We start from the raw sequence: 57,308 nt of genomic DNA, 5'->3' as shown, positions 1-57,308 counted from the left end.
CGCGGTGCGGAACTCCGGGCTCGTCGAGTGCCGCGTCCGGAGCTCGGCGAGCGCGCGCAGGTTCGCCGCGAAGGCGTCGTGGGAGACCGCCGCCATCGGCTCCGTCGCGGCCCGCGCCCGTGCGGGCGCCGGTGGCCGCTGCTCGAACACCACGGTGTCGGCCGGCAGAGGGCGGACGCCGAAGCACGGCAGGTGCCGCTCGGACGGCTCGACGAACCTCCCGGCCTCGGCGGGGTCGAGGTCGACGACGAGGTACCGCCCCCGGTCGACCAGGACCGGGACCTCGGGGTGGGCCTGCTGGAACTGGCGTCCGTTCTGGATCACCAGGTGCAGGCGGGCGGCGGGGACCCCGATCCGCTCCGCGGGAGCGCGGCCGGCGGCCGTCCGCTCCAGCTGGGCCGGCGCCCCGGTCACCAGGAGCGTGTCGCCGAGCCGCGTCCAGGCCGCGCCGGCGTCCGCGGCCGCGGCGGTCAGTGCCCGCAGCGCGTCCGGCGCCGCGGCGCGGGGCACGTCGTCGTTCCCCGGTGTCTTTCCCGGAGTCTTCCCCAGGTCGAAGCGGAGGGCCGTCATGGTGCGCCTCCTACGGCGTGCTGAAGCTCTCGACCACGCCCGCGAGCGACGTGGAGGTGCTGGGCGGGGACACAGCGCCGGCGCCCAGGCCGCGCTTGGCGAAACCGCGCCACACAGCGCCGAGGTCCCCGGGGTTCAGGGCGGCGACGGCGGTGACGATGCCGTCCCGCGCCAGCGTGAAGGTCGGCATGCCGGGCGTGAGCTTGAGCCCGCCGACCACGTACTCGAGCACGCGGCGCTCGGCCTCGGCGTGGCCGTGGGCTGCGACGAGGTTGACGAAGACCTCCCACAGGGCGGCGCACCAGACCTCGCCGGCGTTGTGCACCTCGCTGTTCGGCCCGCCGCCGTGCGGATGGCGCGGCGGGCCGGCCGGGAGCACCACCCCGTTGCTGATGTGCTTGAACGTCAGCGGGTTCTTGCCCAGGTCCGCGGAGTAGGGGTAGCGGCGGATGGAGAAGTAGTAGTTGTCCGTGAAGGTGGGGGTGAGGTCGGTCCACCCTCCGGCGGGGAAGGCGCCGGTGCCGAAGTCGTCGGTGGCCTGGGAGGTCATGGTGATCGCGAAGAAGTCGCCCCAGCCCTCGCCCAGCGCCCGGCCCTGCTGGTTGGCCAGCCCGGTGGCGTTGCCGACGAGCCGGTTGGTGATGTAGTGGCCGAGCTCGTGATAGGTGATCAGCGCGTCGAAGTTGCTGGTGCGGGACGGGAGCGGGGCGACGCCGCGGAACTCGTACATCTGCATCCGCGGGCTGGCGCCGTCGGCCGGGGTCTGCATGTTGGCGTTGTCGGTGCCGCTGAAGTCGTTGCCCTCGGCCAGGATCGGGTCCCCGCCGAGGCCTGCCCCGGTGAGGTTCACCTGCTGGGCGTTGCCGGCCGCCTCGTCGAAGCCCGCCTCGTACCAGCGGTCGTGCAACCAGTTCACGTGGAAGAACATCCCGACGAGGCTGGCCTGCAGGTTGGTGGGGTCGCTGGCGGGCCGGGCGTGGTCGTAGGCGTGGTCGAAGGTGCGGGACCCGGTGGCCCGGCCGTCCACGTCCCCGGAGCTGTTCCCGTCCGGGGCATGGACGTCGGCGTAGGCGATGCAGTTGTTGCCGCGGGTGGTCGTGGCGCCCTCGGGCAGCCACGGGGCGCCCGGGAGCAGGCTGTCGAGCGTGACCAGCCGGTCGGGGATGGTGGCGGCCTGGAAGCCGTCCGGGCGCCCGGTCGGGTGGGGCGACCCGGGCGCCGGCCCGTCCTCGGGGCGGAACAGGGCGTCCCCCGTGTTGAACACCCGGTAGGTGAAAGCGGCGTCCGCCCGCAGGTTCTTCCGGAACAGCACCTCCGGCTCCCCGAGCGCGTCGATCACATAGCTGAACGCCGGGAAGCCCTCGATCCACAGCTCCAGGTAGTAGCCGGGGGTGAACTGCTCCTCCCCCAGCGGGAACAGCACGTCCTTCACCCGGACCTCCCGCTCGAACGCCGGCCGCCCGGCGCCGGCCAGTTCGGTGCCAGCCGATTCGGGGTCGGTCGGCTCGGCGCCGGCCAGTTCGGTGCCAGCCGATTCGGGGTCGGTCGGCTCGGCGCCGGCCGGTTCGGTGAAGCGGTAGAACCGGTACCCGCCACCGGCGGTGTCGCCGGTCTCAGTACCCCCGGCGTTCTCAGCACTTGCCGCGCTCGCCGCGCTCGTCCCGGTGAAGGCCGTGGCGGGGTACTCGACCCCGGTCAGGTCGAACGCCGCCACCGCGATCGCCTCCTCCGCGGTGGTGGCGCCGGTGGTGGAGTCTGCAATGGTGGCGGCGCGGGCGCCGGCCGCCTGCACGGCACCGGGGAAGAACTGCCCGGCCACGGAGATCACGTCGCCATCCGGGCCGATCGCCGCGGTCGCCTCGGAGTTGAAGACCTCCAGACCGTCGGCCCGCTGCACGAGCTGCACCGTGCGCAGCCCCCGTCCGCTGACCGACACGACCTCGACGCCCTGCGCGTCCGCCTCCGACAGCCGCCACAGGTCGCCGTGCGCGGTGACGAAGCGCTGGACGGTCTCCTCCGGCGTGGCGCCCGCCTCCCCCGACAGCCCGGCGGCCGGGGCCCGCCGTGCGATGCGGTTCGGCAGCGCGGTCGCCTGGTCGTAGTCCACCTCCAGGTCGCCGAGCTGCGCGTCCATTCGGAGGTGGCCCGGCGACCCAGGAGCCGGAGCAGCCGGCGGCGCGGTGCCACGGGCGTTCCGGACGCCGGCGTCGTACAGCGCGTGGAAGTCCTCCGGGAGTGCTCGGTCAGCGGCCATCAGGAACTCCTCGCGAATGATCAGTGCAGCACCCGGTCATCGTCCACGGGACCGGGAACGGGTTCTCCTCGCAGGCGTGGCCGACCTGGGCTCCATTAAGGAACCGATCTCGTTCATCGGTCAAGCAGCGAACAGGGGTGTGACGTGCCCGTTCGTCCTCCTCGCCACCGCCCCGCACCGGCGGAGCGCGTCGAACACGGCGGTTGGCGTCAAGTGCATCTTGACACGCCCGGGGTGGTCGGGCACGTTGAGGACATGGAGGTTCGCGGATCCGCACGTAAGCGCACGGGACTGGACGAACTCGATGTGTCGTCGCACCCCGCTCGTGACGCCGTGCACTTCCGGCGCATCCTGGCCGCTCGGCAGCACATCACCGAGGCGGAGAACGAACTGCGGGAGGCGGTGAAGGCCGCCCGTGCGGCCGGCGACTCCTGGGCCTTGATCGGTTCCGCTCTCGACACGACGCGCCAAGCGGCCCAGCAGAGGTTCGGTCAGGACTGAACGTCCGCGCGGTCGGTGCAGGACTCCCCGCCCCACAAGGCGCCCCACCCGGGTGGAACAGGCACCCGCGCAAAACACACCTGACGCAGTACTACTCTGCCACCGGCGCGGGCTCCGCGTAGCGGCGTTCGAAGGCGAGGATCGCGTCCGTGGCCTCGAACAACTCGTCCGCCATCTGCTGGAGCACAGCGTCCTCCTGGCGGTAGGGGTCGATCACGTCGTTGCGCTCGGGGTGGCGCACCGGCACCCGCTGCCGCAGCCGCGGCGCCTGCTGGACCAGCCAGGCCCAGCGCTCGGCACGGTCGGACGGCACCGCGCGGTCGAGCTCCGGGTCGGTGGAGAGGTACTGCAGGATCCGGGCGAACTCCCGCAGGGTGAAGACCTTCTTCAGCAGCCGCGGTGACTGCTGGAGCACCGGCTGGGTGTGCTCCCGGGCCATCACGAGCACCAGGTCGATGTCCTTCAGCACATCCGGGGTGACCTGCCGGGCCCGGTGCGCGGCGGCGGCCTCCAGGCCGCGGTCCTGGGCCAGCCTGCCCACCCGCTGCTCGAAGCCCTCGTCCACCAGCGCGTGCATCCCGGCGCTCGTCACCTCGAAGCCGCCGGGCGAGATCTCGTTGAGGCCGTGGTCGAGCTCGACCGCCGCCATGGGCGAGCGGCACACGTTGCCCGTGCAGACCGTCAGGATGCGCGTGGGGGCCATGGTTCTCCTCTGGGGGTCGAGTCCGGTTCATCGTATCCGGCACCGGGTCCTGAGCTGGGTCTTCGCCCGACCACCGGGATCGCGCCGCCGACGGGATCCGGGCGCGCCGGGTCCGTCGTCGTCGTTCCCCGGCGCGCGGCCCCCGCAACGCACCCAGCGGACAGAATCACTACGGCCAGAGAGGTACGGGTGCGTAACACGGCCCATCGTTATTGATTGTTTATGCAAACGCGCCTTTATACTCGTCGTGGCTCTGAGGATCTTCCCCCCATCCCGATGGCCTTGCACGAGTCGTTCCCCCCAACGATCCATGCGAGTTAGGCGTTCCAGCGTGAAAGCAACCCCCCGACTGACGCTGCCTGCCGCCCTCACGGCGGCGGTGCTGGCCATCACCACACTGACCCCGGTCGCGGCCCTGGAAGAGGCCGCCACCACCCGATCGACCACCCTCTCCGAGGAGCGGCAGGGCAACCTGGTCTCCAAGGTCGTGGAGTCCGACGGCGAGATCGTCTCCACCCTGGTGGACGCGACCACCGGCGAGGCCGTTCTCCCCGACCCGGCGCGCGCCGGCACGCAGCCGGCCGCGGGCGACCCCCACGGCGGCGCCGTGATGGGCCAGTGGGCCAAGTCCGAGAGCCACTTCGAGCAGATGGCCGCCTCCTCCGCCCGCACCGCGGAGGAGCTCTCCGGCGCCACGGACACCGACGACGACGACGACGGCGCCGCTGCCGGCGCGGCGGACGGCGACACCGCGGAGGAGGCTGTCGCGGGGGTCGCGTCGGCCGAGTCCCTCGGCGCCGCCGCGTCCTGGGCCCCCAGCGGCATCAAAGGCACGGACGTCTCCAACTGGCAGCCGTCCCTGAACTGGTCGAGCCTGTGGAACCAGGGCTCGCGCTTCGCCTACGTCAAGACCTCCGAGGGCGACAGCATCCGCAACAGCCTCTTCAAGCAGCAGTACGCCGGGGCGGGCGCCGTGGGCATGCACCGCGGCGGGTACCACTTCGCGATCCCCACCCGGGACTCCTCGGGCGCGAAGCAGGCGGACTACTTCATCAACAACGGCGGTGGCTGGTCCGCGGACGGCCGGACGCTGCCGGGCCTGCTGGACGTCGAGAACAACCCGTACCCCTCCCTGTACGGCAACCAGTGCTACGGCTTCAGCCAGTCCGAGATGGTCGGCTGGATCCGCGACTTCTCCAACCGGTACAAGGCCCGCACCGGGCGCGTGCCGGCCATCTACACGAACTACTACTGGTGGCGGGACTGCACCGGCAACTCCACGGCGTTCAACGACCACCCGCTGCACATCGCCTCCTACGGGGCCCAGCCCCTGAACCCCGGCGGCTGGTCCACCTACGACTTCTGGCAGTACACCGACGCCGGCTTCACCGAGCAGATCGACGCCAACGTGTTCCGCGGCAGCACCGCGCAGCTCCAGGACCTGGTGCGCAACCGCTACTACAAGCCGATGGGCGGCCGGGCCCCGACCGGGTCGCCCACCCAGGTGACCCCCGCCGGGTACACGGTCAAGGGCGCCATCGGCACCCGGTACCGCGCCCTCGGCGGATCCGCGGCCTTCGGCACCCCCACCGGCAACGAGCGCGGCGGCCTGATCAACGGCGGCGTGCTCCAGGGCTTCTCCAAGAACCACACGTTCTACTGGTCCCCCTCCACCGGGGCGTGGCCGGTGAGCTTCAACGGCGCCATCGGCCGGAAGTTCGCCACCACCCGCTGGGAGAACGGCTACGGCTATCCCATCACCCGTGAGGCCGGCGGACTGATCGACGGCGGCGCCTACCAGGTGTTCCGCCAGGGCAACGACGTCACCAAGGTCCTCTGGACCCAGACCACTGGTGCGCAGCCGGTCCGGGAGACCAGCGGGATCGGCGCGGCGTGGAAGCGCGGCGGCCAGGAGCGGGGCTACGGCTACCCGATGAAGCCGGAGACCGGCGGCCTGGTCGACGGCGGCGCCTACCAGGTGTTCCGCAACGGCGCGGCCACCTACAAGATCCTCTGGAGCCCCTCGACCGGAGCCCACGCCGTGAAGGAGACCGGCGCGATCGGCCGGGAGTGGAGGGCCACCGGCTCCGAGCGCGGCTACGGCTACCCGACCACCGGCGAGTACCGCTACGGCACCGAGGTCCGCCAGAAGTTCTCCAAGAACTTCACCGTGCACTACTCGACCACCACGAAGAGGATCTGGGCCACCCGATGAACTCCGCCAAGCACCGCGCCCCCGCGCGTCCCCGCGTCACCGGTCGTCTGGCGCTCACCGCGGCAGCCCTCGCCCTGGCGGTCCCCGCCACCGGGATCCTCACGGCGGCCCCGGCCACCGCGGCGAACTCCGACATCGTCAAGGCCTCCACGAGCACCCGCTCGGCCGACGCCCAGCAGCTCCTGGCCCTGATCAACGCCCACCGCAAGGCCAAGGGCCTGGCCCCGGTGAAGTACTCGGCCACCGTGTCCGGCATCGCCCAGGGCCAGTCCGACCGGCTGGTCCGCGAGGAGGTCATCGACCACACGGACACGTTCCTCAAGGACTCCCGGGCCGGCTCCTGGAACGCCGCCGGCGAGATCCACGCGGTCTCGTGGCAGGGCCGGGTGAGCGACCTGATGACGTGGTGGAAGGGCTCCAAGGCACACAACAAGGTGCTCACCGACCCGGAGATGACGGTCATCGGCATCGGCCTCACCTACGTGGACGGGCAGCTGACCGGCAACAAGCAGGGCTGGAAGCTGGTCGGCACGGTCACGTCCTACGGCTACGTCCCCGCGAACACCCCGCGGGACGCCCGCACCACCGTGGGCACGGCACCGGCACCGACACCTGCACCTGCGCCGAAGCCCACCGCTCCGCCGACCACCGCGCCGATCACCTCCGCCGGGCACACGGTGAAGGGCGCCATCGGCACCCGGTACCACGCCCTGGGTGGGGCCAGGGTCTTCGGCACTCCCACCGGCAACGAGCGCGGCGGCCTGGTCAACGGCGGCGTGCTCCAGGGCTTCTCCAGGAACCACACGTTCTACTGGACACCCTCCACCGGGGCGTGGCCGGTGAACCTCAACGGCGCCATCGGGCGCAAGTTCGCCGCCACCCGCTGGGAGAACGGCTACGGCTACCCCACGACCCGCGAGGCCACTGGGCTGGTCAACGGCGGCGCCTACCAGGTCTTCCGCCAGGGCGGTGCAGTGCACAAGGTGCTCTGGAGTCCTCGGACCGGGGCGAGGGTCGTCAAGGAGACCGGCGCGATCGGTCAGCGCTGGAAGTCCGCCGGCTTCGAGCGCGGCTACGGCTACCCGGTCACCGACGAGTACCGGTACGGCTCCGAGGTGCGCCAGCGGTTCTCCAACGGCTACACCGTGCACTGGTCCTCGATCACGAAGCGGACCTGGGTCACCCGCTGACCCCTCCCCACCCGCAGAACGCCCGGCCGGATCCCCGGCCGGGCGTTCTGCCGTCCCCGGCCGGCGTTCTTGTCCCCGGCCCCGGTGCCGGTGTCCCCCGAGCGGTGGCCGCGCCCCGGTCCGCCCCGGCTGTCCCCCGCAGGAGGGCGGGCGACCGCATCCGACCACGTCAGGATGTGGTGCGCTTCACAAGCAGGACGGAACCACGCTGTGTTTCCTGTCGCGAATCTGTGAATGTGTGGATTCTCGTGTCACCACTTGGGGGGACGTGTCCGGCCGCACCCGTCCCCCAATCGGCGGATGTTCCCATTCATTAAGTACCACTCCGTAACTTCATGCGCCGTGATGCCAGTAATTGGCACTTGCACTTGCATGCACAGCGATGGGATGTGCTTCCTGTGCGACCTGTTTGCACTTGTGACAGATGGGTCAGGGCTTGGCAGGCTGACCCCGTCGGCCCGTCCGGGGGGATGCGCCGGCCGGTCCGTCGAGGGGGCGGACTGCCGATCGGGGGGAACGAGCGTGCCGTGGCAACATCCGACAACGACCGACGACCACCGCGCCGCCGACGCGCGGAGCGGACCGGCAGCACCGCCGCGCCGCCGGTGTTCTTCGACCCCAGCGGCAAGCGCTGGTACCGCATCCTCGCCACCCTCGTGGTGCTCCTGGCCCTCGTGGCCGGAGCTGTCACCTGGATCGTCCCGCAGGCGCTCGCCCAGCCCTGGGAGCGGCCGCTGCACCAGGAACCCGGCTATCCCCGGGAGCTGATTGCCACCGGCGACCAGGAGAACATCCCGCTGCTCGGGGACGCGTCCAACCCGTTCAGCCGGATCGGGCTCGTCGAGGAGGAGGACGGCGGGGCGGTGCTGCGCAGCCCGTTCACCGACGAGGTCCTCCGGGCGCTCACCGTCGAGGAGCGGGAGCTCGTCGGGGACAGCCCCTACGCCATGGAGCGCTTCGGGGAGCTGCCGGAGAAGCAGCTCATGCTGACCTTCGACGACGGCCCCGACGCCACCTACACCGGGGAGATCCTCGACGTGCTCGCGGCCGAGGGCGTGCCCGCCACGTTCTTCAACGTCGGCACCAACGTCGTCGGGCATCCCGAACTGTTCCAGCGGATCGTCCGCGAGGGACACATGGTGGGCAACCACACCATGACCCACACCACGGCCTGGGACGACGACCTGCGCAACCGCGAGGAGCTGATCGGGACCGACCGCGCCATGCGCTCGGTCGGCGGCTACGCGACCCACCTGTTCCGCCTGCCCACCGGCGACCCCGACAACAAGGCCCTGCCCATCCTCGAGGCCCAGCAGCTGGGCTACCTGCACGTCGACTTCGACTACGACACCCACGACTGGCAGGCCGCCCCCGGGGAGACCGTGGACCTCCCCGCGCTCGACGGCGAGGGCCACATCGTGCTGATGCACGACGGCGGCGGGGACCGCACCGCCACCGTGGCCGCGCTGAAGGACCTGATCACCGAGGCCAAGGCGCAGGGCTACACCTTCTCGACGCTGGCCCCCGTGATCCCCGAGGGCTACCTGCCGGTGACAGACACCGAGCCCGTGCTCGCCGACGACGCCACCGCCCTGGCCGTGGCCGGTCTGACCGTGGCCCCGGACGTGGTCATGACGTGGCTGTTCTGGTTCGGCATCGGGTCCCTGACCCTCATGTCCGCCCTCTATGTGGTGCTGGCGCTGATCGGCCACCGCCGCCAGACCCGTCGGGCCTGGCCCGAGCTGCCCGAGGACCGGCTCCCCCTGGTCTCGGTCATCCTCCCGGTGTTCAACGAGGAGCCCGTCATCGCCCGCACCCTGGCCGCCCTGCGCGCCAGCGACTACCCGAACCTCGAGGTCATCGCCGTCGACGACGGCTCCACCGACCGCACCCTGGCGATCATGCGCGAGCACGCCGCGTCCTGGCCGGCGCTGACGGTCATCACCCAGCCCAACGGTGGCAAGTCCATCGCCTCCAACCACGGGATCATGGCCGCCCGGGGCGAGATCGTGGTGACCCTCGACGGGGACACGCTCTTCGAGCCCCAGACCGTCCGGATGTTCGCCCGCCACTTCTACGCCCACGACGCCAAGCGGCCGGTCGGGGCGGTGGCCGGGCACGTGAAGGTCGGCAACCGCACCGGGCTGCTGACCATGTGGCAGTCCCTGGAGTACATCTCCGGGATCTGCGTCACCCGCATGGGCGAGGGCGTGGCCGGGGCGATCTCCATCGTCCCGGGGGCGTGCGCCGCCTGGCGCAAGGAGGCCCTCCAGGCCGCCGGGGGCTACTCCCACGACACCCTCGCCGAGGACGCCGACCTCACCATGACCCTGCAGAAGCTCGGCTGGGCCGTGGTGCAGGAGAACCGGGCCGTGGCGTGGACCGAGGCGCCCATGACCGTGCGCGGCCTGGCCAAGCAGCGGCTGCGCTGGACCTACGGCAACCTCCAGGCCCTGTGGAAGCACGCCGGGATGCTCTTCCGCCCGAAGTACGGGTTCCTCGGGATGGTGGCCCTGCCCTACACCCTGCTCGCCACCCTCATCCCGCTGATCTTCCTGCCGCTGACCGTGCTCATGGCCGGGATCAACCTGGCCGCCGGCAACTGGCAGCCCATCGCCGCCTTCGCCGCCTTCGTCCTGGCCATCCACGCCGTGATCTGCGTGCTCGCCATCCGCATGGTCGGCGAGTCCTGGACCCACCTGCTGGTGGTGCCCGTCTACCGGATCATCTACGAGCCCCTGCGCGCCTACCTCCTCTACGCCTCCCTGCTCCAGGCGCTGCGGGGCCGGATGATCGGCTGGTACAAGCCCGAGCGCACGAACAGCGTCATCGACCTGGCCCCCGCGGCGGAGCCCGCCGGCTCCGCGGCCCCCGCGGTCTCCGTGGCCCCGTGGCAGGAGGGCCGACGCGGTGAGCGGGTCTGAGCCCGGCCGGGACCGGTACCTCGACCTGCTGCGGTCGATCGCGCTGGTCCGCGTCGTCGCCTACCACACGTTCGCCGGCGCCGTCTTCAGCCTGGTGTTCCCCGCCATGGGCGTGATGTTCGCCCTGGCCGGGTTTCTGATGGCCCGGTCCCTGCGCCGGCCCGCGGGCACGGTCCTCGTCTCCCGGGCCCGCCGGGTGCTGGTGCCGCTGTGGGTCTACGCCGCCACGGTCCTGGCGCTGCTCGTGGGGCAGGGCTGGTCCCCCGGGGCCGACGCGTCCTGGGGTCGGGTGCTCCTGTGGTGCCTCCCGGTCGGGGACCCGGTCCTCCCGGAGAGCGCCGGGTCCGGGGCGGTGGATCCCACCTGGCCGGTGCAGGCCGGGGAGATCCTCTGGTACGTCCGGGCCTACGTCTGGTTCCTGCTCCTCTCCCCCGTGCTGCTGCGGGCGTTCCGGGCCCGGCCCTGGCCGGTGCTGCTCGCCCCGCTCGCCCTGGGCGGACTGCTCGCCCTCGGGCTCGTGCCGCTGCCCACCTGGGCGGACGCCCCGGTGACGGACCTCGCGACCTACGGCTCCTGCTGGCTGCTGGGCTTCGCCCACCAGAGCGGCATGCTGCGCCGCCTCCCCCGCGGCGCCGTCCTCGCGGCGGGGCCCGCGGTGATGGGCCTGGGCCTCTGGTGGGCCGCCGGCCACCGCGGCGAGGCGGGGTGGGACCTCAACGAGATCCCTCTCGCCCAGGCCCTGTGGTCCTTCGGCTTCAGCGCCGTGCTGCTGCGCGTCTCCCCGGCCTGGCGGGAGCTGCCCCGGCCGCTGCGGTTCCTGGACGGGGCCGTGACCCTGCTCAACGCCCGGGCGATGACCGTCTACCTGTGGCACAACCTCCTGCTGGTCGGCGCCGTCCTGCTCGTCGACCTGCTGTGGGAGAGCGAGGTCCTGGCCACCGCCGTGCCCGGGCTGCTGGCGAGCCCGTGGCTGTCCTTCGTGCTGGTCTGGCCGCTGCTCGCCGTGGTCGTGCTCGCGGTGGGCTGGGCCGAGGACCTCGCCGCGGGACGGCGGCCGCGGCTGTGGCCGGTCCGGCCCGCTGCCGCCACTGCCTCTGCTCCGGGTCCCGTGCCTGCCCCCGTTCCTGGTCCCGCCTCCGCCACCGCTGCGGAACTGGGAGCCGCCGGCACCGGCTTCACCGGCCGGTCCTGGCTCTACCCCCGCTCCGTGCGGGAGCCGGCCTCGCCGGCGGCGCTCAGTCCGCGAAGCCCTCGCGGAGGACCCGGGTGAACTCCCCGGCCTCCTCGTCCAGGCCGCTGCAGAAGTCGTTGGCCTCGGCCGGGTCCCCGTCCTGCGCGGTGCACGGCCGGTCCCGGTTGACCGACCAGTAGGAGAGCCGCCTCACGCCCTGCTCCCGGGCGAACCCGGCGAGCTCGGCGGCCGCGTCCAGGTCCAGGACCTCCCCGGGGACGTCGTTGACCCCGATCATCGGGGTGAGCCCGATCCGGTTCCACACCTCCTCGGCGGAGAGGTCCTGGCCCGCCGCCTCCCACAGCGCGGTGAGCTGGCCGTGCGCCGAGCGGGCCGCCTCCTCCGAGGCCGCCGCCATCGACTGCCCCGCGGGCTTGCTCTCGCTGTAGTTCATGGTCATGAGGTTGACCCCGGCGAGGTCCACCTCCGCCGCGAGCAGCTGTGCCACGACCTCCACCGGGTCCTGGTCCAGACCGTGCGGGGCCACCGGCAGCGTGGCCCACACCTCCAGCGGCTCGTCCCGCTCCTCCTGCAGGCGCACCAGCACCTCGGCCCGCCGGCGGTTGGCCTCCCGGTCCTCGAGGTCGTCCAGCTCGATGTCGAAGTCCGCGATGCCCACGTCGTAGCGCTCGAGCACCGTCCGGTACGCCGCGAGCAGCCGGTCCGGATCGGTGCACACGGTGGCCAGCTCGTCCCCGGCGGCGCCGCCGAAGGAGACCGCCACCTCCCCGCCCTGCTCCCGGAGGGACGCGATCTGCTCCTCCATCCGCAGCACGTCCTCCGCCTCGTCCAGCCCGTAGTAGCCGCCCCACGAGGGCGTGCAGGGGTCCTCGGGATCGGCCACCACGAACCCCAGCACCGTGCGGGACTGCCCCGCGGTCTCCGCCCCGAAGTCGAAGTACGGGTAGGACGTGGTGTTGACGTAGCCGCCGGACCAGGGCTCGCGCAGATCGGGGCCGCAGCCGGTGAGGACCAGCCCGGCGGCGCCGCACAGCAGCAGCGGGAGGAGGAGGCGGTGTCGTCGTCGGGTCATGGGGTGCGGGCTGTCCTTGTCGGCGCGAGAGTTCCCCGGACGGTGCCGCCCGGGACGGTGGTTCCTGCGGTGACGGGCTCCGCAGCGCAGGCCTCAGCAGTGGGGCCCCGGCGGCGGAGCAGCCCCCCGCCGGGCGGCGAGGGGCTGCGTCGTCGTCGACCGTTCCCGGGAGCGGGTCAGGACCTGCCGTCGAACAGGCTGGTCACGGAGCCGTCCTCGAAGACCTCCTGGATGGCGCGCGCGATGAGCGGGGCGATCGAGAGGACCGTGAGGTTCTCGAACTGGTGCTCGGGGGGCACGGGCAGGGTGTCCGTGACGACCACCTCGAGGGCGCCGCACGTGGACAGCCGCTCCACGGCGGGGTCGGAGAACACGGCGTGGGTCGCGGCGATGATGACGTCCTTGGCGCCGCGCTCGCGCAGCACCTGCACGGCGCCGGAGATCGTCCCGCCCGTGTCGATCATGTCGTCGATCAGCACGCAGGTGCGGCCCTCGATCTGCCCCACGACCTCCTTCGAGGTGGCCTGGTTCGGCCGGGTGATGTCGCGGGTCTTGTGCACGAACGCGAGCGGGCAGCCGCCCAGCAGCTCGGTCCACTGCTCCGCCACGCGCACGCGGCCGGTGTCCGGGGAGACCACGGTGACGTTCTCGACATCGACGACGGAGCGCACGTGCTCCGCCAGCAGCGGGATGGCCATCAGGTGGTCGACCGGGCCGTCGAAGAAGCCCTGGATCTGCGCGGTGTGCAGGTCCACGGACATCAGCCGGTCCGCGCCGGCGGTCTTGTACAGGTCCGAGATGAGGCGGGCTGAGATGGGCTCGCGGCCGCGGTGCTTCTTGTCCTGCCGGGCATAGGGGTAGAACGGGGACACCACGGTGATCGACTTCGCGGAGGCCCGTTTGAGGGAGTCGATCATGAGCAGCTGCTCCATGATCCACTGGTTGATCGGGGCCGGGTGGGACTGGATGAGGAAGGCGTCCGTGCCGCGCACCGACTCCCCGAACCGCACGTAGGTCTCGCCGTTGGCGAAGTCGTAGGCGTCCGTGGGGATCAGCTCCGTGCCCAGCTCCGTGGCGATGCGCTCGGCGAGCTCGGGGTGGGCCCGTCCCGAGACCAGGACCAGCTGCTTGGCGCCCTCGTTGGTGATGGCAGTGGTCATTGCTACTCGCTTTCCTCGGTGGTGTCCCCGGCCGTGCCGTGCGCCGTGGTGCCGGCGCCGGTCCCGGCCTGGGAGTGCTCGGTGGTCCCGGCCGCGGTCGCGGCGCCGTTGCCCAGGGCCCGGGACGCGGCCTCGGCCGCAGCGGTGCCGGGACGGTGCTCCACGACCCAGTTCTCGACGACCCGCTGCGCGCCCTCGGTGAGGGCCAGGGCCCCCGGCGGCACGTCCTTGCGGATCGTGGTGCCCGCCCCGGAGTAGGCGCCGTCCCCGACCTGCACGGGCGCCACGTACATGTTGTCGGAGCCCATCCGGACGTGGTCGCCGATCACGGTGCGGTGCTTGCGCACGCCGTCGTAGTTGACGAACACGGAGGCCGCCCCGATGTTGGAGTGCTCGCCGATCGTGGCGTCCCCCACGTAGGACAGGTGCGGGACCTTCGAGCCGGTGCCGATCCGGGAGTTCTTGGTCTCCACGAACGTGCCGATCTTGCCCTCGTCCGCGAGCACCGTGCCGGGGCGCAGGTAGGCGAACGGGCCCACGCTCGCCCGGGGGCCGATCACGGAGCCGGAGCCGTGCGTGCGCACCACGTGGGCGCCCGGGCCGACCTCCACGTCCGTGAGAGTGGTGTCCGGGCCGACGACGGCGTCCTCGCCCACCCGCGTGCCCCCGTGCAGCTGGGTGCCCGGCAGGATCGTGGCGTCCGCGGCGATCCGCACCTGCACGTCGATCCAGGTGCTGGCGGGGTCCACGACCGTCACGCCGTTGCGCATGTGCGCCTCGAGGATCCGGCGGTTGAGGTGGGCGCCGAGCTGGGCGAGCTGCACGCGGTCGTTGGCGCCCTCGACCTCCCAGCGGTCCTCGATCTTCAGCGCGTCCACCGCGTGGCCGGCCTCGCGGGCCAGCAGCGGGACGTCGGTCAGGTACATCTCGCCCTGCGCGTTGTCCGAGGTCACCTTCGCGAGGCTGTCGCGCAGCACGTCGGCGTCGAAGGCGAAGATGCCGGAGTTGATCTCGGCGACCGCGAGCTCGGCCTCGGTGGCGTCCTTGGCCTCCTTGATCTCGCGGAACGAGCCGTCGGAGTCCCGCAGGATCCGGCCGTAGCCGCCGGGCTGCTCGTGGTCCGCAGTCAGCACGGTGACCGCGTTGCCGCGCTCCTCGTGGTGGGCGACCAGCCGCTGCAGGACCTCCGGGGTCAGCAGCGGGACGTCGCCGTAGGTGACCACCACGGTGCCGGCCAGCCGCTCCTGGGCGTCCAGCGCCTCCACCGCCACCTGGACGGCGCGGCCCGTGCCGGGCACCTCGTCCTGGTCCACGACGATCGCCTCGGGGTCCTGCTCGAGGACGTGCGGGGCCACCAGGTCCCGCTCGAAGCGCACCACGGCCGCCAGCCGGCGCGGGTGCAGGCTCCGGGCGGCCACCAGGCAGTGCCCGACCATGGAACGACCCCCGATCCGGTGCAGGATCTTGGGGGTCTTGGACTTCATGCGCGTGCCCTTGCCGGCGGCCAGGACGATGACGGCGGCGGGCCCGACGGCCGCCCCCGGACGATGTGCAGGGGTCTGGGGGGTGCTCACGGCGGGATGCAGCTCCTCGGTCGTCGATCTGAGAGAGGAGCCGGTGGGCTCACCGGCTCCGGCTCTGTTCCGTCTCACTAGCTTGTGGGCTCTTCGGCTCTGGGGATCTCGAGCTTCCGGGCTCTCGGGCGGGATGCGGACGTTCCGCCTCTAGGACTCGAACCTAGACTCCACGGCTCCAAAGGCCGGGGTGCTGCCGATTACACCAAGGCGGAGCACCGCCGTGGAACGGCAGTGGTGCACGCAGTGCACAGGCAGTCACCCTACCACTCGGGGGTCAGGCCCCCGCCGCTCCCGGGCGCCCCAGGATCACGATGATCCGGGCCGTGGCGGCGGCCTCCCGCAGCTCCGGGACGGCGGCGAACAGGTCCTCCACGGTGTCCTCGTCCACCCCACAGACGATCAGCGGCGCACGGTCCAGCAGGGGCCGCATCCGTTCGAACGCGGCGGCCGGGCCCTCCCCCGCCGCGGAGGACGCGGCCACGTTCCAGGCCACCGACGCCACGTAGTGCGGGTCCACGTCCAGGGTCCCCGCCTCCCGGGCGCGCTCCAGGTACTCGACCAGCTCCACCTCGTCCGCGGTGGCGCCCTCCGTCTCGAGGAGCAGGTGCACCTGGTGGGCCGAGGCCGCCTCATCGAGGGCGGCCAGCATCGAGAAGATCCGCTCCTCGCTGCGCCCCCGCCCGCCCATCCCGGCCCGGGGCACCACGAGGTACTCGGCGCCCACGCCGGCGGCCAGCGAGAGGTGGTCGTCCAGGACCGCGATGACGCCCTCGTCCGGGATGTCCTCGTCGATCGAGATGTCCGCCCGCATCATCAGCGGGTCGGCGCCGGCTCCGCGCAGCGCCTCCCCGACCTGCCGCTGCGGCACCGAGCCGAGGTGGCGCCCGACCAGCTGACCGGGGCCCGCCGGGATCTCCACGGGTCCGGGGTGCGCCGTCACGGCACGGACGGCGGTCTCCAGGTCCGTGATCCCGTCCAGCCTGGTGCCCAGCGGACGGGTGCTCGGGGACGCGGAGGATCGCTCCGTCGGATTCTGCTCCATGCCCTCCATGCTCTCACCCGAGCTTGAGCCGCCGCTGAGAAATCCCTGTCCGCTCATGTGCCTCCCCCGCCCCCATTTCCGCCTGCCCCATTCCGCCGAGCCCCCCATCTCCGCCCCCTCATTCCGCCGAGCCCCCCATGTCCTCGCAAATCCCCCCGATCCTGTTGGGGGGATTGCGACGATATGGGGGACTCGACGGGGCAAGGGGCCCGAGAGGGGGGACTCGGCGGGGCGGGGGCGCGAGTACCCTTGACGGGTGGCACATCTACTCGGCGGCGAGAACCTGCACCTGGAATTCCCCACCAAGACGGTCTTCGACGCCGTCAGTCTCGGCATCGACGAGGGCGACCGGATCGGCATCGTGGGCCGCAACGGCGACGGCAAGTCCACGCTCATGAAGCTGCTCGCCGGACGGCTGAAGCCGGACGGAGGCCGCGTGACCGTGCGCTCGGGCGTGCGCGTGGGCATGCTCGACCAGGCCGACGTGCTGGACCCGGAGCTGACCGTGGGGCACGCCGTCGTCGGGGACCGCGAGGAGCACGAGTGGGCCGGGGACGCGAAGGTGCGGGACGTGGTCTCGGGGCTGGTCAAGGACCTGGACTGGGACGCGAAGCTGGGCGAGCTCTCCGGCGGCCAGAAGCGCCGCGTGGCGCTCGCCGCGCTGCTGGCCGGCGACTGGGACGTCATCTTCCTGGACGAGCCCACCAACCACCTGGACGTGGACGGCATCACCTGGCTGGCCCGCCACCTGAACAACCGCTGGCCGAAGAACCAGGGCGGCCTGGCCGTGGTCACCCACGACCGGTGGTTCCTGGACGCCGTGTGCACCGACACCTGGGAGGTGCACGACCGGATGGTGGAGCCCTTCGAGGGCGGCTACGCGGCGTACGTCCTGCAGCGCGTGGAGCGGGACCGGCAGGCCTCCACCATCGAGTCGAAGCGGCAGAACCTCATGAAGAAGGAGCTGGCGTGGCTGCGCCGCGGCGCGCCCGCCCGCACGGCCAAGCCCAAGTTCCGGATCGAGGCCGCGAACCAGCTGATCAACGACGTCCCGCCGCCGCGCGACACCGTGGCCCTGTCCCAGCTGGCGGTCTCCCGGCTGGGCAAGGACGTGGTGGACCTCGAGAAGGTCTCCGTCTCCTACCCCACCGAGGACGACGGCCCGCGGGAGGTGCTCCGGGACGTCACGTGGCTGATCGCCCCCGGTGAGCGCACCGGCATCCTGGGCGTCAACGGCGCGGGCAAGTCCACGCTGCTGGGCCTGGTCACCGGCGAGGTCCAGCCCACGAGCGGGCGGGTCAAGCGCGGGAAGACCGTGAAGATCGCGACCCTCACCCAGCAGCTGTCCGAGCTGGAGGACGTGGCCGAGGACCGGGTCTCGGACGTGGTCGCCTCGAAGCGCACCACCTACCTGGCCGACGGCAAGGAGATGACGCCGGGCCAGCTGCTGGAGCGGCTCGGCTTCACCAACGAGCAGCTGGCCACCCCGGTCAAGGACCTCTCCGGCGGGCAGAAGCGGCGGCTGCAGCTGCTGATGATCCTGCTCGACGAGCCGAACGTGCTGATCCTCGACGAGCCGTCCAACGACCTCGACACCGACATGCTCACCGCGATGGAGGACCTGCTCGACACCTGGCCGGGCACCCTCCTGGTGGTCTCGCACGACCGCTACCTCCTGGAGCGGGTCACCGACCAGCAGTACGCCGTGATCGACGGCCGCTTCCGGCACCTGCCCCGCGGCGTGGAGCAGTACCTGGAGCTCGCCTCCCAGTCCCGCACCGGCACGGCCGCCGGCTCCGCGAACGCCTCGAACCCGCTGGCGGCCACGGGGGCGGCGTCCTCGAACGGGACGACGACGGCGCAGGGCGGGCCCAAGCTCTCCGGTGCGCAGGCCCGCACCGCGCAGAAGGAGGTGGGCGCGATCGAGCGGAAGCTGGAGAAGCTGTCCGCCAGGGTCGACGCCCTGCACGCGGAGATGGCGGCGCACGACCAGTCCGACTACACCGGCCTGGGCGAGATCACCGCCCGGCTGACCGCGGTCCAGGACGAGATCGAGGAGCTCGAGCTGCGCTGGCTCGAGCTGTCCGAGGACCTGGTCTAGCCCCGTGGCGGGCCCGGAGCGGGAGGCCGTGGCCCTGCTCTCGGGCACCGGGATGGGCCCGGTCCTGGCGGCCGCGCTGAGCCCGGCCGGGCTGTCCGTGCAGCGCTGGACCCGGCGGCGCGTCCACCACCGGCCGGGCGCCGGGGTCACCGCGGTCTTCGACGTCGTGGCCCTGGCCGGGGCACGGCGGGCCGCCGAGGTGGTGTGCGTGAGCACCGCCTCCCCGCCCGCCGGCACGTCCCCGGCGGCGGTGCGGACCCGCCACGAGGGCGTGGACCTCGTGGCGTGGCGGCACCCGCACGACCCGTGGCTGCCCGGGTTGGCCTGGGCGTCCTCGCCCGAGGCGGTGGGCCGGGAGGTCTTCGGCTCCGCCGAGCCCGCGGAGCTCACCGAGGTCTCCTACCGGCCCACCCGGCGGGCGGTGCTGCGGGCGGCCCACGGGTCCCGGGTGCGCTACCTCAAGGTGCTGCGGCGGGACCGGGCCGCGGCGCTGCACGCCCGGCACCGGATGCTGCTCGAGGCCGGGCTGCCCGTGCCGGCGCCCGTGGAGGACCCGGTGGGGGACGTGGTGGTGCTCCGGCAGCTGCCCGGCACCCCGCTGGCCGCGTCCGTGCGCCAGGACGGCGCCGCCGCGCTGCACCCCGAGCACGTGCTGGCGCTGCTCGACGCCCTGCCCGCCGCCGTGCTGGGGCTCCCCGCCCGCGCCTCCTGGACGGACCGGGTCCTGGACTACGGGCACGCGGCCGCGGTGGCCCTGCCGGAGGAGTGCGCCCGGATCGAACGGCTCGCCGCGGCGATCGACGTGGCCCGCCGGGCCACGGACCCCGGCCCGGTGGTGCCCGTGCACGGGGACCTCTACGAGGCGAACCTGCTCGTCGGTCCGGCCGCCCGCGGGACGTTCGGCCCGGTGACGGGGGTGCTCGACGTCGACGCCGTGGGCCCCGGCCACCGGGTGGACGACCTCGCCTGCCTGGTGGCCCACCTGGCGGTCCTGCCCACGGTCCACGACAGCTACGGGCACGCGCCGGCCGCCGCGCGGCGCCTGCTCGCCGGCTTCGACGCGGCCGTGGACCCGGCCGCGCTGCGGGTGCGCTGCGCCGGGGTGGCCCTGTCCCTGGTGGCCGGCGCCCGCCGCTCGGGCGGCCCGCCGGATCGGGCCCGGCGCCGGCTGGAGATCGCGGAGGAGTTCCTCGGCGAGCGCCGGTCCCGGTCAGTACCGGGGGAAGCGGGCGTCCGTCCGGGCCGTGACCGGCAGTGCCCCGGCGGCCTCCGCGACCGGTGACCCGGAGGCGCTGTAGGGCCGCACGAACCGGACCGGGGTCCCGTTGATGTCGGTGAGGTGGCCGGCCCAGGCCAACCGGTAGAGCTCCCGCAGGTCGCCGAGGTCCTCGTCCGTGAGCTTGCTCATCGGCCCGTAGTTCATGATCGAGAACGGGCTGTGCGTCCCGAAGACCTCCGAGGGCCACGGCTTCTCGAGGTTCGCCGCGAAGAAGTGCCGCAGCCCGAAGACGTGGCCGAACTCGTGGATCATCGTCTCGATCTGCTCCTCGTGGGACTGCTCGAACATCGTGGGGTAGACGGTCAGCTCGTGCCGGCCCCCGTCCGGGAAGAACGCGCTGGCCAGGACGCAGCCCTCCGGGGTGCAGTCCGCGGCGTTGCGCAGCACCACCTCGAAGTCCCACAGGTCGGGGTCGTGGGTGAACCGCACCGGTGCGGCCGAGCTCCACCGCACCAGGGCCTCGCTCATGAGCCCGCCGACGATCGACCGACTCTCCTGCGGGTCGGGGGCGAGCGCGAAGCTGCGCTCCTGGAAGCGCCACTTCAGCATCGACCCCGGCTGCCACAGGGGGATGAACCCCTCGGTGGCGTCGACCACGATCCTGCTCGGGGGCCGCCCTCCCGGCGTGGCGTGCCCCCTCCCCTCGGTGGCGCAGACGAACCCCTCCGCGATGAGGTGGACCAGATCTTCGGTCGTCGGTGCCATGGCTCTTCCTCGCCTCGAATGTCGTGCCCGGGTGGTCCTGCGTGCCTCCAGAGGCACGATCGGTGCAGTCCGGCGGCGGGCCGGCGGCGGTGGCGGGCCGGCGCCGGGGCCTGTTACCCGGCGTCCTCCAGGCGGTAGGCGTCCGAGAAGTCCAGCTCCCAGACCGCTCCGCCGCCGACGGCGCCGAACGGGTTCTGCGGGCCCTCAGCGATCCCCTCGGCCGGAGCCACGCTGTTGACCGAGGCGTAGACCTGTCCGTGCCGCCCGGTCGCCAGACCGGCCGGCAGGGGCACGTCGATCGCGTACCGCGCCGCGTCCTCGTGGTGCCGGTGCACGACCACCACCTGACCGGGGACCTGCCCGGGGGTCGGCGGCGCCTCCGCCGCCGGGCTCTCCCCCGGAGGCATGGGCGGTGTGGGCCCGAACAGCTGCGAGACGTACAGGTGGCCGCGGTCCACGGCCACTCCGGTCACCGCGGTGAAGCCGTCCCACCGGCCGAGCTCGGTGCCGTCCGCGGAGAACTGGACGACCGCGCCCTCCCCCGGACGGACCGATCCCAGCCCGCCCACGTAGACGTTGCCGTGCTCGTCGGCGGTGAGGGAGGTGGGCACGAACTCGGCCGGGCCCTCCGGGTCGTCCGTGCCGTCGGGCAGGACGGTGGTCGGCCAGGTGGCCCACGCGGTGATCTCGTACTCCGGCGGTGCGTCCTCCGTGGCGGTGGAGAAGTCCGGCTCCACCTTCCACACGGTGTTCGCGCCGGCGTCGGCCACGAGCGCGTAGCCGTCCGGCGAGACCTCGTCGTCCTCGTCCACGTACAGGACCGCGTACGGGTTGGAGTCGATCTGCGCGCCGTCGGGGTTGAGCTCCTCCTCGGCCGCCTGCAGATCGGCGTACGCGAGCAGGTACTCCTCCCCGTTCTCCTCGGTGCCCGCCACGAGCATCGACCCGCCGCGCGCCTCGAACACCGACAGGTCGAGCCGCTCCGGGTCGTAGCCCGCGACGACGTACTGGCCGTCCACGTCCGTGGCGTCCGCGCCGCCGGGCCCCTCCGCGAAGGACGCGTCCGGCGCCGCCACGGACAGCAGACCCTCGACCACGGTCGACACCGCGGGCGCGTCCCGGTGCGGATCCTCGATCAGGGTGACGGCGCCGGTCTGCCCCGCGCACCGCTCGCCGACGCAGTCCGGGCCGCCGCGGCCGGCCTCGACCACCACCAGGTTCCCGTCCTGGTCCCGATTGAGCTGCCGCGGGTTGTCCAGGCCCTCCGCGACCACGCGCGGCCCGTCCGGCCGGTCGTCCCCGTGCGCGAACGCCGCCGGCACCGGCCCCGCCAGCACCACCACCGCCGTGACCACGCCTGCTCCGAGTCCCTGTCCTGTCATGACCCACCCCCGGTCGGAATCCTTCCGCGCGCCCGCCACGCGACAGCCCCAGGCTAGGACCGCGATCCCGCTCCCACATGGAACGGTCCGCAACCGTGACCACCTCTTCACCTACGCGCGGGTACATGGCGGACCGCCGTCACACTGGGCCGCGCCTTGACTCCGTCCCGGCCCGGGCGTGGACTCGGGACCATGGAGACCCTGCCGGTGCCCCGCACCTCGCCCGTCCCGTTCCTCCGCCGCCTGCCGATCCTGCTGACTCTGCTGGCCACCGCGCTCGCGGGCCTCCTGCTCACCGCCCCCGCCGCCGGGGCCGCCGAGATCCGCGGCGAGGAGAACGTGGTGGTGGCGGCCGACGAGGTCGTGGACGACGACCTGTACGTGACCGGCGGGGACGTGGTGGTCGACGGCACCGTGGGCGGCGACCTGCTGGTGGCCGCCGGGACGGTGACGATCAACGGCACGGTCGAGGGGGACCTGATGGCCGCGGCCCAGACCGTGGTGATCGAGGGCACCGTGGGCGACGACGCCCGCGTGGCCGGCCAGGTGCTCCTCCTCGGCGAGCAGGCCCGGGTGGCCGACGACCTGGTCACGGCCGGCTACAGCCTGGAGGCCCGCCCCGGCGCCGAGATCGGCGGGGACGTCCTGCTCGGCGCGTACCAGGCCCTGCTGGCCGGCACGGTCGAGGGCGAGGTGACCGCCGGGGCCGCCGCGCTCGCCCTGGCCGGTGCGATCGGCGGGGACGTGCAGGCGGACGTGGGCTCCGCAGACGAGATGGAGGCCGCCTGGGCGCCCACCACCGGGGTGGCCGTGCCGCGGGTGGAGCCCGGGCTGACCCTGACCGACGAGGCCCGCCTGGACGGGAGCCTGTCCTACCGGTCCGGGACGGAGGCCGCGATCGCCCCGGGCGCCGAGATCGCCGGGGAGGTCGTCCACGAGCAGACCGTGGTCGAGGAGGAGCCGGCCGGGCCCGCCGGGCCGCTCGCGCTGCTGCTCGCCGGGCTGCGCCTGTTCGTCACCCTGTTCCTGGTCGGGCTGCTCGCGCTGTGGCTGCTGCCCCGGGCCGTGAACGGGGCGGCGCGCACGCTCCGGTCACGGCCCTGGCTCAGCCTCGGCTGGGGCGCGCTGACGATCGCGGGGACGGCCGTGGCCGTGCTCGCCGTGCTCGTCGTGTCGATCCTGCTGGCCGTCGCCCTGGGCTGGATGACCCTCGCCGGGCTGGCCGCCGCGGTCGTGACCACGGCCGTGGTGCTGGACCTCGTGCTGGTCCTGGGCCTGGTGCTCGCCGTGGCCCTGCTGGCCCCGGTCGTGGTCGGGTTCACCGCGGGCGGGCTCCTGCTGCGGGACCGGGCACCGGCGAGCTTCGGCAAACGGGTGCTCGCCCTGGCCCTCGGCCTCCTGGTCTACGTTCTGCTCCGGGCCGTGCCCTTCCTGGGTCCCGTCGTCGGCCTGCTCGTGGCGCTGCTCGGCCTCGGCGCCCTCGTGGTGTGGGCCTGGGACGCCGCCCGCCGTTCCCGCGCGCGCCGGCGCGCGGACCGGGGCCGGGAGCGGGACCAGGAACTCGACCAGGGCCGGAACGGCGACGGCGGGTCGTGGCCCGGCGGCCCCCAGCAGCCCGGCTCGTGGCCAGCCGGTCCGGGGCCACTCGGTCCCGGACCGGCTCCGCAGGGAACCCCGCAGCCCCGGCCGCCGTGGGCGGACGAACGCTCAAGGCAGCGGCGCTTCCCGGAACCACCGCAGTGAGCCTCAGCTCACCGGAAGCGTGAGGGCCTCGAGGGCGGCGCGCAACTTCGTGGAGGACGTGTGGACCGTGTACGGGAAGTACACGACCTCCACGCCCAGCGCCGCGAACTCCCGCTCGAGCCGCTCCCCCTTCGGGGTGCCGCGCCAGTCGTCGCCCTTGAAGAACACGTCGAAGCGCAGCTCCTGCCAGGTGTCCAGCTTGTCCAGCAGCACCTCGGCGTGGACCTGGTCCACGTAACGGATGTGCTCGACGATCTCCATCCGCTCGCGCAGGGAGACCACGGGCCGGTGGCCCTTGGTGATCTCGATCAGGTCGTCCGAGACGACCCCGGCGATCAGGTGGTCGCAGTGCATCTTGGCCTGGCGCAGGATGTTCAGGTGCCCCACGTGGAACAGGTCGAAGGCGCCGGCGGCGTAGCCCACGCGGGACCGCCGCGCCGTCGCCGGCCTGGGAATGGTGGGGCTCATGCCTGTCGCTCCTTGACGATGGGGATGGTGAGGCCGCTAAGGCCCCCGGCGGTGATGGCCGGTCGTCTCCGGGCCGCATCCGCAGCCACGGCCGCCGCCACCTCACGTCCGTAGACGCGGGGGTCGTGCCTGGTCCGCGCCACGGCGGCATCCGCCACGGCGGCGGCGCGGATGTGCGGCCACTCGTCGCGCACCGCAACGAAGGCATCGGCCAGTTGTGCCGCGGCATCGGAGGCGAAGGTGTCGGCTCCCCGCACGCTGCCGTAGCCTGCCACGGCCTCGCGAAGCCCTGTGTGGTCGGCGACCACCACCGGGCGGGCGGCGAGCACGGCTTCCACGGCGGTGTTGCCGAACGCTTCCGTCACCACCGGGGGGACGACCACGACGTCCGCGGCAGCCATCCACGGCCACACGTCCTCGTGGAAGCCGCGGAAGCGGACCCGGTCGCTCACACCCGCCGTCTCGATCGCGTGACGGAGCTTTCCCTCGTACCACTCCTTGCCCGGGACCACGTCCCCGACGAGGTCCAGCACGGCGTCGACGCCACGTTCCTCGAGCACGCGCACCGCGTCCACGAGCAGGTGGACGCCCTTCCGCTCGGAGAGCCTTCCGACGTAGAGGATGCGCAGCGGTCCCACCAGGTCCGCACGAGCCGGCACGGGGTTTTCCGGCCCGGTCACGCCGTTGAGCACGACGGTCGACCGGCGCGCCAGCCACGGTACCGACTCCACGAGCCCGCCGAGCGTGCACTCGCTGTTGACGAGTGCCCGGTGGGCCGGCATCACCGGCAGCGCCAGCCCGAGCCGGATGAGAGCCGGCATCTCGAGCTCCGCCTCGTGCACGTGCACGACGACGTGCGCCCCGCTCCAGCGTGCCAACAATGGCCACAGGGGGAGCACCTCCGTACTGACGTACACGGCCCGCGGACGCAGCCGACGCAGTGTCCGATACGCCGGGAGCAGGCCGGCGACGGCGTCGTGCACCAGCGCAGGCCAGTGCCGGGGCTCGAGGAAGCGCTTCTCCAGCACGAGGCTGAAGACCTCCTCGACCCGCGCGCCCGCCTCCAGCAGACGGGGCACCAGGGGACCCGGGCCGGGGACCGCCACGACGACGTCGCCGTGCACGTCGACGAGCTGACGGACGGACTCGAGCAGCATGCGGTCGGCCCCGTAGAGGTCGGAGCTGGGGTGGACCACCAGGACGGGTCCTTGGGGCCGGTCATCGGTGCGCGGGCTCATCCGAGCCTCCTCATGTCGTTGAACCATTTGGGCAGGGCCAGGGCGGTGTGCCCGGCCAGGGCGGCGCACAGCAGGGTGTAGACGACGACGAACGCTTCGGTCCACCCCAGCAGCACGAAGGACAGGCACACGACCCCGTAGTCGACGGCCAGCAGCACCACGGAGCGCAGCGGGCGGAACTGCCCGGGCCGGCGCAGCGGAACGCCGCGGATCTGCTTGAGCGAGTCGTTGAGAATGATCGTGAAGAACGCCACGTTGTCCAGGGCCAGGAACGCCAGCGGCACGAGCAGCCAGGCCTGCGGGACGTCGAAGAACCGCACGGCGGCCACCAGGACCGCGATGTGCAACAGGGAGATCTTGGCGCAGTCGATGACGTGGTCCAGCCACTCCCCCGCCGCCGAGCCGCCGCCACGCAGGCGCGCCACCTGGCCGTCGGCGGAGTCGAAGGCATAGCCCAGTGCGAGCAGGAACGCCACCAGCATCCCCGACCACACCGTGGGCGGGACGAGGGCCAGTGTCAGGATCCCCGCCGCGGAGCACGCCGCGCTGATGGCAGTCACCTGGTTCGGGGTGAGTCCGGCCCGGTGGGCGGCGGCGGCCAGCAGCCGCCCCGCCGGCCGGTTGACGAACACGGAGTACGCAGGTGCCCCCGCGGCGCGGCCCTTCTGTGCCGCGGCGAGCTGGGCCACGGTCTCCCAGTAACTCGGGGTGCCCGGACGCTCGGAGGTCGTGGTCACGGGACCCGCACCTCCTCGGCGTCGGTCGCGGCCGGGTGCAGCGCCGCGCTCCGGGAGAGGGCGGACAAGCCCTCGGACGTCCTCCGGGCGGTCGGGTCGGAGGCCCATGCGCGCCCGGTGCGCCGGCCCGTGGCCGAGCCCCGGGTGGAGGATCCCGAGACCACGCGGCGCGCCAGATTCTCGTAGCCGTCCGTCACACGGTCCCAGTCGTAGCGCTCCCGGACGCGGACGGCGAGGCGCTCCCCCTGGCGGACCTGGCCCACCGGGTCCGCCTCGGCCTGCGTCAGCAGCGAGGGCAGGTCCTCGGCGTCACCGAAGTACCGGGCGTCCGCGCCGAGGACCTCGCGGTTGAAGACCACGTCGTAGGCCAGCGTCGAGGCGGCCGCGCCCATGGCACGGAGCAGGGACGGGTTGGTCCCGCCCACCGAGTGGCCGTGCACGTAGGTCAGGGCGTTGCCGTAGAGCTGGTTCAGCACGTCCTGGTCCCACACTCCTCCGAGCAGGCGGATGCGGGGGTCGGCGGCGGCCGTGCGCTCGATCCGGTCGATGTAGTCGGCCGCGTAGGGCGCGGTGCCCACAACCACCAGCGGCATGGTCGCCGAGCTGCGGTGGTAGCCCTCCACGATCATCTCCACGTGGTTCTCCGGCTCCAGGCGCGCGACCACGAGGTGGTAGCCGTGCGGGGCCAGGCCCAGTCCGGCCAGGGCGTCGGAGCCGATGCTCCCCAGGACAGGGGCACCGTAGGACAGCATCGTGGTGTCGACGTCGAACTCCTGACGGTAGTAGTCCTGGATCCCGACCGCGTCGGCGATCAGCGCGTCCGCCCAGCGGACGGACAGCGCCTCCGCGCGCCGGTAGTAGGCGCGCCCCACAGGCCCCCACTTCCCGCGCTTCCAGTCGAGTCCGTCCACGTGGACCACCACCGGGGTGTCGGCGCCGCGCAGCAACGGCAGCAGCGGCGCGTTGGCCGGGTTGAAGACGAAGTTCACATCGGTGTCCCGTCGCACCAGGTGGCGCAGACCGGACATGGTCGTGTGGCTGAGGGTCTCCACGGCCTTGCCCCGCACTGCCGGCAGGTGCACCAGACGCATGCCCCGGTGCGTGGTCGGATCCGGGGTGGCCGGGTCGCCGCTGAGCTTGGCCGCGTTACCGCGCCGGCAGTGCACGACCACGTCGTGTCCGCGCTCGGCCAGGCGCGAGCCGATCTCCTCGATCGCCGTCTCGAACCCCCCGTAGGCGGCCGGGACCCCCCTGGTCCCGATCATCCCGATGCGCAGCGCCTCGGTCCCGGTGCTCTGGCCGGTGCTCCGGCCGGTGTTCTCCTGCATGATTTCTCCCCCCTGTGGTGCTCCCTGTCCGGAAGCCGGGCGGCCGTCCCCACGGTCACCCATTGCTGATGGTGCGGTATCGGTCTGGTTCTTCCGCCGGCACCCCCCGGTGCCGGCGGAAGAACCCCTCGCGGTGCCCTGCCGGTCAGCCGGCCGCCGGAGGATCGGTGGTGCGTGCGGTGAAGTGGTTGACGCTGAGCGTCCCCGGGGCGTTGGTCGCCGACGCCGAGACGTAGTAGCCCAGCTCGAACACCCCGGCCCGCTGGAGGCTCGCGGTGGAATCCTCCACCTCGACCTGCCACTCCTCAGGCTCCTCGGACCCGGTCGCCCACACCTTCGCCCGCAGCACGGTCCCAGCGCCCTCGGGGGCCGTGACCGTCTCCAGACGCACATTGAGCTCCCGGTCCCGGGCCACGGACAGGTCCGCCAGCGGCACGCTGCGCAGCACCTCCTCCTTGCCCCCGGCCGAGCGCGTCAGCGACAGCTCCGCCGTGGCGCCCGTGCGGGCCCGCAGCGTCGCGGCGTAGAACTCGCTGCCCGACCGGCGCGACTGCACCGAGAAGTACCCGCCGCCCCCGTTGGGCGCGTCCGCGAAGCGCACCGCAGTCCGCACGTCCGAGTCCAGCTGGCTCAGCCCGTACAGCCGCGACGAGGCCGCGGCCCCACCACCGGTCCAGGCAATCCGCCCGGCCCCGTCGGCCGTGGACAACGTCGCCTTGCTGCCCCACTGGCTCCACGACATCCCCTCGCCCGGCGACCCGAAACCGGTCCCCGTGCGGTCGAAGGCATCATCGACCAGCACCCCCGGCTCCACCGGCTCCGGCTCCGGCTCCGGCTCCGGCTCCGGCTCCGGCTCAGGCTCGGGCGCCGGACCGGACCACTCGGTGGTGCGTGCGGTGAAGTGGTTGACGCTGAGCGTCCCCGGGGCGTTGGTCGCCGACGCCGAGACGTAGTAGCCCAGCTCGAACACCCCGGCCCGCTGGAGGCTCGCGGTGGAATCCTCCACCTCGACCTGCCACTCCTCAGGCTCCTCGGACCCGGTCGCCCACACCTTCGCCCGCAGCACGGTCCCAGCGCCCTCGGGGGCCGTGACCGTCTCCAGACGCACATTGAGCTCCCGGTCCCGGGCCACGGACAGGTCCGCCAGCGGCACGCTGCGCAGCACCTCCTCCTTGCCCCCGGCCGAGCGCGTCAGCGACAGCTCCGCCGTGGCGCCCGTGCGGGCCCGCAGCGTCGCGGCGTAGAACTCGCTGCCCGACCGGCGCGACTGCACCGAGAAGTACCCGCCGCCCCCGTTGGGCGCGTCCGCGAAGCGCACCGCAGTCCGCACGTCCGAGTCCAGCTGGCTCAGCCCGTACAGCCGCGACGAGGCCGCGGCCCCACCACCGGTCCAGGCAATCCGCCCGGCCCCGTCGGCCGTGGACAACGTCGCCTTGCTGCCCCACTGGCTCCACGACATCCCCTCGCCCGGCGACCCGAAACCGGTCCCCGTGCGGTCGAAGGCATCATCGACCAGCACCCCCGGCTCCACCGGCTCCGGCTCCGGCTCCGGCTCCGGCTCCGGCTCCGGCGTCTCGCCGTCCGCTGCCGCGAAGTGCGCCTGGATCCGGTCCGCCGACAACGCCCTGCCGTAGACGGCCGTGTCGTCGATGTCCCCCGTGAACTCGCCTGTGGCTCCGGCCCCCGTCCACGTCGCGGACACAGAACCGCCGAGGCGCCACATCCCGTTGTAGTACTGGGCGGATGTGGCTTCCGTGTTCTCGGCCACCTTCTCACCGTCCACGTAGAGCACGAGCCCGTCCGAGCCGAGCGACATGGCCACCTGGTGCCACTTCCCGTCGTTGTAGGACTTGGCGGAGGACGCGACCACCGCCCGGTCCGGGTTCACGCCGGCGTGCAGTCGACCGTCGGCACCCATCCACAGGTGCCGGTCCGTTCTGCGGGCCCCGCGGCTCGCGTCGCTGCCGAAGCCGAGGATCCGGCCGCCGGCCGTGGTGGTGGTCTTGATCCAGGTCTCGGCGGTGAAGCTCTGGGGGCCGAGCTCCTGCTGCGTGGTGGCCGCGAAGCCGGCGGGCTTCGTGGTGTCGGTCCGGGCGAAGCGGGTCGCCTCGGCCGACCCCTGCACGGTGCCCTCGACAGGTCCGGTGACCTGGCCGTCGGCCTTCAGCGCGGCACCACCCGAGACATCGACCAGGCCGGCGTCGAGAGAGCCCATGCGCCAGTAGTGCGTCGGAGCGTCTTGGAGCACCGAGCGCGTGTACCCGGTCGGCCCGGCGCCTCCCGCCGTGGTCACCTGCACCGGGGACGAGGCGACCGTACGCCCGGTCGGGTCCGTCACCACGACCTGGTAGCTGTGCTGCTTGCCGGCCTGGGCGGTGGTGTCGGTGTATCCCATGCGCGCGCGGTTGTAGAACCGGTGCCGCCCCTTGACCTCACCGACCGGCTGGGCGGTGTTCCCGTCTCGGACGATGCGGTAGGTGAGATTCTCGTTGTCCTGGTCGGACGCTGCCGTCCACGTGAGACTGACCGTGCCGCCGCTGTGCGAGGAGGCGGACAAGCCCATGTCGACCCCACCCGGGGTGGGGCCCACCGCGTTGGGCGCCTTCGCGCGGGTGGAGAACCTGACCAGGCCCTGCTGGCCCTTGCCGTTGACCCGGGGGAACTCACCCCCCATGACCACGTAGTCGCCCGCAGCCTCGGCGGTCCATGCCGCCTGGTACTGACCGGTGTAGGAGCCCCCCTCCAGGTCGGGGAACCAGTTGAGCATGCTCGGGGCCGGGTTGCCGGAGAAGTCGAAGTACTCGTCCCGCGTGCTGCCCAGCACCCCGGTGGTCTTCTCGCTGAAGGCGTTGGCGCGGTAGAACGTGCGGGGATTGCTGTCGGTGAACTCGCCGAGGGACTCGCAGTTGTGGGCGTGGTTGGCCACGTACACGGCCCCGGCGTGGGGCACGACGTCGTAGGAGTCACCGTGGCAGTCCTCGAGCCACTCGATGCTGCCATCCGCCCAGGAGGCCTTGAAGGTCCCCTCGAAGTTGGAGTTGCGCAACCAGGTCCAGCCGGTGCCGTAGACGTACTTGCCGTCGGTGGACAGCGCGGAGATGCCGCCGTCGCCCACGCCGTTGCGCACGGTGGAGCCGACCTTCCACGGCTGGAGGCTGCCGTCCGCCGTCGAGAGCGCACCCATGCCCGTGCCCGGGTCCGAGGAGTTGTTGAGCCGCTCGAAGTCGCCGCCGACCACGACCTTGCTCCCGTCCGGGGAGATGACCATGGAGTCCACCGGACCGTCCGCGACGGGCGTCCAGGGGCGCAGCTCACCGCTGCGGGCGTCGACGGCCGCGAGCCCACCGCGAGGCTGGTTGCCCACGGCACTGAACCAGCCGCCGAAGTAGACGGTCTTCCCGTCGGTGACGATGGCGTTGACCCGCGAGTCGGGGACCGGCCGGAAGTTCGCGTCTACCGCGCCCGTCGTCGGGTTGAGTGCAGCGATCCGGTTGCGCGTCTCCCCGTTGATCTGGGTGAACGACCCGCCGAGATAGAGCAGCTTGCCGTCGGGGCTCGCCATGACGGTCTTGACCACCCCGTTCGCCGTGGGCGCGAACTCCTTGATCAGCTCGCCGGTGTCGAGCCGGTAGGCGAGGACGTTGGCGCGCGGGGTCTGCTGCTGTCCGGCAGCGGCGCCCGCGGGACGGGCCGAGGTGAACTCACCCACGGCGTAGACCGTGTTGCCGACCACTTCCTGGTCCCACACCACGCCGTTGATCTGAACGGTCGGCAGCGCGTCCGCGGTGACGGTGGGTGGTGTGCGGGGGTTCGTCGGGTCCGCCGGGGCGGAGTCCGCGTAGGCCGGCGCAGGCGCCAGCGCACCGACGACCAGGAGCAGGCCGCAGGCGGGGACAAGGATCTTTTTCATGCCGTGACCTCCGAGGTCGTCGTGAGCGGGGCGGGGCTGCGGGCGGGCGGTCAACGGTCCGCTCCCTCGCCGAGAGCACGGCCGGAGAACACCGCGGCCGGGTCGGTGGCGCGGTAGGAGGCGGTGATCACGAGATCCTCCCGCTGGTCCTCGGGAACGAGGAAGGTATAGGTGCCGGAGACGGTCTTGCCGGGGGCGATCTGCACCGGCAGGCTGACGTCGTCGGGCTGTCGGGAGGGCGCCGCCGGGCGGTCGTCGGAGCCGTAGGTCACGGTGACGCTGCTCCCGAGGGTCGAAATCGGAGAGCTCGTCGTGTTGCGCACCTTCACCACCACGGCGACGGCGGGCCCGGACATCCCTCCGGGTCCCATGCCCTCCGCGGTCACGGACCGCGTCGACTCCACGAGGATCTCGAGGCCGTCGGCCGGTTCGGCCTCCTCGCCGAGGGAGACGGTCTCGATGGTGGCCCGCTCCTCCTCACCGGTGCCGGAGTCCTCGACCGAGGCAGGCTCGCCCGACTCGGCGACGCCTTCGGCGCGGAACTCCTCGGCGGCACGAGCCTGGGCCGGCGCGGCCTTTTCGGATGCCTCGGACTTCTCGGGCGCCTCGGCGTCCTTCGTCTTCTCGGTGCCGTCCTTCCCCGTGGCTCCGCCGCCGGAGCTGCCGGAGCCCTTCTGCGCGTCGGTGGAGCCGGCCGTGCTCTGGTCCGCGGCCGGTGCCACTTGCGTCCCCGCGCTCGCGCAGCCGAACAGCGACGCCGCCAGGACGACGGCCAGCCCGCCCGTCCCGAACCGGCGCCAGGCGGATCCGGAGTGCGGTGCCGGGTGGCCCGTCCCGGGCACGCCCTCGGATGTTGTCCTGCATGTCATGGTGTTTCCCCGATCGTTCGGCTCCGGCCGGGCGATGCACCGGACGACGGACGCCACCCCGTGGCCGGTCCGTGTCCGCTGCGGATCTGCGCCCGCCGGATGTCCCCCCTGTGGTGCGCCGGGGGACCCCTCCCCCGGCGATCGTCGGCGTCGTTCCCGTCCCGGAGGACTCCGTGCACCAGCGATAGCCAAGACGTTAGCAGTTGCAATTACGTGCATCTGTATCTTCCCTGTCCCCATTTCTGAGAGCGGGAGCACACTGCGGGGCCATGGTCCCCCAGCCTTCACAGTCATCCGCCGGCACCCGCGCACGGCGGGGCGGAGCGCACCCCTGGGCGCTCGGAACGGCAGGGCGGCCGCCCAGGACCTGGACCACCTACTGGCCTGGGGCCCGACGGCGCCGGACACGCGAAGGACCCCGCCGGAGTTCCGGCGGGGTCCTTCGCGCTGGAGGGTGCGGGTCAGCCGCGGGCGGCGCCTCCGGCATCGTCCGCATGAAGTCGTGTCCCCAGAAGTTCCAAGTGGTCGTGCGGCTCGAAACCGGTGGAACGCAGCGCGGACAGGTCCAGGACGCTGTTGCGCGGGCGCGGGGCCACACCGGCCCGGTCCGCTGCGTACTCGGCCGTGGACACCGGGTGCACCCGGTCCGGATCGGCACCGGAGAGCTCGAAAACCCGGCGCGCGACTCCGGCCCACGACAGCGGCTCCCCGGCTCCTGTGAGGTGGTACGTCCCGTACGGGGCACTGTGCTCCACCAGGTGGAGGATCCCGGCTGCGAGGTCCTCGACGAAGGTCAGCCTTCCCACCTGGTCGTCCACTACGCGCGGATTGACACCGCGAGCGGCGAGCTCCGCCATGACCGAGACGAAGTTCCGGCCATCCCCGATGACCCAGCTGGCGCGCACGATCCAGTGCCTGGGCAGCGCCCGGACCGCGATCTCGCCGGCGGCCTTCGACTGCCCGTAGACGGACAGCGGACCGACGGGTGCGTCGACGAGGTACTCCTGGCCCAGCGGCAACGAGCCGTCGAAGACGTAGTCGGTGGACACGTGCAGCAGTGGCACACCGGCCGCGGCGCAGGCCGCGGCGAGGGCCGCCGTGCCCGTGGCGTTGGCCGCCCACGCGGCCGTCCGCCCTCCGGGTGTCTCGGCTTCGTCCACCGCCGTGTGCGCCGCGGTGTTGACGACGGCGCGGTAGCGCCGCAGGCCGTCGCCGGTACGGAGAGCCTCGGGCCACCCTGCGGGCACGGCGAGGTCGAGCTCCTCCCGGCCCAGGACCCGGTGGGGCAGGCCTCGCTCCGCGAGCAACGCCCCGAGCGCCCGACCCAGCTGGCCGGTCCGTCCGACCACCAGCACCGGTGCCGGTGCGAGGGGTTCGACCTCGGCCAACCGCGGGTGCTTCCTGTCCTTCTCCGAGAGCTGCGCCTGGTCCAGGGGGACCGGCCACTCGATCGCCACGGTGTCGTCGGCCAGGTTGAGGAAGCTGTACTCGTCCAGCGCCTCGGCGGACCAGTGGTCGTTGACCAGGTACGTATAGGCCGTGGCGTCCTCGAGGGTCTGGAAGGCGTTGCCGACCCCCCGGGGCACGAAGACGGCGGTGTCCGGACCGACCTCACAGGTGACCACGGTCCCGAACGTCCCCCCCGCGCGCAGATCCACCCAGGCACCGAAGACCCGGCCGCTGGCCACGGAGACGTACTTGTCCCATGGCTCCGCGTGGATTCCGCGGGTGGTGCCGCGGTCGCCGTTGAACGAGATGTTGTTCTGCACCGGCCCGAAGTCCGGCAGCCCGGCCGCCACGGCCTTGGACCGCTGCCAGTTCTCCTTGAACCACCCGCGGTTGTCCCCGTGCACGGGGATGTCAAGCAGCAGCAGCCCCGGGATCGCCGTGGTCCGGGCCCGCAGCTCCGGTGCGCTCACTGCCCCGCCTCCGCATACTTCGCCTCGGTGGCCGCCTTGACGGGTTCCCACCAGTCCCGGTGCTCGGTGTACCAGGCCACCGTGTCAGCGAGCCCGGTCCCGAAGTCGGTGAACTTCGGCTCCCAGCCCAGCTCCTCGCGCGTGCGGGTGCCGTCGATCGCGTAGCGCAGGTCGTGACCCGCCCGGTCCCGGACGTGGTCGAAGTCGTCCTCGTCCCGGCCCATGATGCGCAGGAGCGTGCGCAGCACCGTGAGGTTGTCCTTCTCGCCGTCGGCGCCGATCAGATAGGTCTGTCCTGGCGCACCGGCCTCCAGGATGCGCAGCACGGCCGCCGAGTGGTCCTCGGCGTGGATCCAGTCGCGGACGTTGCGGCCCTCACCGTAGAGCTTGGGCCGGACGCCGCACAGGACGTTGGTGATCTGGCGGGGGATGAACTTCTCGACGTGCTGGTACGGACCGTAGTTGTTGGAGCAGTTGCTCAGCGTCGCCTCGACCCCGAAGGAGCGCACCCACGCCCGCACCAGCAGGTCCGAGCCCGCCTTCGTCGAGGAGTAGGGGCTCGACGGGTTGTAGGGGGTGTCCTCGGTGAAACGCTGCGGGTCCTCCAGTGCCAGATCGCCGAAGACCTCGTCGGTCGAGACGTGGTGGAACCGCACCCCGTGCCGCCGCACCGCCTCGAGCAGGGTGTAGGTGCCGATGAGGTTGGTGTGCACGAACGGCCAGGGATCGCTGAGCGAGTTGTCGTTGTGCGACTCCGCGGCGAAGTGCACCACCGCGTCGACCGCCCCCACGAGACCGTCCACGACCTCGGCGTCGGCGACGTCCCCCACCACGAGCCGGAAGCGCTGCGGGTCCAGACCCGCGAGCGAGGCCTCGTTGGCGGCGTAGGTCATCCGGTCGAGGACCGTGACCCGGTGGTCGGTCTCCCGCAGGACGTGACGGACGAAGTTGGAGCCGATGAAGCCGGCTCCCCCGGTGATGAGCAGATGAGACATGGCCGCGAGCTTACGGTGCCGCGTGGGCGGCGACGAGTGGGCACAACGGGGGACGCGCCAAAATATTGGATCTCATACAGTTACTTTAGCGAATACCTGGGGGAAAGGTTGAAGGACTCATGAAGGGCATCATTCTGGCGGGCGGCACGGGGAGCCGCCTGCATCCGATCACGCAGGGCATCAGCAAGCAGCTGGTGCCGGTGTACGACAAGCCGATGATCTACTACCCGCTCTCGACCCTGCTGCTCGCGGGGATCCGGGAGATCCTGATCATCACCACGCCCCAGGACGGACCGCAGTTCCGGAGCCTGCTGGGCGACGGCACCCGGTTCGGGGTCTCCATCGACTACGCGGTCCAGCCGAGCCCCGACGGCCTCGCGCAGGCCTTCGTCCTCGGTGCCGAGCACATCGGCGACGACCCCGTGTGCCTGGTGCTCGGTGACAACATCTTCTATGGTCCGGGGCTGGGCACACGGCTGCGCCGCTTCCGGGACATCACGGGCGCCGCCGTGTTCGGCTACCGGGTGGCCGATCCCACGGCCTACGGGGTGGTCGAGTTCGACGACGACCGGCGGGCCATCTCGATCGAGGAGAAGCCCGAGCGCCCGCGCAGCCCGTACGCGATCCCCGGCCTGTACTTCTACGACAACCGGGTGATCGAGATGGCCCGCAGCCTTCAGCCGTCGCCCCGCGGGGAGCTGGAGATCACGGACCTCAACCGGCTCTATCTCGAGCGGGGGGAGCTCCATGTCGAACTGCTGGACCGCGGAACAGCGTGGCTCGACACAGGAACCTTCGACTCCCTCGCCGACGCGAGCGCCTTCGTGCGCACGGTCCAGTCGAGGCAGGGGCTCTCGATAGGCTGCCCGGAGGAAGTCGCCTGGCGGATGGGCCTTCTCACCGACGGCGAGCTGCACGACAGGGCCGAGGCCCTGCTCAAGAGCGGCTACGGCTCCTATCTACTGGACCTTCTGCAACAGGAGCAGGTGCTCATCGGCTGAGGCAGGTTCGTCGCGGAGCGCACGTCGGCGCGCCGCTGATCGTCCGCCGGCGCCGCCTGGACCCGGGAGGTCAGGTCAGATCCAGGCGCCGGCGGCCGGAGGCCAGGGGCCAGGGAGCACGCACCGCGAGAGCGGGCGCTCCCTGGCCCCTGAGCACGTCCGCGAGGTCCTCGGCCGCGGCGGCGTCCGCCACCAGGTGCGCCACCGTGGGCCCGGACCCGGACACGAAGCTCGTCAGGGCGCCGGCGGCCGCGCCCGCGGCCAGCACCGGCTCCAGCTGCGGCGCGAGGGACAGGGCCGCGGCCTGCAGGTCGTTGGCCAGCAGCGGCGCCAGCTCGCCGGCCGCCCCGGCGCCCAGGACCGCCTCGAGGTCGCCCGGCAGCCGCGGCGCCGGGACGTCCGCGTCCGCGCGCAGCCGGTCCAGCTCCGCGTAGACGGCGGGCGTCGACAGGCCCGCCTCGGCCGCCACGAGGACCAGGTGCAGCGTCGCCCCGACCGCCACGGGGCGCAGCCGGGATCCCGTCCCGGTGCCGATCGCGGCCCCGCCCGTCAGCGCGAACGGCACGTCGGCGCCGAGACCGGCCGCGAGCTCCAGCAGCGCGTCGTCGTCGAGCTCGGGCTCCCCCGAGACGCGGGCGGCGAGCCGGTTCACGGCGACCAGGGCCGCCGCGGCGTCCGCGGAGCCCCCGCCCATGCCGCCGGCCACGGGCACGGCCTTGTCGAGCTGGAGGTGCAGCCCGCCGGCCAGGGGCGGGAAGTGGGCGACCACGGCCTCGGCGGCCCGGACGGCCAGGTTGGACTCGTCGGTGGGCACGGCGTCCAGGGAGAACGTCCCGCGGTCGAGCTGCTGGGCCACGAGCGAGCCCGGGACCGCCGCCACACCCACGGTGGTGCCGGCGCCCCGGGTCAGCGTGGCCGTCACGGTCTCCCCCGTGCTGACCGCGCAGTACAGGCTCGCGACGTCGTGGTAGCCGTCCTGGCGCGGCGGGCCCGCGGCGAAGAACAGGTTCACCTTGCCGGGCGCGCCGGCACGCTCCGTGAGCAGCACCGTGGTCATGCCCCGCGCACCCCGGCGGTCAGGCCCGCGGCGGCGCCGGCCCGCGCGATCCGGGCGAACTCGTGGACGTCCAGCCTCTCCCCGCGCTCCCCGGGGTCGATCCCGGCGGCCTCGAGGATCTCGCCGGCCGCCGCGGCGGAGCCCGCCCAGCCGGCGAGGGCGGCGCGCAGGGTCTTGCGCCGCTGGGCGAAGGCCGCGTCGACCGCGGCGAAGACCAGCTCCCGGTCCACGTCCGCCACCGGCTGCTCGCGGCGGACGAAGCGCACCAGCCCCGAGGCGATCTTCGGCGCCGGCCAGAACACGTTCTTCCCGATCGTCCCGGCCTTGGTGACCTCGGCGTACCAGGAGGCCTTGACCGACGGCACCCCGTACACCTTGGAGCCCGGTGCCGCGGCCAGCCGGTCCGCGACCTCCTCCTGCACCATGACCAGCCCGCGGCGGATCGAGGGGAAGCGGGCCAGCAGGTGCAGCAGCACCGGGACGGCCACGTTGTAGGGCAGGTTCGCCACCAGGGCGGTCGGCTCGGCGGGCAGCTCCTGCACGCGCATGGCGTCCTGCTCGAGCACGGTCAGCCGCCCGGCCAGCTCGGGGCGCAGCCGCTCCACCGTGTGCGGCAGCTGCGCCGCCAGCGGGGGGTCGATCTCCACCGCCACGACCTGCTCGGCGGCGTCCAGCAGCCCCAGGGTCAGCGAGCCGAGGCCCGGTCCCACCTCGAGCACCGTCTCGTGCTCCCCCAGCCGCGCGGCGGCGATGATCCGCCGGATCGTGTTGGGGTCGATCACGAAGTTCTGCCCCAGCGTCTTGGTCGGCCGGATCCCGAGCTGCTCGGCGAGCGCCCGGATCTCCGCGGGCCCCAGCAGGGCGCGGGCGGCGGGCTCTGGCGCGGTGGATTCTGTCACCGCCCCATCGTATCGGCCCGGTGCCCTGGCACCCCTCGCCCCCTCCTGACGCCGAGTCCCCCATGGGGTCGCAGATCCCCCCGTTCGATCCAGGGGATTTGCGACCCCCTGGGGGCTCGGCGCTCATGCGGGCCGGCTTGGGGTCAGTGTGCACTCGCCGCGCGCAGGAGAGCGGCCTCGATCCGTGCCAGAGTCGCCGCCGGACGGTGCACCACGTCGTTCCACCCCACGCGGATCACCGTCCACCCCAGCTCCTGGATCTCCACCTCGCGCCGTCGCTCGTCGCGCAGCACGGCTCGGAGCGTGGAGGCCCCGGCGTACTTGGTCTCGCCGTCGAACTCGAGCACCAGCCGGTGCTCGGGCCAGGCGAAGTCGGCCCGGTAGGACCCGTTGCGGCCCTCGATGACCCACTGCAACCGCGGCATGGGCAGCGACGAGTCCTCCAGCAGCAGCCTGGTCAGCGTCTCGCCGACGGACTCCGAGCGCGGGTCCATGGCGGCGAGCACGGACCGAGCCCGCCTGACCCCGCGCCGGCCGGCCCACTGCGGGAGACGCTTCTCCAGACGGGACCGGGACACGCCCACCTGGTGGGCCTGGTCCGCGATGACCACGGCGTCGGTGAACGGCAGCAGCCTCGCGCAGTCCAGCAGGGTCCGCTCCGCCGAGGTGACCCGCAGTCCGTCCACCGCCACGACGTCCGCGGCGGCCAGGACGGCCTCGTGGCGGACGACCGACGTGTAGCCGTGGTGGGTGCCGCGCTCCGGCGGCGAGACCGTGTGGATCCGGGACGGGACCCGTCGCAGCCCCAGCCCGTGCACCACGGCCGCCGAGGCCAGGCAGAACACCGGGGTCACGTGTGCCGCCCGCGCGAAGGCCCGGTGCTTCAGGAGCACCTGCTGCTCCGGGGACAGCTCGCGGTACCGGTGCGTGTCCACGAAGCAGCCGGGGTGGATGCGCTGCAGCCGTCCGTCCCGCACCCGGCGGCGGATCTCGTGGTTGCTGAGGCCGTGGTCGAGGAGGTCGGCGGTGCTCTGGAGCTCGATCATGCCTCATGCATAGCAGCGCCTGCCTCCCGCCGGGACGACGCGACCGGCCGGTGTGGACACGGGCACCGGCCCACGCTGGGTGGGGAGAAGGAGTCGAGCTGCGCCGAGTCCCCCGTGTGCTCGCAGTTCCCCCCGATCGATCGGGGGGAACTGCGAGCACACGGGGGACTCGGCGGGGGCGGGAGCGCGAGTGAGGGGAAATGGGGGCGCCGCGGGTCAGAAGGGGCCGTACACCTCCAGCGTGTTCGCCCAGAGGCGCTCGCACAGCGGCTCGAGCTCCTGCTCGAGGATGCCCGCCATCCCGCGCACGGTGTAGTTGACCACGTAGCTGGCGTTGGGCCGGCCCCGGTACGGGTGGGGAGTGAGGAACGGGGCGTCGGTCTCGGTGAGCACCAGCTCGGGGTGGGCGGTGCGCAGCGCGGCCTTGAGGTCGTGGCTGTTCTTGAAGGTGACGGTCCCGGAGAAGGACATGTACCAGCCGTGCTCGTTGCAGGTGCGCGCGAGCTCCTCGTCCCCGGAGAAGCAGTGGAACACGGTGCGCTCGGGGGCGCCCTCCTCCAGCAGGACGGCGACGACGTCGGCGTGGGCGTCCCGGTCGTGGATCTGCAGCGCCTTGCCGGTCTCCTGGGCGAAGCGGATGTGCTCCCGGAAGGACCGCTTCTGGTGCTCCCGCCCCTCCCCCTCGGTGCGGTAGTAGTCGAGACCTGTCTCGCCGAAGGCCCGGACCCGCTCGTGCTCCCCCAGGGAACGGATCGCGGCGAGCGCCTCGTCGAGGGTCCCGGCGGCCGCGAGCTTCGGCGCCTCGTTGGGGTGCAGCGCCACGGCGGCCAGAACCCGGGGGTCGGCCTCGGCGGCGGCCACGGCGAAGCGGGAGGAGGGGACGTCGCAGCCGACCTGGACGAGCCCGCCCACCCCGGCGAGGGCGGCGGCGTCCGCGGCGTCCCGGACCGAGACCTGGACCCGGCCGTCCTGCAGGTCGAGGTGGGTGTGGTTGTCGGCCACCGGGTGCGGCAGCGGCTCCGGCGCCGGCGGGTAGGAGAGGTTGCGGCGGCGCCCGTCGTCGGCCTGGGCGGAACGGCGCCGGGTGCCCTCCCCCGCGGGGACGTCCTCGGGCACGGCGTAGTGCTCGGGCTCGTAGGCGGCGGGGGCCGCGCCGGGGGCGGGAGCGGGCCGGGCGGCGGGGTCGGGCCACAGGGAGGCGGCGAGGAGGGTGGCGTTGGGGTCGGTCACGGGCGGCACCTCAGGAGGTCTCGGGGAGCGGATCGGGAAAGGGGACGGGACAGCGGACGGGAAACACGCGGGCACCGACCAATCTACGAGCTGGGCCCGGGCAGACATACTGGGAGCTGCAGACGCGAGCAGGAAGCCGAGGAGACCATGGAGTCCTTCCCCCAGTACACGCAGGCGATCCTGGACCGGATCAACGCGGTGATCGACGGCAAGCCGGAGGCGGCGCGCACGGCCCTGAGCGTGCTGCTGGCCGGCGGGCACCTGCTGGTCGAGGACGTGCCGGGCGTGGGCAAGACGATGCTGGCGCGCACACTGGCCACCGCGATCGGCGGGACGGTCTCGCGCGTGCAGTTCACCCCGGACCTGCTGCCCACGGACATCACGGGCGTCTCGGTCTACGACCAGGCCCGGCGCGAGTTCGAGTTCAAGCCCGGCCCGGTGTTCGCCAACGTGGTGATCGGGGACGAGATCAACCGGGCCTCGGCCAAGACGCAGTCCGCGCTGCTCGAGTGCATGGCGGAGGGCCAGGTCACGGCGGACGGCACGACCTACCGGCTGTCGACCCCGTTCATGGTGGTGGCCACGCAGAACCCCGTGGAGATGGACGGCACGTTCCCGCTGCCGGAGGCGCAGCGGGACCGGTTCACGGCCCGGATCTCGATGGGCTACCCGGACACCGCGGCGGAGATGACGATGCTCACCGACCACGGCGGCGGCTCCCCGCTGGAGGGCCTGCAGCCGGTGGTCTCCCTCGAGGACGCTGCCCGCCTGGTGGCGCACGTGCGCGGCATCCACGTCTCGGACGCGGTGCGCGCCTACATCGTGGCGCTGGGTCAGGCCACGCGCTCGCACCCGCAGATCCGGCTGGGCGCCAGCCCCCGGGCGCTGCTCCAGCTGCAGGCCGCCGCCCGCGCGGAGGCCGCCCTGAGCGGGCGCGAGTACGTGCTGCCCGACGACGTGCGGGCGGTCGCGGTGCCGGTGCTCGCCCACCGCCTGATCCTGGACCGCCGCGCCGGCACCGACTCCGCGGAGGAGCTGGTGCGAGCGGTGCTGGACGAGGTGCGGGTCCCGGCCGAGCACACCCCCCGGACCCGATGAGGCGCCGGCCGGCGCCGGGGCGCACGGCGGAGGGCGAGCGGGCGGAGCAGCCCGTGGACTCCCGCGCCCGGTTCACGGGGCGCGGCTGGGCCTTCCTGGGGGCTGGCGCCCTGTGCCTGCTGCTGGCCACCTGGCTGGGCCGCAAGGACGTGCTGGCGCTGGCCCTGTTCCTCGGCGGCGCCCCCCTGTTCGCGGCCATGTCCCTGTACGTGGTGAAGCCCAGGGTGCTGCTCAAGCGCGGCGTGGACCCGGCGCTGGTGACGGCCGGGGACTCCGCGGTGGTCCGGCTGCGCGTGCGGCACCGGACCCGGCGCGGCGGGACGGTCACCGGGGCGGTCGCCGTGCACGAGACGGTCCCGGAGCCGCTGGGCGGGGACCGCGAGCTGGTCGTGGAGGCCGGCGGGGAGCCCGCCGCCTACACCGTGCGCCCCCGCCGCCGGGGCGTGTACGCGCTGGGGCCGGCCACCGTGCGGGTGGCCGACCCGTTCGGCCTCGCCGCCGAGCTGCTGGACGCCTCCGAGCGCACGTCCCTGCACGTGGCCCCGGACCCCGTGGAGCTGCCGGAGATCAGCGCCGACCGGCTGCGGGAGTCCGGCACCGACCCGTCCCGGACGGCGCAGCCGCAGCCGGGCCCGGACAACGTCACCACCCGCGAGTACCGGCACGGCGACCCGATGCGCCGGGTGCACTGGGCCGCCTCCGCGAAGCAGGGCCGGCTGATGGTCCGCCAGGAGGACCCCCGCAGCACCCGCCGTCTGACCCTGGTCCTGGACCGCGACGAGACCTCCTGGCCCGGGGAGCGCCTGTGGGCCGGTGTGCTCCCCAGCACCGCCGAGTTCGAGTGGGCCGTGTCCTTCACCGCCGCCGTGTTCGAGCACCTCACCCAGCGCGAGACCGCCCTGCACGCCCTCGACACCTTCGGGCGCCCGCTCCCCCGCGGCGGCGAGGACGACGACGACGCTCCCGCCCGCACCCGCGCCACCGCCGTCACCGACGACGGCGCCGAGGACGCCCGGCACGGGCTCGCGCGCGTCCGCCCCGAGCCCGCACCCCGGGAGACGGGGACAGGCGGGACCGCGGAGGACGCGCTGGCCGAGCGGTTCGACCGCGACGGCCTGGTCCACCCCGTGCTGCTGGTCTCGGGGGACCTCTCCGCCGCGGCCGCCGAGCGGGTCCTGGGCGGCACGCGGCGGGCGGCCGCCGGCAGCGCGGTGCTGGTGACCTCCTCCGCCGACCACGTCCCGGACGGGGCGGGGGTGCTCGAGGCGGCGGGCTGGTCCGTCGTCGTCGTGCCGGCGTCCGCCGCGCCCGAGGACGCGTGGGCGCAGCTGGGCTCCGGGACCCGCGCGGCCGGGGCCGTCCGGTGAGCGCCGCCGTCCGCACCCCTGCGCCCACCCGCCCGCCGGAGACCGCCGGACCGCCGGAGGACGCCAGGACGGGCCGCCGCCCGGTGCGCGCCGTGCTGGGCCTGGCCGGCACGGTCCTCGTGGCGGTCGGGCTGTCCCTCGTGGCGCTGACCGGGGTCCTCGACGGCGCGGGCTGGGTCCCCGGCGCGCTGCTCGCGGCCCTCGCCGTGGTCGTGGCGACCACGACGTCCCGCCTGCTGCGGCTGCCGGGCCTGCTGGCGCCCCTGTTCGGCGCCGGCGCCCTGACGCTCGTGCTCACGCTGCTGTTCCTGCGCGAGCCCGCGCTGCTCGGCCTCGTGCCCACCCCCGGGAGCCTGTCCCTCGGCGCGGAGCTGTGGCGGGAGGCGGCCGGGATCGTCGCGGAGCGGCCGGCCCCGTATCCGGGGGGCGCGGCGCTCGCGTTCGTCGCCGCCCTCGCCACGGGTCTCGTGACGCTGTTCGTGGACACGGTGCTCGTGGCGCTGCGGCTGCCGGGGCTCAGCGCGCTCGGCGTGCTGGCGCTGCTGGTGGTGCCCGCCCTGGTGCTGCCCGGGAGCGTGGGCGCGGCCGGGACGGCGGCCGCGGTGCTCGCGGCCCTGGTCCTGCTCGGCGGCGGACGGCGCTTCGGCGCGGTCCGCGAGCCCCGCACCGCCGCGGCGCCGGGCAGCTGGCCGCGGGCCCTCGTGGTGGGCGCCGGTGTGCTCGCGGTGACCCTGCTGGTCCCGGGCCTGGTGCCCGGCTTCGTCAACGGCGCGTTCCCCCAGGGCAGCGGTCTCGCCGGCGATCGCGCCTCCGGGGTGGGCCCGCTGCGGGCCGTGGGACAGGACCTGCGCTCCGCGCAGCAGCTGCCGCGCCTCGAGTACACGACGAGCACGGACGAGCCCGAGCTGCTCCGGGTCCTCACCCTCGCCGACTTCTCCGGGGCGGAGTGGTTCCCGGACACCACCGGGCTGGACCCCGAGCTCGACGACCTCGGCCCCACCCCGCTGCACCCCGTGGGCGGGGGCCCCGAGCGCAGCACCGCCGTGGAGCTGCGGGACTGGTCCGAGCGCTGGCTTCCGCTGCCGTGGGCGCCCGTGGACGTGGCGGGGCTCGAGGACGGCGGCTGGGCCTGGAGCCCGCTCGACCTCACCGTGCACGGGGAGCAGGTCCCGCCGGAAGGCACCGCCTACGAGGTCCGCTCGATCGTGCCCGAGCCCACGTCCGCGCGGCTGCGCGAGGCCCCCGCCGCGCCGGACTCCCCGGAGCTCGCCCCGTTCCGCGAGCTGCCGGGCGAGACCCCGGCCGCCCTCCGGGACGCGGCCCGGGAGCGGGCGGGGGACGCCCCCACCGCCTTCGACCAGGCCCTGGCCCTGCAGGAGTGGCTGCGCTCGGACGAGTTCCGCTACGACGTGGACGCCCCGCTCGCGCAGGACTACGACGCCGGCGGCATGGCCTCGCTCGAGGAGTTCCTGGCCGTGCGCACGGGCTACGCCGGGCACTTCGCCCCGGCGATGGCCGTCATGGCCCGGGAGCTCGGCATCCCCGCCCGCGTGGCGGTCGGCTACCTCCCAGCCACCGGCGCCGCCCCGGACGGGTCGGCGGACGCCGACGAGCCGTTCGGGGACGCGGCGGAGGCGGGCGCCTTCACGGTCCTGCCCCGCGACGCGCACGCGTGGCCGGAGCTGTGGTTCGAGGGCTCCGGGTGGGTGCGCTTCGAGCCGACCCCCGGCACCGGCGACCTCCCCGGCTACGCCGCCGAGGGGCCGCAGGACGGGGACGGGCAGTCGCAGGAGGGCGAGGGCACCGCGGAGCCCACCGGCGCCCCGACCGACGCCCCCACCCCGGCGAGCACGGCGGACAGCCCCGACGAGGACGCCCCCTCCGCCGAGCCGACCGCCGTGCCCACCCCGGAGGCCCCCGCCGCGCCGGAGGCCGACGACGACGCCGGACCGGCCGGGTGGCTGCCGTGGCTGGCCGGGATCCTGACCGCCGCGCTGCTCGCCCTGCTGGCCGCCCTCCCCCGGCTCCTCCGGTCCCGGCGGCGCCGGCGCCGGGTGCGGGTGCTGGGCGATGCGAAGGCGCCGGCGGCCGATCGGGCCCTGGCGGGGTGGGCGGAGGTCGAGGACCTGGGTGTCGACCACGGGCTGGGCCGCGCCGCCGCGGAGACGCCCCGGGCCTACGTGGACCGGATCGGCGCCGTGGTCCCGGCCGCCGCGTCGGCGCTGGGGCGGCTCGGCCGGGACGTGGAGCGGGCCCTCTACGCGCCGGGCACCGCGGAATGGACCCCGGAGGCCGGCCCCGAGGACGTCGCGGCGCTGCGGTCGGGTCTGGCCGGGCGCGGCGGCCCCGGCGCACGGCGCGCCCGGTGGCTCCCCCGCTCGGTGACGCCCCGCTCGGTGACGCACCGCCGCTGAGCGACACTCCGACCGCCGAGTCCCCCCGGTGCTCGCAGTTCCCCCCGATCGATCCGGGGGAACTGCGGGCACCGGGGGGACTCGGCGGGCCACGGGGTCAGGGGCGGGGCGTCACCACTTGTAGTCGAGGAACTTCCCGTCGAAGGTGACCACCACGCGGTCGCCGTCCGGGTCGGGCCGGCGGGAGACGTCGACCCGGAAGTTGATGGCGCTCATGATCCCGTCGCCGAACTCCTCGTGGATGAGCTCCTTCAGGGCCGGTCCGTACACGGAGAGCGCCTCGACGAAGCGGTAGACCGTGGGGTCCGTCATCCGCGCCGGGTCGCTGCCGCGGGACGGCTGCTGCTGCAGGCTCTCGGCGACCGTCCCGTCCAGGCCCAGCAGGTCGCACACCTGCCGGGCCTGCTCCGGGGTCATCGGGTGCTGGCCCAGCAGCGCGGCGGTCGTCCAGACGTGCGGGGCGCGGATTTCGTCGGCGATCTCGCGCCAGGACAGGCCGCGGCGCACCCGGGCGGCGACCACGAGGTCGGCGGCGTCGGACTTGGTCAGGATCGGGGTCATGCGGGGCTCCTCGGGAGTCGGCGAGCTGGTGGGGGCGGGTCGGCCGGATCCGGCGCTCACGCGACCGGGACGCGGTCCTCCTGCGCCGCCGGCCGGATGCGGGGCGCCCCGGTGCGGGCGTGGGTGGCGTAGAGGGTGAACCCCACGAAGGTCAGCCCGCCCACCAGGTTGCCGAGCACGGTGGGGATCTCGTTCCACACGAGGTAGTCCATGACCGAGAAGTCGCCGCCGAGGAGCAGACCGGAGGGGAACAGGAACATGTTGACGATCGAGTGCTCGAAGCCCATGTAGAAGAACAGCATGATGGGCATCCACATCGCGATCACCTTGCCGGAGACGCTGGTGGACATCATCGCGGCGACCACCCCGGTGGAGACCATCCAGTTGCACAGGACGGCGCGGACGAACAGCGTCAGCATCCCGGCGGCGCCGAACTCGGCGTAGCCGACGGTCCGGCCCTCGCCGATCTCGCCGATCTGGCGGCCGACCTCGTCCGGGGGCAGGGAGAAGCCGTAGGTGAAGATGATCGCCATCAGCACGGCCACGACGAACGCCCCGGCGAAGTTGCCGGCGAACACCAGGCCCCAGTTGCGCAGCATCGAGCGGACGGTGACGCCGGGGCGCCTGTCGATGAGCGCGAGCGGCACGAGGGTGAACACGCCGGTCAGGAGGTCGAAGCCCAGCAGGTACAGCAGGCAGAACCCGACCGGGAAGAGCACGGCCCCGAGCAGGGGCTCGCCCGTCCGCACGGTGACGGTGACGGCGAAGGCCGCGGCGAGCGCGAGGATCGCACCGGCCATGAACGCACGGATCAGGGTGTCGCGGGTGGACATGGCGACCTTCGCCGCTCCGGCGTCGATCATCTTCGTGACGAAGTCGGCGGGCATCACATAGGACATGGCATGGCTCCGTTGCTGGACGGACAGGAGGATGCCGGGTCCCGCGCGGCACGTGCCCCGCTCCCGGCACGTCCCAGTCTGGACGGGCCGTGTTTCCGCACCGTGTCCCCGTCCGCTCCCGGGGGTCAACTCGGCCTCACCGGGGCGCGGCGAGCCTGTGAGGCGACGCCCGGGCCGGACCGCCCCTATGCCTTGCGGGCCGCCAGCACCGTCTCGTAGAGCTGCCGCTTGCCCACGCCCGTGCGCTCGGCCACGCGGCCGGCGGCGTCCTTGAGCCGGGTCCCGGCGGCCACGAGCGCCTCCACCTCGGCCACGAGGTCCTCGGGTCGCGCGGCCTCGGGGGCGGGGGCACCGGCGACGACGACGGCGATCTCCCCGCGCACCTGCCCCTGCCCGCACCAGTCCACGAGCTCGGTGAGCGAGCCCCGCACGACCTCCTCGTGCAGCTTGGTGAGCTCCCGGGCGACGACCGCCCGGCGGCCCGGGCCGAACGCGTCCCGCAGCGCGGCGAGCATGACCTCGAGCCGGTGCGGGGCCTCGTAGAAGACCATGGTGCGCCGCTCGCCGTCGAGCTCCGCCAGCCGAGCGGCACGCTCCGAGGACTTCCGCGGCAGGAAGCCCTCGAACGTGAACCGGTCCGTGGGCAGGCCGGACACGGCCAGTGCCATGAGCACCGCCGAGGGGCCGGGGATCGCGGTCACGGTCAGGCCCTCGGCGGCCGCGGCCTCCGCGAGCCGGTAGCCGGGGTCGGAGACGGTGGGCATCCCGGCGTCGGAGAGGACCAGCACGGTGCTTCCCGACCGGACGGCGTCGAGCAGCTCGGCGACCCGTCCGGCCTCGTTGTGCTCGTGGTGGGTGAGCACCCGGCCGCGCGTGGTGACCCCGAGCCCGGCGGTGAGCCGGCGCAGCCGCCGGGTGTCCTCCACGGCGAGCACGTCCGCGGTCTCGAGGGCCGCCCGCAGCCGGGGCGGCGCGTCCCCGAGGTTGCCGATCGGGGTGCCCGCCAGGACCACCTGCCCGGGGCCCGCGGCGGCGCCGTCGGAGGCGCCGTTCCGGGCGTCGGCGGCGTCGGTGGGGGCGCCGTTCCGGGCGTCGGCGGCGTCGGTGGGGGCGTCGGCAGGAGTGTCGTCGTGGGGTTCCGTGTGCACGGGTCCACTCTACGGCGCGCCCCGCGGGCCTCCTCCGCGGCTCAGCGGGCGCCGGGACGCGTCCCCTACGATGACACCGTGAGTTCCTCGGTGCGCGCCCCAGTCCTGGCGCCGGAGCCTCGGCCGGCGGCACCGGTGGGCACCCTGCGCCGGTCCCTGGCCCCCGCCGCCCTGCGGGAGCGGCTGCTGCCGGCCCCCGCGGCGGTGGCCCGGTTCGCGTGGCTGGGGCCGCTGCTGGTGGTCCTGCTCGGCGGGCTGCTGCGCTTCCACCGGCTCTCCCACCCGGACGCGATCGTCTTCGACGAGACCTACTACGTGAAGGACTCCTACTCGCTGCTGCTGCACGGCTACGAGCGGCAGTGGCCGGAGGGCGCAGACGAGCTGTTCGTGGCCGGCACCCCGCCGGAGGCCCTGGCCACCCCCTCCTACGTGGTGCACCCGCCGGCCGGGAAGTGGCTCATCGCGTTCGGCATGTGGCTCTTCGGCGCCGAGGACCCGCTGGGCTGGCGCTTCTCCGCGGCCCTGGTCGGGACGCTGTCCATCGCACTGGTGTGCGCCGCCGGGTGGCTGCTCTTCCGCTCGGTCACGGTGGCCACGCTCGCGGGGCTGTTCACCGCGGTGGACGGGCTGCACCTGGTGCAGTCCCGGCTCGCGATGCTGGACGTGTTCCTGATGTTCTTCGTGCTGCTCGCGTTCGTCCTGCTCCTGCTGGACCGGGAGCACGGGCGCCGCCGCCTGGTCGCCCGGCTGGGGGTGGCCCCGGGCCGCGACGTCCCGGAGGCGGAGCTGCGGCGCCGCCTGGAGTGGGGGCCGTGGCTGGGCGTGCGCTGGTGGCGGATCGCGGCGGGCGCGGCCTGCGGGCTCGCGGTGGGCGTGAAGTGGAGCGCCCTGTTCCTGGTGGCCGGGCTGGGCGTGCTCACGGTGCTGTGGGACCTCAACGCCCGCCGGGTGGCCGGGGTGCGGCGCTGGCTGCCCGCCGGGGTGCTCAAGGACGGCGTGCCCGCGTTCTTCGCGGTCGTCGGGACGGGCCTGGTGGTCTACGTGTCCACTTGGGCGGGCTGGTTCGCCTCGACGGACGCCTACGACCGCACCTGGGCGCAGCAGCACCCGGGCGAGGGCCCCCAGTGGCTGCCCGCGCCCCTGCGCTCGCTGTGGGCCTACCACTCCTCCGCCTACGGCTTCCACAGCGGCCTGGGCACCGAGCACGCCTACGAGGCGCTGCCGTGGCTGTGGCTGACCCTGGGCCGGCCCACCTCCTACTTCTACGAGGACCCGGAGCGGGGCAGGTCCGGGTGCGCGGTGGAGCACTGCTCGCAGGCGATCCTCAACATCGGCAACCCGCTCCTGTGGTGGACGGCGATCGCCGCCGTGCTCGTGGCCGCGTGGCTGTGGGCCGTGCGGCGGGACTGGCGCTTCGGGGCGCTGACCGGTGTGTTCGCCGCCGGGTACCTGCCCTGGTTCCTGTACCCCGAGCGCACCATGTACTACTTCTACGCGCTGCCCGTGCAGCCGGCCCTGATGCTCATGCTCGCCGGCATGCTCGGCCTGGTCCTGGGCCGTCCCGGGGACACCGTGCGGCGCCGGCGCGCGGGTCTCGCGGTGGTGGGGGTGTTCACGGCCGCGGTGCTCCTGCTCAGCGCGCACTTCGCCCCCGTCTGGTACGCGGAGACCGTCGAGTACGCCCAGTGGCGAGAGCGGATGTGGTTCACCGCCTGGATCTGACCCGCCGGCTCAGCGACCGGCCAGCCGCCGCTTGAGCTCCTGCCGCCGGCGCACCCGGTCGAGGGCCCGGTGCCGGCGGAAGGCCGTGGGCCAGGTGGCGGCCATGACCGCGAGCGCCCCCAGGAGGGCGAGGCCGGCCACAGCGATCGCGGCGTCCATCCAGAACTGGGTGGGGTACAGCCGGATGAGGGTGTCCGAGGCCCGGAAGGTCCAGGACCCGTCCGCGAAGAACAGGGAGTGGAACAGCGCGAAGAACTGCTGCCAGCCGAGCACCGCGGCGACGGCCAGCGCCACCAGCAGCGCCACGGTCAACCACGAGCCGAAGAACAGGGCGCCGGAGGCGGCCCCCGGGGCCTTCGCCCGCAGGTACAGGCACGAGACGAGGCCGAGCAACGCGAGGACCGCGACCACCGCGAGCGCGGCCTGCAGCACGATCTTCACGTCGGTCATGTGCGCGACCTCGGAGCCCAGGAACAGCGGGGCGCCGTCCGCGTCCTGCAGCCCGCCGAGGAACCCGGCCGGGGCCCAGTTCATGACGTAGTCCAGCCCGTAGGAGCCGAAGACCATCCGCTCCTCGGTGGAGAAGCCGTAGGAGTCCGCCGGGAAGCCCGGGCGGTGGTACTCCGCCCACAGGAACAGCGGCGTGGCCACCACTCGCACGGCCGCGGCGAGCAGCGCGAGCGGGAGCACCAGCGCCAGGAGGACCTGCTGCAGCCGCGGCAGCCGCGGCTCGTCCGCCAGCGCGTCCCGGCGCAGCGCGGACCGGCGGCGCGCCTCCGCGTCCGGGTCCTCGTCCCCCGCGGCCTCGTCGGCCCCGACGGCGCGGGCGCCGCCCCCCGTGCGGCCCGTCCCGGCGCCGCGGCTCCCGCCGCGCCCACCGGGGCGGTCGTCGTCGTGCGCGTCCTCGGACGCGCTCTCCGCGGGGACGACGGCGGGGAGCAGGCCCGTCCACACGGGCTCCTCGCGCTGCCGGTCGTCCGCGGGCGGGTCTGCCTGCTGCCAGGGCGCCTTGTCGTTGCTGGGGGTGGCCACGGGCGGGTCCTTCGGTCGGAGGGGGTCGGTGGTCCGGGGCGGGCGGGTCCGCTCCGGCCGGTCCCGATCCTACCCACCGCCGGCCCCCTCCCTCACCAGCGGGGGCTCACCGGCGGGGGCTCACCAGTCGCCCTTCCACTCCTCGTCCGCGTAGTGCTCGAGCGGGATGTTCCAGTCGCCGTACCCGTCGTCGGGATCGGCCTGCGGGTAGCCGGTGCCCACGACCTCCACGACGTCCCCGGGCCGGAACACGTCGTGGATGAACTTCGCGCCCTCGGGCGGCATGCCCACGCATCCGTGGGAGACGTTGGCGATCCCCAGGACGGGCAGCGCGGAGGGCAGCGCCTGGTGCACGAACTCGCCGCTGGCGGTCAGCCGGGACACGTTGGAGGCCCAGAACGTGTCGTACCAGTGCGGGTCCCCCGGCTCCAGTTCCAGCGAGGAGGCCTTGAACAGGTACGTCGGGGCCTGCTCCATGATGACCTTCTGCCCGGTGGTCGAGGGCCAGTCCGGATTGCCCAGGGTCACGGGGAACGTCCCCGCGACCTCGCCGTCCACCCAGGCGGTCAGCGTCTTGGTCTCGTTGTCCACCCGGGCGTAGTGCTCGGCGCCGGTCGAGAAGCTCCGGCGCAGGTCGTGGTTGCCCACCATGCCGTGGCCCACGTCGAGTCCGAGGAGGTCCAGGGAGACCGTGATCTCCGAGCGCGGCGCCCACTTCTCGGCGGGGCGGTAGCGCAGCATCGTGTCCGAGTACCACCGGAAGGCGCCCGCCCGGTCGCCGCCGCCGTCCACGGTGACGGCCTCCTCGACCTGCTCCTTGTGCACGACGGGCTCGGAGAAGGTGAACTCCAGGACCTGACCGGTGCCGTAGACCCCGCCCTCGGCCACGTTGAGGCGCGCGTCGACCTCGTGCGCCGCGAGGACGGTCGTGAACGTGCTGGTGCCCGTGGTCGGCTCCGTCCCGGACGCGGCGCTCCAGTGCACGACGTAGGGGGTGTCGAAGGCCAGGACCGCGGTGCTGGTCCAGGTGCGGCCGTCGGCGGAGAGCTCCCCGGGCACCGGATCCCCGCCGGCGGCGGGCACCAGCACGACGTCGGTCAGCTCGCCCCCGTCGGCGCGCACCACGACCGGTTCCACGGGGTTGTGCTCGACCGCCGCGTCCGCGGGGGCGACGGTGACCTCGGCCGGTGCGGCCGTGGCCGGCCCGCTCGGGGACGGCGTGGCCGGGGCAGTGGCCGTCGGGGCGGTGGCGGCCTGCTCTGCCGCAGGGGCCCCGGAGGCCTGGGCGCAGCCGGTGGCGAGCAGGACCGTCACGGCCCCCAGTGCGACCAGGCGCCGGGGGGCCGGCAGCGCTCGCGGGGAGGGGGGCGCGGGAACCGGGCAGGAGGACAGGGGCATGGGAAGCGGCACCTCGGGCGTCTGGGGGGTGGGGGGAACGCTGGGGAACTGCTTCCCACGATAGGTCCGCCGGCCGCGCAGGACCGCACCCGCCGCCCCTCGGTCACGAATGTTAACGCCTTCGTGACCCCCGGCGACGTGGCCGGTGCGTCATCACCCGGGGGTCAGGCAGGCGATGCCGTGGGCGATCGGATAGACCGGGTGCACGCCGTCCCGGAACGGGCGGTCGCTCATCAGCCGGTCGGCGTCCACGGGGATCAGCGTCCCGCCCGTGAGGGGGCACCGCAGGAGCTCGAGCAGACCGGGCGCCAGGGCGACCGCCACGGGGGGCACCGGCTCCGGCTCGGGCACCGGCATCGCCCAGGGGGCGGGGCGGCGGTCGGCCGGTGCCTCGTGGTGCCGCGCCGGCCGGCTCTCGTGGCGGGTCTCGGTGCGGAGACCGGTGTGGAACTCGGTGTGGAGTTCGTGAGCCGGCTGCGTCGTTGCAGGGACAGTCATGGGGGGACTCCTGGTGCTCCGGGGGGAAGAGCCTTCCGCACCGGACAGGTGCGGTCTGCGGCTCATCCTAGGGGCGGAGCACGGGCACGGTGCGGAACCGGCCGGGGACGCGCGGTTCAGGCCTCGGGCCGGGCGGAGCCCCCGGGCACGGCGGGCCGGCGCAGGTGCGCCCGGTGCAGGGCCGCGGGCACCGGGACGTCGTTCCACGGCACCTCGGGGGCCGGTTCGGGGGCCGGCCGCGGAGCGCGCTCGGGCACGGCCGGGCGGGAGATGCCGGTGGCGGGGCCCCGGGGGTCCTCCGCGCCGGCAGCCCGGGGGTTCTCCGGGGCGGGCACCGAGGGGCGCTGCGGGGCCGTCGTCGGGCCGCCCGGTGCGGCACGCTCCGGGGCACCCGCCCGGCCACCGGTCCGGGGGGTCGTGCGGGGGCTCTCAGGACGCGGCGCGTGCGGTGCCGGGGATGCCGGGGATGCCGGGGAGGAGGGTCGCGGCAGGGAGACGTCGCGCAGCACCGTCCGCGGGCGGTCGCGGACGGGCGCCGGGGGCTCGCCCTCCCGGACCGCCTCCGCCACGGCGCCGATGTCCTCGCGCCGGGCCCGCGCCTCCGGCGGCTCCAGCCGGACCACGCGCCAGCCCCGGGGCACCGTGAGCCGGTCGGCGTGCACGGCGCACAGGTCGTAGGCGTGGGGCTCCGCGTGTCCGGCGAGCGGGCCGACCACGGCGGTCGAGTCCGAGTACACGTAGGTCAGGGTCGTGACGGCGTCCCGCCTGCAGGTCTGGCGGGAGCAGAGGCGGGTGGGACTGCCGGAGGAGCTCATGGCCCGAAACTACCTCAGCGGGCGAGACGGCGCAGGCGGCGGCGCTCGCGCTCGGAGAGCCCGCCCCAGATGCCGAACTTCTCGTCCTTGCTCATCGCGTAGTCGAGGCACTCCGCCTGCACGGGGCAGGCCTCGCACACGCGCTTGGCGTCACGCGTGGACCCGCCCTTCTCGGGGAAGAAGGCCTCCGGGTCGGTCTGGGCGCACAGTGCGTCGGTCTGCCACGCGAGCTCGCCCTCGTCCTCGTCCACGGCGTACAGCCCGGCCACGGCGCTCCAGTCGGAGCCCTCGTCGGCGGCCGGTGCATCGAGCAGGTCGAGAGCGGGTGCCGCGCCGGCGCCGGAGAGGTTCTGGACGGCCTCGTGGGCCCGGAGGTAGGCCGTGGCCTGGTCCTCCATGCTCCCGGCCGCCCGGCGGACGTGCCGCTCGGCGGCCCGGGGGTCGACGGGATCGACGAACCAGTCCTCCGGCACCGAGCGCATGCTCAGCCGACGGGCCTCGAGGGGGCTGGATTCCACGACCTGCTGTCGTGCGGCCTCTCCCATGACTTTCCTTCCATCCGACACGATTGCTCGGGTGCGGCGCAGTACGGGGGTCGCCGACCCTGTGCATCCCGGAGAACGTATCCTTGCTGATCGTCTGCCGGACTTCCCAATTACACGTGTGTAACTAGTACGGAGTCAACCCGTCCCGGGTGACCGCCCATGCCACGATATCCGGGAAGAATGTCTTTGGGAGTAGACGTTTTTCCACGTCACGGCCCGATTTTCGACAGGACGCCGCAGAGGGCGAAGAATGCGGCCCTACGCATATGCCGAACCGCCGCCGCGGGCACGGCAGCCACGAGGAGGAACCATGGACACCCCGACCCCCCGATCTGTCCCCCGCTTGGTGGACAAGCTGCGCAGCAGCAGCCGCCCGGCCCTGATCTGGTACGGCCGGGACGGCGAGCGCGTGGAGCTCTCGGGGCGGGTCCTCGACAACTGGGTGGCCAAGACCGCGAACCTGTGGGTGGACGAGCTCGACCTCGAGGCGGGCGACGTCGTGGCCGTCGGCGACGAGGTGCACTGGCGCAGTCTCGCGGCCGTCCTCGGCTCGTGGACCATGGGGGCCGCGGTGCGCGTGGTCGATCCCCGCGAGGACGCGGCGGAGCCCGGGGACCGGGCCGTGGTGGGCCTCGTCGACCCGCAGGGGGCGACGCCCCCGCTGCTGGACCGGGTGCCCGCCGGGGCGCGGGCCGTGGTCCTGGACCGGCCGGCGCTCTCGCTCGGCCACCGCGGCGAGCTGCCGGACGGGGACGTCCTCGACTACTGCGCCGAGGTCCGCTCCCACGCGGACGTCTACGACGGCCTCGAGGAGCCGGCGCCGGACGGTGCCGCGCTCCGGGCCGCGGGCACCGACGACGGCTTCCTGCCGCACGAAGGGCTGATGCCGGCCGCGGGCGAGCTCACGGCCGGGCGGGATGACGTGTGGGGGACGGCGTCGGCCGTGCACGTACCGGGCCGGCGGATGGACGCCGAGTTCCTGCTGCGCGTGCTGGCCGTGCTGGCCGGGGGCCGGGCCGCGGTCGTCACGGACCGTCCGGCGGACGCGGCCGACGACGGCTGGCGGTCCGTGCTGGCGGCCGAGAACGCCGTCGCGTTCTGAGCGGAACGGCTCAGCGCCCCTCCGCCGGCTCCGTGCTCCCGTGGCTCTCGTGGCTCTCGTGGGTGTCCGAGCCGGCGGCCGCTGCACTCCCCGCGCGGTGGCGGGCGCCCTCCCGGTGGGGGTGCTGGTGCGCGCGGTGGGGGTGCTCGGCGCCCTCCGCGGGCTGGTGACCCGTGATCAGGGCGATCTCGAGGGCCGCGGTGTCCGCGAAGTTGGGGTCCTCGTCGAGCTCCTCGGTGAACACCCAGAAGCGGTAGGCGAAGTACCGGAAGACGGTGCCGAGGATGGTCCCGATGATCGTGCCGGACACGAAGGACGCGTAGGCGCTGGTGAGACCCAGCACGTAGTAGCTGAAGCCGAGGCAGCCGAGCTCGATGGCCATGCCGATGCCGTTGGCCACGAGGAACTGGACCAGCTCGCGGCGCTTGTCCGACTGGCGCTTGTGCCGGAAGGTCCACAGCCGGTTGGCGACCCACGCGAAGACGATGGCCACGGCCGTCGCCACGAACTTCGCCTTGAGGTGGCCGTCCTCGAACACCGTGTGCATCAGGATCCAGGTGAGCGACGCGTTGATCACGAACGCGAGGGCGCCCACGACGCCGAACTTCATGAGTTCCTTGACGAAGAGGTGCCACAGGGCATCGAAACGGTCGACGAGGCGGTTCACGCGGCTTCAGGTCTCCCAGGTGGTGAGGCGGTGGGCGCCGGCCGGCGCGGCGGTCGACGCCCACGGACGAGCACCCGGGGCGGACCTCGGCACATCCTACCCCGCCCCTCCTGCACGGCACCGGAGAGTTACAGCACAGTCCCCTGGCCGTCGCGGGGCCCGTGCCGGGCAGGTGCCGGGGCCGAGGCGGGAGCACGACGCCGGAGACCAGGCGGCGGGCGGCCCCGGAGGCAGGGCATCCCGGCCCGCCGAGCGGTCCCGGCGGACCGGGATACCCTGGTCGGGTGAATTCTTCTGTGACCGCCCCTGTCGTCGGCGTCGTCGGAGGCGGGCAGCTCGCCCGCATGATGGCGCCCTCCGCCACCGCCCTGGGGATCGAGCTGCGCGTGCTCGCCGAGGGCCCCGACGTCTCGGCGGTCGCCGCCGTGCCCACCGCCCCCGTGGGCGACTACACCGACCTCGACGTGCTGCGCCGGTTCGCCGCGGGCGTCGACGTGCTGACCTTCGACCACGAGCACGTGCCCACCGAGCACCTGCAGACCCTGCTCGCCGAGGGCGTGGACGTCCGCCCGGGCCCGGACGCGCTGGTGCACGCCCAGGACAAGCTGTGGATGCGCGCGGCCGTGGAGCGCCTCGGGCTGCCGAACCCGCGGTGGGAGGCGGTCGCCGACGTCGAGGAGCTGATCGCCTTCGGGGAGCGCACGGGCTGGCCGGTGGTGCTCAAGACCCCGCGCGGCGGCTACGACGGCAAGGGCGTCATGGTGCTCGGCACCGCCGAGGACGCCCGCGGCGCCGAGCCGGCGCAGTGGTTCGCCCGCACGGACGGGCCCCTGCTGGCGGAGGAGAAGGTCGGGTTCTCCCGCGAGCTCTCCGCGCTCGTGGCCCGGACCCCCTCCGGCGAGGTGCGGGCGTGGCCGGTGGTGGAGTCCATCCAGGTGGACGGCGTCTGCGACGAGGTGCTCGCGCCCGCCCCGCAGCTGCGCCCCGAGGTCGCGGCCGCGGCCGCGGACGCCGCCCGGACGCTGGCCACCGAGTTGGGCGTGACCGGCGTGATGGCCGTGGAGCTCTTCGAGACCCCCGGCCGCGGTACCGGGTTCCTGGTCAACGAGCTCGCCATGCGCCCGCACAACTCCGGGCACTGGACCATGGACGGATCCGTGACCAGCCAGTTCGAGCAGCACCTGCGCGCCGTGCTGGACCTCCCGCTCGGGGACACCGGGCTGATCGGCGGGTCCGCGGTGATGAAGAACTACCTGGGCGGGGCGAACCAGGACCTCTTCGGCGCCTACCGGGCGGCCATGGGCGCAGAGCCCCGCGCCAAGATCCACAACTACGGCAAGGCCGTGCGGCCCGGGCGCAAGATCGGCCACGTCAACCTCACCGGCACCGCGGACGAGATCCCGGAGCTGCGCCGGCGGGCCACCCGCGTGGCCGCCGTGCTGCGCGACGGGCAGGCCTGACCCGCGTGCCTCCCACGGCCCGTCCAGGAGGGACGGATAGCGTAGCCCCAGACCGGACCGCGATGGCGGCCCCCACCCGCCGAGCAGCCCAGGAGCACCAGTGAACGAGAAGCAGCAGCCCGTCGTCGGCGTCGTGATGGGCTCGGACTCCGACTGGCCCGTGATGGAGGCCGCCGCCACCGCCCTCGAGGAGTTCGGGATCGCGTACGAGGCCGACGTCGTCTCCGCCCACCGGATGCCCACCGAGATGATCGAGTACGGTCGGCGGGCGCACG

The 57,308-nt window shown here is 73.6% G+C and carries 46 protein-coding genes and 1 tRNA gene (2 of these 47 only partly in view); 16 read left to right on the top strand and 31 right to left on the bottom strand.

Annotated features, from left to right (window positions below):
* A protein-coding gene (locus ACP7CD_RS13655; RefSeq protein ID WP_426120410.1) for a M28 family metallopeptidase crosses the window boundary here: on the bottom strand, positions 1-570 show its start. Its footprint begins 711 nt before the window's first position; 570 of the gene's 1,281 nt are visible here — the first part of the coding sequence; it begins with the start codon at positions 568-570; its stop codon lies beyond the left edge, outside the window.
* Between the two features lie 10 nt (positions 571-580).
* A complete protein-coding gene (locus ACP7CD_RS13650; RefSeq protein WP_426120409.1) occupies positions 581-2,824 on the bottom strand; it encodes a M36 family metallopeptidase in 2,244 nt (747 codons plus the stop codon).
* A 255-nt stretch (positions 2,825-3,079) separates the two neighbouring features.
* Here ACP7CD_RS13650 and ACP7CD_RS13645 point away from each other — a divergent pair, with 255 nt between their 5' ends.
* Positions 3,080-3,325, top strand: coding sequence for a hypothetical protein (locus ACP7CD_RS13645; RefSeq protein ID WP_035926627.1), 246 nt, complete (start codon positions 3,080-3,082; stop codon positions 3,323-3,325).
* 91 nt (positions 3,326-3,416) lie between these two features.
* On the opposite strand, the gene ACP7CD_RS13640 is transcribed toward ACP7CD_RS13645, so the two are convergent.
* Positions 3,417-4,028 carry a low molecular weight phosphatase family protein gene (locus tag ACP7CD_RS13640; protein WP_095650413.1) on the bottom strand — a complete coding sequence of 204 codons (612 nt, stop codon included), beginning with the start codon at positions 4,026-4,028 and terminating at the stop codon, positions 3,417-3,419.
* A 331-nt stretch (positions 4,029-4,359) separates the two neighbouring features.
* On the opposite strand from ACP7CD_RS13640, the gene ACP7CD_RS13635 reads away from it, so the two are divergent.
* From ACP7CD_RS13635 to ACP7CD_RS13620, 4 genes are all read left to right on the top strand, one after another.
* Entirely contained in the window at positions 4,360-6,243 is a 1,884-nt protein-coding gene (locus ACP7CD_RS13635; RefSeq protein ID WP_426120408.1) for a GH25 family lysozyme, read from the top strand.
* A complete protein-coding gene (locus ACP7CD_RS13630; protein ID WP_426120407.1) occupies positions 6,240-7,433 on the top strand; it encodes a CAP domain-containing protein in 1,194 nt (397 codons plus the stop codon). The genes ACP7CD_RS13635 and ACP7CD_RS13630 overlap by 4 nt, the downstream gene beginning before the upstream one ends.
* Positions 7,434-7,960: 527 nt before the next feature.
* Positions 7,961-10,357 carry a bifunctional polysaccharide deacetylase/glycosyltransferase family 2 protein gene (locus ACP7CD_RS13625; protein ID WP_426120406.1) on the top strand — a complete coding sequence of 799 codons (2,397 nt, stop codon included), beginning with the start codon at positions 7,961-7,963 and terminating at the stop codon, positions 10,355-10,357.
* Entirely contained in the window at positions 10,344-11,627 is a 1,284-nt protein-coding gene (locus tag ACP7CD_RS13620) for an acyltransferase family protein (protein WP_426120405.1), read from the top strand. Before ACP7CD_RS13625 ends, ACP7CD_RS13620 begins: the two co-directional genes overlap by 14 nt.
* Here the strand turns inward: ACP7CD_RS13620 and ACP7CD_RS13615 are convergent.
* The 5 genes from ACP7CD_RS13615 to ACP7CD_RS13595 all read right to left on the bottom strand — a co-directional run bounded on the left by ACP7CD_RS13615 (position 11,593) and on the right by ACP7CD_RS13595 (position 16,400).
* On the bottom strand, positions 11,593-12,621 hold the full coding sequence (locus ACP7CD_RS13615; protein ID WP_426120404.1) for a chitinase: 1,029 nt from the start codon (positions 12,619-12,621) through the stop codon (positions 11,593-11,595). The genes ACP7CD_RS13620 and ACP7CD_RS13615 overlap by 35 nt on opposite strands.
* A 176-nt stretch (positions 12,622-12,797) precedes the next feature.
* Positions 12,798-13,781 (bottom strand): ribose-phosphate diphosphokinase, encoded by a 984-nt coding sequence (locus tag ACP7CD_RS13610; RefSeq protein WP_017832365.1) that lies wholly within the window; start codon positions 13,779-13,781, stop codon positions 12,798-12,800.
* A 2-nt stretch (positions 13,782-13,783) separates the two neighbouring features.
* Complete coding sequence (gene glmU, locus ACP7CD_RS13605; RefSeq protein ID WP_426120403.1) at positions 13,784-15,355, bottom strand: bifunctional UDP-N-acetylglucosamine diphosphorylase/glucosamine-1-phosphate N-acetyltransferase GlmU; 1,572 nt, start codon at positions 15,353-15,355, stop codon at positions 13,784-13,786.
* A 142-nt stretch (positions 15,356-15,497) separates the two neighbouring features.
* Positions 15,498-15,570, bottom strand: a tRNA-Gln gene (locus tag ACP7CD_RS13600).
* A gap of 62 nt (positions 15,571-15,632) precedes the next feature.
* Positions 15,633-16,400, bottom strand: coding sequence for a hypothetical protein (locus tag ACP7CD_RS13595; protein ID WP_229587711.1), 768 nt, complete (start codon positions 16,398-16,400; stop codon positions 15,633-15,635).
* A gap of 256 nt (positions 16,401-16,656) precedes the next feature.
* Here ACP7CD_RS13595 and ACP7CD_RS13590 point away from each other — a divergent pair, with 256 nt between their 5' ends.
* Both ACP7CD_RS13590 and ACP7CD_RS13585 read left to right on the top strand, forming a co-directional pair.
* The gene (locus tag ACP7CD_RS13590) at positions 16,657-18,501 is read left to right on the top strand and encodes an ABC-F family ATP-binding cassette domain-containing protein (RefSeq protein ID WP_323632949.1); all 1,845 of its coding nucleotides are present in this window, start codon (positions 16,657-16,659) and stop codon (positions 18,499-18,501) included.
* 4 nt (positions 18,502-18,505) lie between these two features.
* Entirely contained in the window at positions 18,506-19,783 is a 1,278-nt protein-coding gene (locus ACP7CD_RS13585; protein WP_426120402.1) for a phosphotransferase, read from the top strand.
* Here ACP7CD_RS13585 and ACP7CD_RS13580 read toward each other — a convergent pair.
* Both ACP7CD_RS13580 and ACP7CD_RS13575 read right to left on the bottom strand, forming a co-directional pair.
* Positions 19,712-20,485 (bottom strand): matrixin family metalloprotease, encoded by a 774-nt coding sequence (locus tag ACP7CD_RS13580; RefSeq protein WP_426120401.1) that lies wholly within the window; start codon positions 20,483-20,485, stop codon positions 19,712-19,714. The two genes, ACP7CD_RS13585 and ACP7CD_RS13580, sit on opposite strands and share 72 nt — an antisense overlap.
* A gap of 113 nt (positions 20,486-20,598) precedes the next feature.
* Complete coding sequence (locus ACP7CD_RS13575; protein WP_426120399.1) at positions 20,599-21,867, bottom strand: ScyD/ScyE family protein; 1,269 nt, start codon at positions 21,865-21,867, stop codon at positions 20,599-20,601.
* 192 nt (positions 21,868-22,059) lie between these two features.
* On the opposite strand from ACP7CD_RS13575, the gene ACP7CD_RS13570 reads away from it, so the two are divergent.
* Complete coding sequence (locus ACP7CD_RS13570; RefSeq protein WP_426120398.1) at positions 22,060-23,610, top strand: bactofilin family protein; 1,551 nt, start codon at positions 22,060-22,062, stop codon at positions 23,608-23,610.
* 3 nt (positions 23,611-23,613) lie between these two features.
* Here the strand turns inward: ACP7CD_RS13570 and ACP7CD_RS13565 are convergent, their stop codons facing one another.
* The 8 genes from ACP7CD_RS13565 to rfbB all read right to left on the bottom strand — a co-directional run bounded on the left by ACP7CD_RS13565 (position 23,614) and on the right by rfbB (position 35,074).
* A complete protein-coding gene (locus ACP7CD_RS13565) occupies positions 23,614-24,078 on the bottom strand; it encodes an adenylyltransferase/cytidyltransferase family protein (protein WP_336650588.1) in 465 nt (154 codons plus the stop codon).
* Positions 24,075-25,316, bottom strand: a complete 1,242-nt coding sequence (locus ACP7CD_RS13560) for a glycosyltransferase (protein WP_336650589.1) — start codon at positions 25,314-25,316, stop codon at positions 24,075-24,077. The genes ACP7CD_RS13565 and ACP7CD_RS13560 overlap by 4 nt, the downstream gene beginning before the upstream one ends.
* Positions 25,313-26,053, bottom strand: a complete 741-nt coding sequence (locus ACP7CD_RS13555; RefSeq protein ID WP_336650590.1) for a CDP-alcohol phosphatidyltransferase family protein — start codon at positions 26,051-26,053, stop codon at positions 25,313-25,315. Before ACP7CD_RS13555 ends, ACP7CD_RS13560 begins: the two co-directional genes overlap by 4 nt.
* Positions 26,050-27,381 carry a DUF1972 domain-containing protein gene (locus ACP7CD_RS13550; protein WP_336650591.1) on the bottom strand — a complete coding sequence of 444 codons (1,332 nt, stop codon included), beginning with the start codon at positions 27,379-27,381 and terminating at the stop codon, positions 26,050-26,052. The genes ACP7CD_RS13555 and ACP7CD_RS13550 overlap by 4 nt, the downstream gene beginning before the upstream one ends.
* Positions 27,382-27,526: 145 nt before the next feature.
* The gene (locus ACP7CD_RS13545) at positions 27,527-31,291 is read right to left on the bottom strand and encodes a LamG-like jellyroll fold domain-containing protein (protein ID WP_426120397.1); all 3,765 of its coding nucleotides are present in this window, start codon (positions 31,289-31,291) and stop codon (positions 27,527-27,529) included.
* A gap of 50 nt (positions 31,292-31,341) precedes the next feature.
* Entirely contained in the window at positions 31,342-32,160 is an 819-nt protein-coding gene (locus ACP7CD_RS13540) for a hypothetical protein (protein WP_426120396.1), read from the bottom strand.
* A gap of 461 nt (positions 32,161-32,621) precedes the next feature.
* Complete coding sequence (locus ACP7CD_RS13535) at positions 32,622-34,079, bottom strand: sugar nucleotide-binding protein (protein WP_426120395.1); 1,458 nt, start codon at positions 34,077-34,079, stop codon at positions 32,622-32,624.
* A complete protein-coding gene (gene rfbB, locus ACP7CD_RS13530; protein ID WP_336650200.1) occupies positions 34,076-35,074 on the bottom strand; it encodes a dTDP-glucose 4,6-dehydratase in 999 nt (332 codons plus the stop codon). The genes ACP7CD_RS13535 and rfbB overlap by 4 nt, the downstream gene beginning before the upstream one ends.
* 119 nt (positions 35,075-35,193) lie before the next feature.
* On the opposite strand from rfbB, the gene rfbA reads away from it, so the two are divergent.
* Positions 35,194-36,075, top strand: coding sequence for a glucose-1-phosphate thymidylyltransferase RfbA (gene rfbA / locus ACP7CD_RS13525; protein ID WP_336650201.1), 882 nt, complete (start codon positions 35,194-35,196; stop codon positions 36,073-36,075).
* 70 nt (positions 36,076-36,145) lie between these two features.
* On the opposite strand, the gene ACP7CD_RS13520 is transcribed toward rfbA, so the two are convergent.
* The 4 genes from ACP7CD_RS13520 to ACP7CD_RS13505 form a co-directional block, all read right to left on the bottom strand.
* Positions 36,146-37,132: a 4-(cytidine 5'-diphospho)-2-C-methyl-D-erythritol kinase gene (locus tag ACP7CD_RS13520; RefSeq protein WP_336650202.1), complete on the bottom strand. Its 987-nt coding sequence runs from the start codon at positions 37,130-37,132 to the stop codon at positions 36,146-36,148.
* Positions 37,129-38,031: a 16S rRNA (adenine(1518)-N(6)/adenine(1519)-N(6))-dimethyltransferase RsmA gene (rsmA, locus tag ACP7CD_RS13515; protein WP_336650203.1), complete on the bottom strand. Its 903-nt coding sequence runs from the start codon at positions 38,029-38,031 to the stop codon at positions 37,129-37,131. Before rsmA ends, ACP7CD_RS13520 begins: the two co-directional genes overlap by 4 nt.
* Before the next feature lie 143 nt (positions 38,032-38,174).
* Complete coding sequence (locus ACP7CD_RS13510) at positions 38,175-39,077, bottom strand: DUF559 domain-containing protein (RefSeq protein ID WP_272027289.1); 903 nt, start codon at positions 39,075-39,077, stop codon at positions 38,175-38,177.
* A gap of 216 nt (positions 39,078-39,293) precedes the next feature.
* On the bottom strand, positions 39,294-40,307 hold the full coding sequence (locus tag ACP7CD_RS13505; RefSeq protein ID WP_426120394.1) for a TatD family hydrolase: 1,014 nt from the start codon (positions 40,305-40,307) through the stop codon (positions 39,294-39,296).
* A gap of 147 nt (positions 40,308-40,454) precedes the next feature.
* Here ACP7CD_RS13505 and ACP7CD_RS13500 point away from each other — a divergent pair, with 147 nt between their 5' ends.
* The 3 genes from ACP7CD_RS13500 to ACP7CD_RS13490 are packed head-to-tail and all read left to right on the top strand — an operon-like array spanning position 40,455 to position 45,186.
* Positions 40,455-41,405, top strand: a complete 951-nt coding sequence (locus ACP7CD_RS13500) for an AAA family ATPase (protein ID WP_017832385.1) — start codon at positions 40,455-40,457, stop codon at positions 41,403-41,405.
* Positions 41,402-42,772: a DUF58 domain-containing protein gene (locus ACP7CD_RS13495; RefSeq protein WP_426120393.1), complete on the top strand. Its 1,371-nt coding sequence runs from the start codon at positions 41,402-41,404 to the stop codon at positions 42,770-42,772. Before ACP7CD_RS13500 ends, ACP7CD_RS13495 begins: the two co-directional genes overlap by 4 nt.
* Positions 42,769-45,186, top strand: a complete 2,418-nt coding sequence (locus ACP7CD_RS13490) for a transglutaminaseTgpA domain-containing protein (protein WP_426120392.1) — start codon at positions 42,769-42,771, stop codon at positions 45,184-45,186. The genes ACP7CD_RS13495 and ACP7CD_RS13490 overlap by 4 nt, the downstream gene beginning before the upstream one ends.
* Before the next feature lie 111 nt (positions 45,187-45,297).
* Here ACP7CD_RS13490 and cynS read toward each other — a convergent pair whose 3' ends face one another.
* The 3 genes from cynS to rsmI form a co-directional block, all read right to left on the bottom strand.
* Positions 45,298-45,747 (bottom strand): cyanase, encoded by a 450-nt coding sequence (gene cynS, locus ACP7CD_RS13485; RefSeq protein ID WP_035926675.1) that lies wholly within the window; start codon positions 45,745-45,747, stop codon positions 45,298-45,300.
* Positions 45,748-45,803: 56 nt separating this feature from the next.
* Positions 45,804-46,646 carry a formate/nitrite transporter family protein gene (locus ACP7CD_RS13480; protein ID WP_426120391.1) on the bottom strand — a complete coding sequence of 281 codons (843 nt, stop codon included), beginning with the start codon at positions 46,644-46,646 and terminating at the stop codon, positions 45,804-45,806.
* Positions 46,647-46,831: 185 nt separating this feature from the next.
* Positions 46,832-47,794: a 16S rRNA (cytidine(1402)-2'-O)-methyltransferase gene (gene rsmI / locus ACP7CD_RS13475; RefSeq protein WP_425323782.1), complete on the bottom strand. Its 963-nt coding sequence runs from the start codon at positions 47,792-47,794 to the stop codon at positions 46,832-46,834.
* A 78-nt stretch (positions 47,795-47,872) separates the two neighbouring features.
* On the opposite strand from rsmI, the gene ACP7CD_RS13470 reads away from it, so the two are divergent.
* Positions 47,873-49,516, top strand: coding sequence for a dolichyl-phosphate-mannose--protein mannosyltransferase (locus ACP7CD_RS13470; protein WP_249033826.1), 1,644 nt, complete (start codon positions 47,873-47,875; stop codon positions 49,514-49,516).
* Between the two features lie 9 nt (positions 49,517-49,525).
* Here the strand turns inward: ACP7CD_RS13470 and ACP7CD_RS13465 are convergent, their stop codons facing one another.
* The 5 genes from ACP7CD_RS13465 to ACP7CD_RS13445 all read right to left on the bottom strand — a co-directional run bounded on the left by ACP7CD_RS13465 (position 49,526) and on the right by ACP7CD_RS13445 (position 53,804).
* Positions 49,526-50,548 carry a TIGR01906 family membrane protein gene (locus tag ACP7CD_RS13465; RefSeq protein WP_081615703.1) on the bottom strand — a complete coding sequence of 341 codons (1,023 nt, stop codon included), beginning with the start codon at positions 50,546-50,548 and terminating at the stop codon, positions 49,526-49,528.
* 120 nt (positions 50,549-50,668) lie between these two features.
* Positions 50,669-51,946 carry an Ig-like domain-containing protein gene (locus tag ACP7CD_RS13460; protein WP_426120390.1) on the bottom strand — a complete coding sequence of 426 codons (1,278 nt, stop codon included), beginning with the start codon at positions 51,944-51,946 and terminating at the stop codon, positions 50,669-50,671.
* A gap of 153 nt (positions 51,947-52,099) precedes the next feature.
* Positions 52,100-52,444, bottom strand: a complete 345-nt coding sequence (locus ACP7CD_RS13455) for a hypothetical protein (protein ID WP_109222780.1) — start codon at positions 52,442-52,444, stop codon at positions 52,100-52,102.
* 116 nt (positions 52,445-52,560) lie between these two features.
* Positions 52,561-53,259, bottom strand: a complete 699-nt coding sequence (locus ACP7CD_RS13450) for a DUF3499 family protein (RefSeq protein WP_222129285.1) — start codon at positions 53,257-53,259, stop codon at positions 52,561-52,563.
* A gap of 14 nt (positions 53,260-53,273) precedes the next feature.
* Complete coding sequence (locus ACP7CD_RS13445; RefSeq protein ID WP_017832395.1) at positions 53,274-53,804, bottom strand: WhiB family transcriptional regulator; 531 nt, start codon at positions 53,802-53,804, stop codon at positions 53,274-53,276.
* A 310-nt stretch (positions 53,805-54,114) separates the two neighbouring features.
* Between ACP7CD_RS13445 and ACP7CD_RS13440 the strand changes: the two genes are divergently transcribed.
* Positions 54,115-54,906 (top strand): TIGR03089 family protein, encoded by a 792-nt coding sequence (locus ACP7CD_RS13440; protein WP_426120389.1) that lies wholly within the window; start codon positions 54,115-54,117, stop codon positions 54,904-54,906.
* A 10-nt stretch (positions 54,907-54,916) separates the two neighbouring features.
* Here the strand turns inward: ACP7CD_RS13440 and ACP7CD_RS13435 are convergent, their stop codons facing one another.
* Positions 54,917-55,573, bottom strand: a complete 657-nt coding sequence (locus ACP7CD_RS13435; RefSeq protein ID WP_426120388.1) for a GtrA family protein — start codon at positions 55,571-55,573, stop codon at positions 54,917-54,919.
* Between the two features lie 296 nt (positions 55,574-55,869).
* On the opposite strand from ACP7CD_RS13435, the gene ACP7CD_RS13430 reads away from it, so the two are divergent.
* Complete coding sequence (locus ACP7CD_RS13430) at positions 55,870-57,033, top strand: 5-(carboxyamino)imidazole ribonucleotide synthase (protein WP_017832398.1); 1,164 nt, start codon at positions 55,870-55,872, stop codon at positions 57,031-57,033.
* Positions 57,034-57,169: 136 nt separating this feature from the next.
* A protein-coding gene (gene purE, locus ACP7CD_RS13425; protein ID WP_095650486.1) for a 5-(carboxyamino)imidazole ribonucleotide mutase crosses the window boundary here: on the top strand, positions 57,170-57,308 show its 5' portion. 347 nt of this gene lie beyond the right edge of the window; the window shows 139 of its 486 coding nt (coding positions 1-139); it begins with the start codon at positions 57,170-57,172; its stop codon lies off the right edge, out of view.

Source organism: Kocuria sp. LHG3120 (assembly GCF_049897445.1).
Taxonomy (GTDB): Bacteria; Actinomycetota; Actinomycetes; order Actinomycetales; family Micrococcaceae; genus Kocuria; species Kocuria rosea.
The sequence above is the reverse complement of the archived record's forward strand: the minus strand, read 5'-3'. Positions and strand labels throughout refer to the sequence as shown.

What these genes read in the sequence shown, in the direction of transcription:
- ACP7CD_RS13615 (WP_426120404.1), bottom strand. Translation starts at nt 12,621, where the DNA reads ATGACCCGACGACGACACCGCCTCCTCCTCCCGCTGCTGCTGTGCGGC.
- ACP7CD_RS13575 (WP_426120399.1), bottom strand. Translation starts at nt 21,867, where the DNA reads ATGACAGGACAGGGACTCGGAGCAGGCGTGGTCACGGCGGTGGTGGTG.
- ACP7CD_RS13560 (WP_336650589.1), bottom strand. Translation starts at nt 25,316, where the DNA reads ATGAGCCCGCGCACCGATGACCGGCCCCAAGGACCCGTCCTGGTGGTC.
- ACP7CD_RS13460 (WP_426120390.1), bottom strand. Translation starts at nt 51,946, where the DNA reads ATGCCCCTGTCCTCCTGCCCGGTTCCCGCGCCCCCCTCCCCGCGAGCG.
- ACP7CD_RS13540 (WP_426120396.1), bottom strand. Translation starts at nt 32,160, where the DNA reads ATGACATGCAGGACAACATCCGAGGGCGTGCCCGGGACGGGCCACCCG.
- ACP7CD_RS13565 (WP_336650588.1), bottom strand. Translation starts at nt 24,078, where the DNA reads ATGAGCCCCACCATTCCCAGGCCGGCGACGGCGCGGCGGTCCCGCGTG.
- ACP7CD_RS13650 (WP_426120409.1), bottom strand. Translation starts at nt 2,824, where the DNA reads ATGGCCGCTGACCGAGCACTCCCGGAGGACTTCCACGCGCTGTACGAC.
- cynS (WP_035926675.1), bottom strand. Translation starts at nt 45,747, where the DNA reads ATGACCCCGATCCTGACCAAGTCCGACGCCGCCGACCTCGTGGTCGCC.
- ACP7CD_RS13550 (WP_336650591.1), bottom strand. Translation starts at nt 27,381, where the DNA reads ATGCAGGAGAACACCGGCCGGAGCACCGGCCAGAGCACCGGGACCGAG.
- ACP7CD_RS13480 (WP_426120391.1), bottom strand. Translation starts at nt 46,646, where the DNA reads ATGTCCTATGTGATGCCCGCCGACTTCGTCACGAAGATGATCGACGCC.
- ACP7CD_RS13595 (WP_229587711.1), bottom strand. Translation starts at nt 16,400, where the DNA reads ATGGAGCAGAATCCGACGGAGCGATCCTCCGCGTCCCCGAGCACCCGT.
- ACP7CD_RS13450 (WP_222129285.1), bottom strand. Translation starts at nt 53,259, where the DNA reads ATGAGCTCCTCCGGCAGTCCCACCCGCCTCTGCTCCCGCCAGACCTGC.
- ACP7CD_RS13610 (WP_017832365.1), bottom strand. Translation starts at nt 13,781, where the DNA reads ATGACCACTGCCATCACCAACGAGGGCGCCAAGCAGCTGGTCCTGGTC.
- ACP7CD_RS13500 (WP_017832385.1), top strand. Translation starts at nt 40,455, where the DNA reads ATGGAGTCCTTCCCCCAGTACACGCAGGCGATCCTGGACCGGATCAAC.
- ACP7CD_RS13630 (WP_426120407.1), top strand. Translation starts at nt 6,240, where the DNA reads ATGAACTCCGCCAAGCACCGCGCCCCCGCGCGTCCCCGCGTCACCGGT.
- rfbB (WP_336650200.1), bottom strand. Translation starts at nt 35,074, where the DNA reads ATGTCTCATCTGCTCATCACCGGGGGAGCCGGCTTCATCGGCTCCAAC.
- ACP7CD_RS13545 (WP_426120397.1), bottom strand. Translation starts at nt 31,291, where the DNA reads ATGAAAAAGATCCTTGTCCCCGCCTGCGGCCTGCTCCTGGTCGTCGGT.
- ACP7CD_RS13510 (WP_272027289.1), bottom strand. Translation starts at nt 39,077, where the DNA reads ATGATCGAGCTCCAGAGCACCGCCGACCTCCTCGACCACGGCCTCAGC.
- ACP7CD_RS13570 (WP_426120398.1), top strand. Translation starts at nt 22,060, where the DNA reads ATGGAGACCCTGCCGGTGCCCCGCACCTCGCCCGTCCCGTTCCTCCGC.
- ACP7CD_RS13520 (WP_336650202.1), bottom strand. Translation starts at nt 37,132, where the DNA reads ATGACCACGGTGCTGCTCACGGAGCGTGCCGGCGCGCCCGGCAAGGTG.
- ACP7CD_RS13580 (WP_426120401.1), bottom strand. Translation starts at nt 20,485, where the DNA reads ATGGCACCGACGACCGAAGATCTGGTCCACCTCATCGCGGAGGGGTTC.
- ACP7CD_RS13640 (WP_095650413.1), bottom strand. Translation starts at nt 4,028, where the DNA reads ATGGCCCCCACGCGCATCCTGACGGTCTGCACGGGCAACGTGTGCCGC.
- ACP7CD_RS13440 (WP_426120389.1), top strand. Translation starts at nt 54,115, where the DNA reads ATGGACACCCCGACCCCCCGATCTGTCCCCCGCTTGGTGGACAAGCTG.
- ACP7CD_RS13645 (WP_035926627.1), top strand. Translation starts at nt 3,080, where the DNA reads ATGGAGGTTCGCGGATCCGCACGTAAGCGCACGGGACTGGACGAACTC.
- ACP7CD_RS13495 (WP_426120393.1), top strand. Translation starts at nt 41,402, where the DNA reads ATGAGGCGCCGGCCGGCGCCGGGGCGCACGGCGGAGGGCGAGCGGGCG.
- rfbA (WP_336650201.1), top strand. Translation starts at nt 35,194, where the DNA reads ATGAAGGGCATCATTCTGGCGGGCGGCACGGGGAGCCGCCTGCATCCG.
- ACP7CD_RS13445 (WP_017832395.1), bottom strand. Translation starts at nt 53,804, where the DNA reads ATGGGAGAGGCCGCACGACAGCAGGTCGTGGAATCCAGCCCCCTCGAG.
- ACP7CD_RS13455 (WP_109222780.1), bottom strand. Translation starts at nt 52,444, where the DNA reads ATGACTGTCCCTGCAACGACGCAGCCGGCTCACGAACTCCACACCGAG.